The sequence below is a fragment of the Pseudomonas sp. NPDC087804 genome (assembly GCF_044742965.1).
GTDB lineage: Bacteria > Pseudomonadota > Gammaproteobacteria > Pseudomonadales > Pseudomonadaceae > Aquipseudomonas > Aquipseudomonas rustica.
This window is the reverse complement of the sequence record NZ_JBIUVN010000027.1, coordinates 1-56,753: the sequence shown is the minus strand read 5'-3', so window position 1 is coordinate 56,753 and position 56,753 is coordinate 1. Positions and strand designations below refer to the sequence as shown.

Annotated in this window: 53 protein-coding genes and 1 pseudogene; 32 read left to right on the top strand and 22 right to left on the bottom strand. The window is 60.7% G+C overall.

All coding sequences use genetic code 11. The annotated features are described in order from the left end of the window. Window positions 1–229 precede the first annotated feature (229 nt). Both putA and ACIOMO_RS23440 read left to right on the top strand, forming a co-directional pair. Window positions 230–4,183: a trifunctional transcriptional regulator/proline dehydrogenase/L-glutamate gamma-semialdehyde dehydrogenase gene (putA, locus tag ACIOMO_RS23445; protein WP_401243846.1), complete on the top strand. Its 3,954-nt coding sequence runs from the start codon at window positions 230–232 to the stop codon at window positions 4,181–4,183. Window positions 4,184–4,469: 286 nt separating this feature from the next. Then, a complete protein-coding gene (locus ACIOMO_RS23440; RefSeq protein ID WP_401243844.1) occupies window positions 4,470–6,272 on the top strand; it encodes an acyl-CoA dehydrogenase in 1,803 nt (600 codons plus the stop codon). 200 nt (window positions 6,273–6,472) lie between these two features. On the opposite strand, the gene ACIOMO_RS23435 is transcribed toward ACIOMO_RS23440, so the two are convergent. The 3 genes from ACIOMO_RS23435 to ACIOMO_RS23425 all read right to left on the bottom strand — a co-directional run bounded on the left by ACIOMO_RS23435 (window position 6,473) and on the right by ACIOMO_RS23425 (window position 9,039). Then, complete coding sequence (locus ACIOMO_RS23435) at window positions 6,473–8,410, bottom strand: methyl-accepting chemotaxis protein (protein ID WP_401243842.1); 1,938 nt, start codon at window positions 8,408–8,410, stop codon at window positions 6,473–6,475. 99 nt (window positions 8,411–8,509) lie between these two features. Beyond that, window positions 8,510–8,812, bottom strand: a complete 303-nt coding sequence (locus tag ACIOMO_RS23430; RefSeq protein WP_053116699.1) for a cell division protein ZapA — start codon at window positions 8,810–8,812, stop codon at window positions 8,510–8,512. Then, on the bottom strand, window positions 8,809–9,039 hold the full coding sequence (locus ACIOMO_RS23425; protein WP_159811663.1) for a hypothetical protein: 231 nt from the start codon (window positions 9,037–9,039) through the stop codon (window positions 8,809–8,811). Before ACIOMO_RS23425 ends, ACIOMO_RS23430 begins: the two co-directional genes overlap by 4 nt. A gap of 251 nt (window positions 9,040–9,290) precedes the next feature. Between ACIOMO_RS23425 and ACIOMO_RS23420 the strand changes: the two are divergent. The 5 genes and pseudogenes from ACIOMO_RS23420 to selO form a co-directional block, all read left to right on the top strand. After that, window positions 9,291–10,037 (top strand): annotated as a pseudogene (locus tag ACIOMO_RS23420) (MCP four helix bundle domain-containing protein); the annotation flags it as partial. A gap of 30 nt (window positions 10,038–10,067) precedes the next feature. Next, window positions 10,068–10,940 (top strand): methyl-accepting chemotaxis protein, encoded by an 873-nt coding sequence (locus ACIOMO_RS23415; protein ID WP_371262353.1) that lies wholly within the window; start codon window positions 10,068–10,070, stop codon window positions 10,938–10,940. A 194-nt stretch (window positions 10,941–11,134) separates the two neighbouring features. Further along, window positions 11,135–12,877, top strand: a complete 1,743-nt coding sequence (locus ACIOMO_RS23410; RefSeq protein WP_212549893.1) for a potassium/proton antiporter — start codon at window positions 11,135–11,137, stop codon at window positions 12,875–12,877. 34 nt (window positions 12,878–12,911) lie between these two features. Then, window positions 12,912–16,265, top strand: coding sequence for a mechanosensitive channel MscK (gene mscK / locus ACIOMO_RS23405; RefSeq protein WP_159811661.1), 3,354 nt, complete (start codon window positions 12,912–12,914; stop codon window positions 16,263–16,265). Window positions 16,266–16,313: 48 nt separating this feature from the next. Then, a complete protein-coding gene (selO, locus tag ACIOMO_RS23400) occupies window positions 16,314–17,777 on the top strand; it encodes a protein adenylyltransferase SelO (protein WP_401243839.1) in 1,464 nt (487 codons plus the stop codon). A 6-nt stretch (window positions 17,778–17,783) separates the two neighbouring features. On the opposite strand, the gene ACIOMO_RS23395 is transcribed toward selO, so the two are convergent. After that, window positions 17,784–18,185, bottom strand: coding sequence for a type II toxin-antitoxin system HigA family antitoxin (locus ACIOMO_RS23395; protein WP_053116693.1), 402 nt, complete (start codon window positions 18,183–18,185; stop codon window positions 17,784–17,786). Then, window positions 18,182–18,478 carry a type II toxin-antitoxin system HigB family toxin gene (locus tag ACIOMO_RS23390; protein WP_053116692.1) on the bottom strand — a complete coding sequence of 99 codons (297 nt, stop codon included), beginning with the start codon at window positions 18,476–18,478 and terminating at the stop codon, window positions 18,182–18,184. Before ACIOMO_RS23390 ends, ACIOMO_RS23395 begins: the two co-directional genes overlap by 4 nt. A gap of 194 nt (window positions 18,479–18,672) precedes the next feature. On the opposite strand from ACIOMO_RS23390, the gene trxC reads away from it, so the two are divergent. Continuing rightward, window positions 18,673–19,107, top strand: a complete 435-nt coding sequence (gene trxC / locus ACIOMO_RS23385; RefSeq protein WP_053116691.1) for a thioredoxin TrxC — start codon at window positions 18,673–18,675, stop codon at window positions 19,105–19,107. A 129-nt stretch (window positions 19,108–19,236) separates the two neighbouring features. On the opposite strand, the gene ACIOMO_RS23380 is transcribed toward trxC, so the two are convergent. Next, window positions 19,237–20,007 carry a ParA family protein gene (locus tag ACIOMO_RS23380; protein ID WP_053116690.1) on the bottom strand — a complete coding sequence of 257 codons (771 nt, stop codon included), beginning with the start codon at window positions 20,005–20,007 and terminating at the stop codon, window positions 19,237–19,239. 356 nt (window positions 20,008–20,363) lie between these two features. Between ACIOMO_RS23380 and ACIOMO_RS23375 the strand changes: the two genes are divergently transcribed. The 22 genes from ACIOMO_RS23375 (at window position 20,364) to ACIOMO_RS23270 (ending at window position 40,333) form a co-directional block, all read left to right on the top strand. Next, window positions 20,364–21,089 (top strand): beta-ketoacyl synthase chain length factor, encoded by a 726-nt coding sequence (locus ACIOMO_RS23375; protein WP_053116689.1) that lies wholly within the window; start codon window positions 20,364–20,366, stop codon window positions 21,087–21,089. Next, window positions 21,065–21,889, top strand: coding sequence for a lysophospholipid acyltransferase family protein (locus tag ACIOMO_RS23370; RefSeq protein ID WP_401243835.1), 825 nt, complete (start codon window positions 21,065–21,067; stop codon window positions 21,887–21,889). The genes ACIOMO_RS23375 and ACIOMO_RS23370 overlap by 25 nt, the downstream gene beginning before the upstream one ends. Next, a complete protein-coding gene (locus ACIOMO_RS23365) occupies window positions 21,855–22,130 on the top strand; it encodes a phosphopantetheine-binding protein (protein WP_401243833.1) in 276 nt (91 codons plus the stop codon). Before ACIOMO_RS23370 ends, ACIOMO_RS23365 begins: the two co-directional genes overlap by 35 nt. Before the next feature lie 9 nt (window positions 22,131–22,139). After that, window positions 22,140–22,394, top strand: coding sequence for an acyl carrier protein (locus ACIOMO_RS23360; RefSeq protein WP_053116686.1), 255 nt, complete (start codon window positions 22,140–22,142; stop codon window positions 22,392–22,394). After that, window positions 22,391–22,936: a hypothetical protein gene (locus tag ACIOMO_RS23355; RefSeq protein WP_159811654.1), complete on the top strand. Its 546-nt coding sequence runs from the start codon at window positions 22,391–22,393 to the stop codon at window positions 22,934–22,936. The genes ACIOMO_RS23360 and ACIOMO_RS23355 overlap by 4 nt, the downstream gene beginning before the upstream one ends. Continuing rightward, complete coding sequence (locus ACIOMO_RS23350) at window positions 22,933–24,612, top strand: AMP-binding protein (RefSeq protein WP_401243831.1); 1,680 nt, start codon at window positions 22,933–22,935, stop codon at window positions 24,610–24,612. The genes ACIOMO_RS23355 and ACIOMO_RS23350 overlap by 4 nt, the downstream gene beginning before the upstream one ends. Before the next feature lie 77 nt (window positions 24,613–24,689). Further along, the gene (locus ACIOMO_RS23345; RefSeq protein WP_401243829.1) at window positions 24,690–25,424 is read left to right on the top strand and encodes a glycosyltransferase family 2 protein; all 735 of its coding nucleotides are present in this window, start codon (window positions 24,690–24,692) and stop codon (window positions 25,422–25,424) included. After that, the gene (locus ACIOMO_RS23340; RefSeq protein ID WP_401243827.1) at window positions 25,421–26,368 is read left to right on the top strand and encodes a glycosyl transferase; all 948 of its coding nucleotides are present in this window, start codon (window positions 25,421–25,423) and stop codon (window positions 26,366–26,368) included. Before ACIOMO_RS23345 ends, ACIOMO_RS23340 begins: the two co-directional genes overlap by 4 nt. Then, window positions 26,349–27,893: a histidine ammonia-lyase gene (gene hutH, locus ACIOMO_RS23335; RefSeq protein ID WP_401243825.1), complete on the top strand. Its 1,545-nt coding sequence runs from the start codon at window positions 26,349–26,351 to the stop codon at window positions 27,891–27,893. Before ACIOMO_RS23340 ends, hutH begins: the two co-directional genes overlap by 20 nt. Then, window positions 27,886–28,311 carry a thioesterase family protein gene (locus ACIOMO_RS23330; RefSeq protein ID WP_016983876.1) on the top strand — a complete coding sequence of 142 codons (426 nt, stop codon included), beginning with the start codon at window positions 27,886–27,888 and terminating at the stop codon, window positions 28,309–28,311. The genes hutH and ACIOMO_RS23330 overlap by 8 nt, the downstream gene beginning before the upstream one ends. Further along, window positions 28,308–28,910 (top strand): outer membrane lipoprotein carrier protein LolA, encoded by a 603-nt coding sequence (locus ACIOMO_RS23325; RefSeq protein ID WP_401243823.1) that lies wholly within the window; start codon window positions 28,308–28,310, stop codon window positions 28,908–28,910. The genes ACIOMO_RS23330 and ACIOMO_RS23325 overlap by 4 nt, the downstream gene beginning before the upstream one ends. Beyond that, on the top strand, window positions 28,894–31,233 hold the full coding sequence (locus ACIOMO_RS23320; protein WP_401243821.1) for an MMPL family transporter: 2,340 nt from the start codon (window positions 28,894–28,896) through the stop codon (window positions 31,231–31,233). The genes ACIOMO_RS23325 and ACIOMO_RS23320 overlap by 17 nt, the downstream gene beginning before the upstream one ends. Continuing rightward, window positions 31,230–32,393: a sodium:proton antiporter gene (locus tag ACIOMO_RS23315; protein ID WP_401243819.1), complete on the top strand. Its 1,164-nt coding sequence runs from the start codon at window positions 31,230–31,232 to the stop codon at window positions 32,391–32,393. The genes ACIOMO_RS23320 and ACIOMO_RS23315 overlap by 4 nt, the downstream gene beginning before the upstream one ends. Then, window positions 32,380–33,627, top strand: a complete 1,248-nt coding sequence (locus ACIOMO_RS23310; protein WP_400752143.1) for an NAD(P)/FAD-dependent oxidoreductase — start codon at window positions 32,380–32,382, stop codon at window positions 33,625–33,627. The genes ACIOMO_RS23315 and ACIOMO_RS23310 overlap by 14 nt, the downstream gene beginning before the upstream one ends. Beyond that, window positions 33,624–34,349 carry a class I SAM-dependent methyltransferase gene (locus ACIOMO_RS23305; RefSeq protein ID WP_401243817.1) on the top strand — a complete coding sequence of 242 codons (726 nt, stop codon included), beginning with the start codon at window positions 33,624–33,626 and terminating at the stop codon, window positions 34,347–34,349. The genes ACIOMO_RS23310 and ACIOMO_RS23305 overlap by 4 nt, the downstream gene beginning before the upstream one ends. Next, complete coding sequence (locus ACIOMO_RS23300; RefSeq protein WP_401243815.1) at window positions 34,349–34,945, top strand: hypothetical protein; 597 nt, start codon at window positions 34,349–34,351, stop codon at window positions 34,943–34,945. The genes ACIOMO_RS23305 and ACIOMO_RS23300 overlap by 1 nt, the downstream gene beginning before the upstream one ends. Further along, a complete protein-coding gene (locus tag ACIOMO_RS23295; protein WP_401243813.1) occupies window positions 34,942–36,138 on the top strand; it encodes a beta-ketoacyl-[acyl-carrier-protein] synthase family protein in 1,197 nt (398 codons plus the stop codon). The genes ACIOMO_RS23300 and ACIOMO_RS23295 overlap by 4 nt, the downstream gene beginning before the upstream one ends. Next, window positions 36,135–36,599, top strand: a complete 465-nt coding sequence (locus tag ACIOMO_RS23290) for a hotdog family protein (protein ID WP_401243811.1) — start codon at window positions 36,135–36,137, stop codon at window positions 36,597–36,599. The genes ACIOMO_RS23295 and ACIOMO_RS23290 overlap by 4 nt, the downstream gene beginning before the upstream one ends. Next, window positions 36,592–37,320, top strand: a complete 729-nt coding sequence (locus ACIOMO_RS23285) for a 3-ketoacyl-ACP reductase FabG2 (RefSeq protein ID WP_401243809.1) — start codon at window positions 36,592–36,594, stop codon at window positions 37,318–37,320. The genes ACIOMO_RS23290 and ACIOMO_RS23285 overlap by 8 nt, the downstream gene beginning before the upstream one ends. Beyond that, a complete protein-coding gene (locus tag ACIOMO_RS23280) occupies window positions 37,320–38,546 on the top strand; it encodes a beta-ketoacyl-ACP synthase (RefSeq protein ID WP_159811643.1) in 1,227 nt (408 codons plus the stop codon). The genes ACIOMO_RS23285 and ACIOMO_RS23280 overlap by 1 nt, the downstream gene beginning before the upstream one ends. Before the next feature lie 25 nt (window positions 38,547–38,571). Further along, the gene (locus tag ACIOMO_RS23275) at window positions 38,572–39,375 is read left to right on the top strand and encodes a hypothetical protein (RefSeq protein ID WP_159811642.1); all 804 of its coding nucleotides are present in this window, start codon (window positions 38,572–38,574) and stop codon (window positions 39,373–39,375) included. Window positions 39,376–39,895: 520 nt separating this feature from the next. Next, window positions 39,896–40,333 carry an excinuclease gene (locus ACIOMO_RS23270; protein WP_401243806.1) on the top strand — a complete coding sequence of 146 codons (438 nt, stop codon included), beginning with the start codon at window positions 39,896–39,898 and terminating at the stop codon, window positions 40,331–40,333. A 94-nt stretch (window positions 40,334–40,427) separates the two neighbouring features. On the opposite strand, the gene ACIOMO_RS23265 is transcribed toward ACIOMO_RS23270, so the two are convergent. After that, complete coding sequence (locus ACIOMO_RS23265; protein WP_401243804.1) at window positions 40,428–41,330, bottom strand: LysR substrate-binding domain-containing protein; 903 nt, start codon at window positions 41,328–41,330, stop codon at window positions 40,428–40,430. A 118-nt stretch (window positions 41,331–41,448) separates the two neighbouring features. On the opposite strand from ACIOMO_RS23265, the gene ACIOMO_RS23260 reads away from it, so the two are divergent. Beyond that, the gene (locus ACIOMO_RS23260; RefSeq protein WP_401243802.1) at window positions 41,449–42,726 is read left to right on the top strand and encodes an MFS transporter; all 1,278 of its coding nucleotides are present in this window, start codon (window positions 41,449–41,451) and stop codon (window positions 42,724–42,726) included. Here ACIOMO_RS23260 and gspM read toward each other — a convergent pair. The 13 genes from gspM to gbpA all read right to left on the bottom strand — a co-directional run bounded on the left by gspM (window position 42,719) and on the right by gbpA (window position 54,048). Continuing rightward, complete coding sequence (gspM, locus tag ACIOMO_RS23255) at window positions 42,719–43,165, bottom strand: type II secretion system protein GspM (RefSeq protein ID WP_401243801.1); 447 nt, start codon at window positions 43,163–43,165, stop codon at window positions 42,719–42,721. The genes ACIOMO_RS23260 and gspM overlap by 8 nt on opposite strands. Then, window positions 43,162–44,256: a type II secretion system protein GspL gene (gspL, locus tag ACIOMO_RS23250; protein ID WP_401243799.1), complete on the bottom strand. Its 1,095-nt coding sequence runs from the start codon at window positions 44,254–44,256 to the stop codon at window positions 43,162–43,164. Before gspL ends, gspM begins: the two co-directional genes overlap by 4 nt. Then, the gene (locus ACIOMO_RS23245) at window positions 44,253–45,101 is read right to left on the bottom strand and encodes a general secretion pathway protein GspK (RefSeq protein ID WP_401243797.1); all 849 of its coding nucleotides are present in this window, start codon (window positions 45,099–45,101) and stop codon (window positions 44,253–44,255) included. Before ACIOMO_RS23245 ends, gspL begins: the two co-directional genes overlap by 4 nt. Further along, on the bottom strand, window positions 45,098–45,589 hold the full coding sequence (locus ACIOMO_RS23240; RefSeq protein ID WP_401243795.1) for a prepilin-type N-terminal cleavage/methylation domain-containing protein: 492 nt from the start codon (window positions 45,587–45,589) through the stop codon (window positions 45,098–45,100). The genes ACIOMO_RS23245 and ACIOMO_RS23240 overlap by 4 nt, the downstream gene beginning before the upstream one ends. Beyond that, window positions 45,582–45,965 (bottom strand): type II secretion system minor pseudopilin GspI, encoded by a 384-nt coding sequence (gene gspI, locus ACIOMO_RS23235; protein ID WP_401243793.1) that lies wholly within the window; start codon window positions 45,963–45,965, stop codon window positions 45,582–45,584. The genes ACIOMO_RS23240 and gspI overlap by 8 nt, the downstream gene beginning before the upstream one ends. After that, window positions 45,958–46,425 (bottom strand): type II secretion system minor pseudopilin GspH, encoded by a 468-nt coding sequence (gspH, locus tag ACIOMO_RS23230; RefSeq protein WP_401243791.1) that lies wholly within the window; start codon window positions 46,423–46,425, stop codon window positions 45,958–45,960. Before gspH ends, gspI begins: the two co-directional genes overlap by 8 nt. Continuing rightward, window positions 46,425–46,883, bottom strand: a complete 459-nt coding sequence (gene gspG, locus ACIOMO_RS23225) for a type II secretion system major pseudopilin GspG (protein WP_401243789.1) — start codon at window positions 46,881–46,883, stop codon at window positions 46,425–46,427. The genes gspH and gspG overlap by 1 nt, the downstream gene beginning before the upstream one ends. A gap of 3 nt (window positions 46,884–46,886) precedes the next feature. Then, window positions 46,887–48,086 carry a type II secretion system inner membrane protein GspF gene (gene gspF / locus ACIOMO_RS23220; RefSeq protein WP_401243787.1) on the bottom strand — a complete coding sequence of 400 codons (1,200 nt, stop codon included), beginning with the start codon at window positions 48,084–48,086 and terminating at the stop codon, window positions 46,887–46,889. Between the two features lie 3 nt (window positions 48,087–48,089). Further along, entirely contained in the window at window positions 48,090–49,556 is a 1,467-nt protein-coding gene (gene gspE, locus ACIOMO_RS23215; RefSeq protein WP_401243785.1) for a type II secretion system ATPase GspE, read from the bottom strand. Beyond that, entirely contained in the window at window positions 49,553–51,442 is a 1,890-nt protein-coding gene (gspD, locus tag ACIOMO_RS23210) for a type II secretion system secretin GspD (protein ID WP_401243783.1), read from the bottom strand. The genes gspE and gspD overlap by 4 nt, the downstream gene beginning before the upstream one ends. 8 nt (window positions 51,443–51,450) lie before the next feature. Further along, the gene (locus tag ACIOMO_RS23205) at window positions 51,451–51,951 is read right to left on the bottom strand and encodes a type II secretion system protein N (RefSeq protein ID WP_401243781.1); all 501 of its coding nucleotides are present in this window, start codon (window positions 51,949–51,951) and stop codon (window positions 51,451–51,453) included. Window positions 51,952–51,958: 7 nt separating this feature from the next. Continuing rightward, window positions 51,959–52,507 (bottom strand): cytochrome b/b6 domain-containing protein, encoded by a 549-nt coding sequence (locus tag ACIOMO_RS23200; RefSeq protein WP_401243779.1) that lies wholly within the window; start codon window positions 52,505–52,507, stop codon window positions 51,959–51,961. A 74-nt stretch (window positions 52,508–52,581) separates the two neighbouring features. Further along, entirely contained in the window at window positions 52,582–54,048 is a 1,467-nt protein-coding gene (gene gbpA, locus ACIOMO_RS23195; RefSeq protein ID WP_401243777.1) for an N-acetylglucosamine-binding protein GbpA, read from the bottom strand. Here gbpA and ACIOMO_RS23190 point away from each other — a divergent pair. After that, on the top strand, window positions 53,978–54,214 hold the full coding sequence (locus ACIOMO_RS23190; protein WP_172680061.1) for a hypothetical protein: 237 nt from the start codon (window positions 53,978–53,980) through the stop codon (window positions 54,212–54,214). The two genes, gbpA and ACIOMO_RS23190, sit on opposite strands and share 71 nt — an antisense overlap. A 121-nt stretch (window positions 54,215–54,335) precedes the next feature. On the opposite strand, the gene hemE is transcribed toward ACIOMO_RS23190, so the two are convergent. Both hemE and ACIOMO_RS23180 read right to left on the bottom strand, forming a co-directional pair. Beyond that, the gene (gene hemE / locus ACIOMO_RS23185) at window positions 54,336–55,403 is read right to left on the bottom strand and encodes a uroporphyrinogen decarboxylase (protein WP_053116656.1); all 1,068 of its coding nucleotides are present in this window, start codon (window positions 55,401–55,403) and stop codon (window positions 54,336–54,338) included. 342 nt (window positions 55,404–55,745) lie between these two features. Continuing rightward, on the bottom strand, window positions 55,746–56,753 hold a 1,008-nt coding region (locus ACIOMO_RS23180; protein WP_401243775.1), incomplete at its 5' end, for an FAD-dependent oxidoreductase.

The following is a 56,753-nucleotide window of genomic DNA, read 5'->3' as shown; positions in this document are numbered from 1 at the left end:
TTTATCGACAATCACCGCGTTTTTGCTCCCTTTTGTGGCAGTCATGGCCATTTGCTAGAAGCAAAAGCACCAAGCAGGAGCAGTACTTTCGTACCAGAAAATAATTCCTGACGAGCTGCTTATTATTCCGGCAAAAAAAGGGTTGCACCCGGTTGCACCTCTTTCGGCGCACGGCTAATCTTGCGGCCAGCTGATGCCACGCAACTGTGGCAACCATGAGGATAAAAATATGGCTACCACCACCCTTGGGGTCAAACTCGATGACCCGACCCGCGAGCGCCTGAAGGCTGCCGCGACCTCGATTGATCGCACACCGCACTGGCTGATCAAGCAGGCAATTTTCAATTACCTGGAGAAACTCGAGGGTGGTGCAACCTTGACCGAGCTGAACGGTTTGACCGCCAAGGACGCCGATGAGGCGGGCGAAGTCCACAACGATCACGCTCACCAGTGCTTCCTTGAATTCGCTGAAAGCATCCTGCCGCAGTCCGTTCTGCGCGCTTCGATCACTGCCGCTTACCGTCGCCCTGAGCCGGAAGTCGTGCCGATGCTGATCGAGCAGGCTCGCCTGCCAGTCGCCATGGCTGAAGCCACCAACAAACTCGCCGCCTCCATCGCGGAAAAACTGCGTAACCAGAAAAGCGCTGGCGGTCGTGCAGGCATTGTTCAGGGTCTGCTGCAGGAATTTTCCCTGTCGTCCCAGGAAGGCGTGGCACTGATGTGCCTGGCCGAAGCGCTGCTGCGTATCCCGGACAAGGGCACTCGTGATGCGCTGATCCGCGACAAGATCAGCACCGGCAACTGGCATCCACATTTGGGCAACAGCCCGTCGCTGTTCGTCAACGCCGCCACTTGGGGTCTGCTGCTGACCGGCAAACTGGTCTCGACCCACAACGAAGCCGGCCTGACCTCGTCGCTGAGCCGCATCATCGGCAAGAGCGGCGAACCGATGATCCGCAAGGGCGTCGACATGGCCATGCGCCTGATGGGCGAGCAGTTCGTCACCGGCGAAACCATCGCCGAAGCGCTGGCCAATGCGAGCAAGTTCGAAGCCAAGGGCTTCCGTTATTCCTACGACATGCTCGGTGAAGCGGCGCTGACCGAACACGATGCGCAGAAGTACCTGGCGTCGTACGAACAAGCCATTCACTCGATCGGCAAAGCGTCCCACGGTCGTGGGATTTATGAAGGCCCGGGCATCTCCATCAAGCTGTCGGCATTGCACCCGCGTTACAGCCGCGCGCAATACGAGCGTGTGATGGACGAGTTGTACCCGCGCCTGCTGTCGCTGACCCTGCTGGCCAAGCAATACGACATCGGCCTGAACATCGACGCCGAAGAAGCCGACCGTCTCGAACTGTCGCTGGATCTGCTTGAGCGCCTGTGCTTCGAGCCGCAACTGACTGGCTGGAACGGCATTGGTTTCGTCATCCAGGCTTATCAGAAGCGTTGCCCGTATGTGATCGACTACGTGATTGATCTGGCCCGTCGCAGCCGTCATCGCCTGATGATCCGCCTGGTGAAAGGCGCGTACTGGGACAGCGAAATCAAACGTGCTCAGGTCGAAGGCCTGGAAGGCTATCCGGTCTACACCCGCAAGGTGTACACCGACGTTTCCTACATCGCTTGCGCACGCAAATTGCTGTCGGTGCCGGAAGTCATCTACCCGCAGTTCGCCACGCACAACGCCCACACCTTGTCGGCGATTTACCACATTGCCGGTCAGAACTATTACCCCGGCCAGTACGAATTCCAGTGCCTGCACGGCATGGGCGAACCGCTCTACGAGCAGGTTGTAGGTAAAGTTTCCGACGGCAAGCTGAACCGTCCGTGCCGCGTGTACGCACCGGTCGGTACTCACGAAACATTGCTGGCGTACCTCGTACGTCGCTTGCTGGAAAACGGCGCGAACACCTCGTTCGTCAACCGCATCGCCGATCAGTCGATTTCGATTCAGGAGCTTGTGGCCGATCCAGTGGCGCAGATCGAGCAGATGGCGACCGTGGAAGGTGGTTTCGGCCTGCCGCACCCGCGCATTCCACTGCCGCGCGATCTGTACGGTGCCGAGCGCGCCAACTCCAGCGGCATCGACATGGCCAACGAACATCGTCTGGCTTCGCTGTCCTGCGCCCTGCTCGCCACTGCCCACACCGACTGGAAAGCTGCGCCGATGCTCGGTTGCGCTTCCAGCACTGAAACCCCGGCAGCCGTGCTGAACCCGGCGGATCACCGCGATGTGGTCGGTCACGTTCAGGAAGCCACCGTCGAAGACGTCGACAACGCGATTCAATGCGCGCTGAACGCAGCACCGATCTGGCAGGCCACCCCGCCCGCCGAACGTGCGGCGATTCTGGAACGTGCCGCTGATTTGATGGAAGGTGAAATCCAGCCTCTGATGGGCCTGTTGGCTCGCGAAGCCGGCAAGACTTTCGCCAACGCCATCGCCGAAGTCCGCGAAGCCGTCGACTTCCTGCGTTATTACGCGGTGCAAGCGCGCAACGATTTCAGCAACGACGCCCACCGTCCATTGGGCCCGGTTGTGTGCATCAGCCCGTGGAACTTCCCGCTGGCGATCTTCAGCGGTCAAGTCGCTGCGGCATTGGCTGCCGGTAACCCGGTATTGGCCAAACCTGCCGAGCAAACTCCGCTGGTGGCGGCTCAAGCCGTGCGCTTGCTGCTCGAAGCCGGGATCCCGGAAGGCGTGCTGCAACTGCTGCCGGGGCGCGGTGAAACTGTCGGTGCCGGTCTGGTCGGTGATGAGCGCGTCAAAGGCGTGATGTTCACCGGTTCCACCGAAGTCGCGCGCCTGCTGCAACGCAACATTGCTGGCCGTCTCGACAGCCAGGGCCGTCCGATTCCACTGATCGCCGAAACCGGCGGGCAGAACGCGATGATCGTCGACTCCTCGGCACTGACCGAACAAGTCGTGATCGACGTGGTGTCGTCGGCGTTCGACAGCGCTGGCCAGCGTTGCTCGGCGCTGCGGGTACTGTGCTTGCAGGAAGATTCCGCGGATCGTGTCATCGAAATGCTCAAAGGTGCCATGGCGGAAAGCCGTCTCGGCAACCCGGAGCGCCTGTCCGTGGACATCGGCCCGGTGATCGACGCCGAAGCCAAGGCTGGCATCGACAAGCACATCCAGGGCATGCGCGACAAAGGTCGCAATGTTTACCAGGTGGCGATCGCCGACACCGAAGAGGTCAAACGCGGCACCTTCGTCATGCCGACCCTGATCGAACTGGAAAGCTTCGACGAGCTGCAACGCGAGATCTTCGGCCCGGTGCTGCACGTGGTGCGCTACAAGCGTAAAGAGATCGATCAACTGATCGCTCAGATCAACGCTTCCGGTTATGGCCTGACGCTGGGCGTGCACACCCGGATCGACGAGACCATCGCCAAGGTGATCGACAACGTCAACGCCGGTAACGTCTACGTTAACCGCAACATCGTCGGTGCCGTGGTCGGCGTGCAGCCATTCGGCGGCGAAGGCCTGTCGGGTACTGGCCCGAAAGCCGGTGGCCCGCTGTACCTGTACCGTTTGCTGGCAACACGTCCTACGGACGCCATCGAACAATCCTTCGCTCGCGGTGATGCGGTTATCGCCCCGGACGTTCGTTTGCGCGACGCTATGAGCAAACCGCTGAACGCCCTGAAAGCCTGGGCTGAAAGCAACAAGTACGCCGACCTGAGCACCCTGTGCGTGCAGTACGCGGCGCAATCGCAGAGCGGCATCACTCGCGTGCTGGCCGGCCCGACCGGCGAGAAAAACAGCTACGCGATCCTGCCGCGCGAGCACGTGCTGTGCCTGGCCGAGGTTGAAGGTGATTTGCTGACGCAACTGGCGGCGGTGCTGGCGGTAGGCGGTTCGGCGGTATGGCCGGAGTCCGACATCAGCAAGGCATTGTTCGCACGCTTGCCGAAGGAGATTCAGACGCGTATCAAGCTGGTAGCTGACTGGAATAAAGACGAAGTGGTGTTTGATGCGGTTCTGCATCACGGCCATTCCGACCAGTTGCGCGGCGTTTGCCAGCAGATTGCCAAGCGTGCCGGCGCGATTGTTGGGGTTCAGGGCTTGTCTCAGGGCGAGACCAACATTGCCCTGGAGCGTCTGGTGATTGAACGCGCGTTGAGCGTTAACACTGCGGCGGCGGGTGGTAATGCCAGCTTGATGACTATCGGCTAAACCGCTGTAAATCCGGGCGGCCGCAATGGTCGCCTGGAATGAAATCCCCTGTAGGAGTGAGCCTGCTCGCGATAGCTATCTATCAGACACATTTGTTTGACTGACACACCGCTATCGCGAGCAGGCTCACTCCTACAAAAGATCAAAAGATCAAAAGATCGCAGCCTTCGGCAGCTCCTACAGAAGGCTGCGATCTTTTGCTTCTGTATCACGCCCATCAATCATCCTGTTCAGCCTTTATCAGCACGCCTAGACTCGGCCCAACCCCAATTTCAGGTAGGCCGCCATGTCCGAGACGCTGCTCAGTTCCCGCAATCTGGCTTTCGAGCTGTATGAAGTCCTCGATGCCGAGGGCCTGACCCGGCGTGAGCGCTTTGCCGAACACAACCGCGAGACCTTCGACGCTGCTATCGGCACCGCGCGCAATATCGCCGAGAAGTACTTCGCCCCGCACAACCGCAAGGGCGACGAAAACGAGCCGCGCTATGAAGACGGTCAGGCGATTCTGATTCCCGAAGTGAAACCGGCGGTGGATGCCTTCCTTGAAGCCGGATTCCTCAACGCCGCGAGAAGTTTCGACGCCGGCGGCATGCAACTTCCTACATTGCTGTCGCAAGCCTGCTTCGCGCATTTCCAGTCGGCCAACGCTGCTTCGACCTCGTACCCGTTCCTGACCATGGGCGCGGCGAACCTGATCGAAAGCTTCGGCACCGAAGAGCAAAAAAAGCGCTTCCTGCAACCGATGATCGACGGCCGCTTCTTCGGCACCATGGCTTTGACCGAACCCCACGCCGGCTCATCGCTGTCGGATATTCGTACACGCGCCGAGCCAGCGTCTGACGGCACCTATCGCCTCAAGGGCAACAAGATCTTTATATCCGGCGGCGATCACCCGCTCTCGGAAAACATCGTGCACATGGTCTTGGCCAAACTGCCGGACGCGCCGCCGGGGGTGAAAGGCATTTCGCTGTTCATCGTGCCAAAGTTTCTGGTCAACGATGACGGCACTCTCGGCCCACGCAACGACGTGCTGCTGGCCGGGTTGTTCCACAAGATGGGCTGGCGCGGCACCACCTCCACCGCACTGAATTTCGGCGATAACGGCGAGTGTGTCGGCTATCTGGTCGGCGAACCACATCGCGGCTTGAGCTACATGTTCCAGATGATGAACGAGGCGCGGATCGGCGTCGGCATGGGCGCAGTGATGCTTGGTTATGCCGGTTATCTGTACTCGCTGGAGTACGCCCGCGAACGTCCGCAAGGTCGAGTGCCGGACAGCAAGGATCCGACTACCGCGCCCGTGGCGATCATTCAGCATGCTGATGTAAGACGCATGCTGCTGACGCAAAAATCCTACGTCGAAGGGGCATTTGACCTCGGCTTGTATGCCGCTCGCCTGTTCGATGACACCACGACGCTTGAAAGCGAAACCGAGCGTAAACAAGCGCAGGAATTGCTGGATTTGCTAACGCCAATCGTCAAATCCTGGCCATCGGAGTTCTGCCTGAAAGCCAACGAACTGGCGATCCAGATTCTTGGCGGTCACGGTTACACCCGCGAGTATCCAGTCGAGCAGTACTACCGCGACAACCGTCTGAACCCGATCCATGAAGGCACCCACGGCATTCAGTCGCTGGACTTGCTTGGGCGTAAGTTGGCGCAGAACGGCGGCGCGGGGCTGAAGCAGCTGATTCGCCTGATTGCCAATACGGCCGAACGCTCGACTGCGCACGATTCGCTGACAGCACTGCGTGAGCCACTGGAAAAACTGGTGGCACGCCTGCAAACCGTGACCATTGGTTTGCTGACGGATCTGGCGCAGGGCAAGGTCAACAGCAGCCTGGCGAACTCGGCGCTGTACCTGAAGGTATTTGGGCACGCGGTAATTGGCTGGCGCTGGCTGGAACAGGCGATTCGTGCGGAGGAAGGCTTGGCCAAGGGCAATGCGGCCGATGCTGACTTCTATAAAGGCAAGTTGCAGGCGGCGCGGTATTTTCTGACGTGGGAAGTGCCGGGATGCCACCATGAATTGGCGTTGCTGGAGGCGCGGGATGATACGTGCCTGGCGATGCAGGATGCGTGGTTCTGAAAAGCTACCCTCACCCCAGCCCTCTCCCGGAGGGAGAGGGGGCCGACCGGGGGATGGTTGATACTCCATCGACCTGAAAGAGGCTCACCGAATCCATAATCGACTGGCGTTTTCAGGTCGATGTATAGCAAAAGACACCTCGGTCAGTCCCCTCTCCCTCCGGGAGAGGGCTAGGGTGAGGGGCTTTTCTGGCTCAACACTCAACTCAACCTGAACCCACCCATCTGCCGCGCCAGATCATCCGCCAGTTTCTGCAACATCTGACAATCCTCACGACAAGCGCGAACCTCCCCCGCCGTCGCCCGCGCCAGATCGGAAATCCCCTGCACGTTGCGGTTGATCTCCTCCGTCACCGCCGACTGCTCCTCGGTCGCCGTCGCCACCTGATGGTTCATGTCGCTGATGCGCTCGACCTGCCCGGTAATCGCGGTCAAAGAAGCGCCCGTACGCTGACTCGACTCAACCCCGGTACCCGTCGCCGCTTGCCCGGTACGCATTGACGACACAGCGTTTTCCGCACCCTGCTTGAGGCTGCCGATCATTTGCTGAATCTCGTCAGTGGAGGCCTGAGTCCGCCGCGCCAACGTGCGCACTTCATCAGCAACAACGGCAAACCCACGCCCCATATCCCCGGCACGCGCCGCTTCAATCGCCGCATTGAGCGCCAGCAAATTCGTCTGCTCAGACACCCCGCGAATCACCGCCAACACCGAGTCAATCGATGCCACTTGATGCGCCAGTTCACCCACTGCGCCCGCCGCCAGGCCAATTTCGTCCGACATGCTTTCGATATGCCGGATCGACCCGCCAACATCTTCCCGCGCCTGCATCGCTTCATCCCGCGCAGTCTGCGATGCGAGCGCCGCGTTGCCGGCGTTCTGCGCAATTTCCTGAACCGTCAGGCCCATTTCGTGAACCGCGGTGGCAACCATGTCAGTCATTTCCTGCTGACGACCGGAGCGCTCGGCAGTGTTCTCAACCACTTTCGCCACTTGCCCCACCGCCGTGCGCAGACGCTCGCTGGTGGTCAGCACTTCCGCGATCATTCCGCGCTGACTGTCGAGGAAGCGGTTGAAGCCGCGCGCCAGATCACCTAGCTCATCGGCGCGACTGGAATCTAACCGATGGGTCAAATCTCCCCCGCCGCTACCGATTGCTACCAGCGCCGCTGTTACCTGACGAATCGGTCGCACCAGCCCGCGCGCCAGCCACACCACCAAGGCCAGGCACACCAGCGCTACAGCCAGACCGATGCCGCCACTCATCCACATCGCTTTGCGCGCTTCGGCGTAGATTTGCGATTGCGGCACTTCGGCCACCAGCGTCCAGCCCAGATCACGCAACGGCAGGCTGAAGGCCAGATAGTCTTCGCCATCACGCTGGAAGCTACTGTTCGTGGCAATTTTTTGACCCATGACCGCTTGCGCTGCCGCAGCACCAATCTGCTCCGTAAGCGTGCGTTTGCCACTGAACTGCGCTTCAGGATGCACCTGAATCAAACCGTCGGAACGCACGAGATAGACCTTGCCGCGCTCGCCGAAGCTGAAGTTGTGAATCAGCTCCGACAGCTCTTTCATGCTCAGCCCGAGACCGGCCACACCGACCACTTTGCCGGCCTGCTCCACCTTCAAATCGATAAACAGTGCCAATTCTCCGGTGGCGCCATCGTTGTCGATATTGAGGGTGCGCGACTGGTTGCTGTCGAGGAAGGAATAGAACCAGGCATCGGCCGGCTTGCTTCGACTGAGGGTGCGATCCAGGCCTTTTTCGGTGATGTAATGATTGGATTCGGTGCCGATGATCAAAGCCGTAAAAGCCTTGTGTTCGGCGCGGATGCCTTCCAGATACTGCGCGAAGCCCGCCGTTTTGCTGCTGTCTTCGCCAGACGCCAACCAGTCACGCACCATGGTGTTGCTGGCGATGTCTTTGGCAGCGGTGAGGGGCTGGACGAGGATGCGTTCGATGTCGTTGCGCGTCGCTTCGATGCTCGACGGCAAGGCTTGTTCGACCAGATAGCTCTGGGCGAGACGGTTGACCACCAGGGTATAAATGCCAACCACGATCAGGATACTGACCAGCAGAGCAGTGCCCATGCTGAGGATCAGTTGCCATTGGATACTGCGTCGCCACAACTGCATGGAGCACCCCCAAAGAATAAGTGGCGGAAGCAATGCAACAGCCGTGCCGATTGTATACAACCCGATCGACAATCTATTCTTTGGTTGTGCGCAACGCCGTCAACCCTGATTGATGGTCTTGGCGATGGTGTCGACCGTGGCGCTGACTTGCTCTTGGTAACGGTCGAGTTCTTCCTGATGCTGCTTCTTCATGTCGATCTGCTGCGAGCACAGATTCATCGCGGCCAGCACCAGCAAGCGGTCACCGATCAGCGTCGGGTATTTGCGTTTGGTGTCGGCCAAAGCGGCTTTAAGCATCAATGCTGCGTCCAGCAGGGTCTGTTCTTCCCCGGCCGGTGCCTTGATCGAATAGTCCTCCCCGAGAATGGAGATGACTTTTACCCCTGCTGTGCCGTGGTTCATGCGCTGACGGGACCGGCGTTGACGCGATCAACCAGCGCCTGAATGCGGGCGGCGGTGGTGCCGTGCTTTTCTTCCTGTTCCATCAGGCTCAGTTGCAGGCTTTCGTTTTCATCCTTGGCCTGAGCCAGTTCGGTGGACAGGTTCTGATTGGTTTGCGCGAGGGTCTGGTTCTGCTGCACCAGGTCGCTGACGAGCTGTTCCAATTGGCTGAGGGATGCTTCCAACATTTTGATCTTCCAGGCATTTTCAAAGGGCGCGTACGATAAAGAAAAGTCACCACGGATGCCAGGGTTAAACCGGCGCAAGGCCTTGATTTTCCTGGCGGGCGAGCGTTCCCGCGAGCTTTAAAGACTGTGATTTGCCGATCTTGTTCCTGCACTTCGTCGCCGAGCGCCCTCTGCGACAAATACGCGCAGCCCCTCAAGACTTTAGTCGCATGACCGATAAGTCATCCATTCAGCAGTTTTAGCCCGCATGGATGCGGCCCTTCTCGGTACCCTCCATGTCCCTTCGCAATATGAACATCGCCCCACGGGCGTTCACCGGTTTCGCCCTGATTGGCGCATTGATGTTGATCCTCGGCGTATTCGCGCTCAATCAGATGAGCAAAATTCGCGGCGCCACCGAAGACATCACCAACAGCAGCGTGCCGAGCATCAAGAGCCTCGACGAATTCACCCAACTGACCCTGCGCCTGCGTGTGCTGTCGTACCGTTTGCTGGTCAACCGCGAACCGGACGTGCAGCAGAAAACCATGGACTTGCTGGACATGCGCAACCAGCAGATCCGCAAGGCCCAGAGCGATTACGAGCCGTTTATCAGCAGCCCCGACGAACGTGCGGCGTACGATCAATATGTGCAGTTGCTGAGCCAGTACCGCCAGATCGAAGACCGGATGAGAACCCTGTCGCGCAACAATCAGGTGGATGAACTGCGCAACCTGCTCAACACCGACTTGCTGACCAACTCCGAAGCGGTCAACACCGTGCTCAACCGTTTGCTGGAGATCAATACCCGGCAAACCGTCGACACCAATCAGCAAGCGGCGGATCAATATTCTTCGGCGTTCGACCTGGTTGTCACCCTGCTGGTGATTGCGACTGGGCTGACGTTGTTGTTCGCCTGGTTGCTGACCGCCAGCATTACCAAGCCAATCGCCAAGGCACTGGAAGCCGCAGAAACCATCGCTGAAGGCAACCTGACGCAGCCGATTCAGGTCGATGGCAGCGACGAAGCCGGGCGCTTGCTGGCAGCGATGGCGAAGATGCAATCGAAGCTGCGCGACACTTTGCAGCGGATTTCCGGGTCGGCCACGCAACTGGCGTCGGCAGCGGAAGAACTCAACAGCGTCACCGACGAAAGTGCGCGCGGCCTGGTGCAGCAGAACAACGAAATCGAACAAGCGGCCACCGCGGTCAACGAAATGACCAGCGCCGTGGAAGAAGTTGCGCGCAACGCGGTGAGCACCTCGGAAGCCTCGAAGAACGCCACGACCTCGGCCGGCGATGGTCGTGATCTGGTGCAGGAAACCGTCAGCGCCATCGAACGCATGAGCGCCGATGTGCAGAGCACAGCATCGTTGATCGGTGATCTGGCCAATGAATCCCGAGACATCGGCAAGGTGCTGGATGTGATTCGTGGTCTGGCGGATCAGACCAACCTGCTGGCGCTGAACGCGGCGATTGAAGCGGCGCGCGCCGGTGAAGCCGGTCGTGGTTTTGCGGTGGTGGCCGATGAAGTGCGCGCCTTGGCGCATCGCACGCAGCAGTCGACCAGCGAAATCGAGCGGATGATCGGCAGCATTCAGAGCGGCACCGAACACGCGGTGGATTCGATGCGCAACAGCACCGAACGCGCGGAGTCGACGTTGAACATTGCTCGCGGCGCGGGGATGTCGCTGGATACGATCAACACTGCCATTGTTGAAATTAACGAGCGCAACCTGGTGATCGCCAGCGCGGCGGAAGAGCAGGCGCAGGTGGCGCGCGAGGTAGATCGTAACCTGGTGAATATTCGGGATTTGTCGGTGCAATCAGCGACCGGGGCCAATCAGACGAGCGCGGCGAGTAATGAGCTGTCGCGGTTGGCGCTGGATCTGAACAACATGGTTGGGCGGTTTAGCCTCTGAAAAAGCAAAAGATCGCAGCCTGCGGCAGCTCCTACACGGTATTGATGTGCACCCTGTAGGAGCTGCCGCAGGCTGCGATCCTTTGATCTTGAAAAAAGCTTTTTGACAGCATCACATTTCAACAGGTTAGAATCGCTGGCACGCAGACTGCATGGTCAGTTTGTGCCCGTCTTTACGCTTCTGGAGTACTGCCTTTGAATGCGACGACCATCAACAGCCTGTTCTTGATCGGCGCGTTGCTGGTAGGTGCAAGCATTCTCGTCAGCTCACTCTCCTCCCGTCTCGGCATCCCGATTCTGGTCATTATCCTCGCAGTCGGCATGGCCGCCGGGGTTGATGGCGGCGGGATTATTTTCGATAACTACCCAACGGCCTATCTGGTCGGCAACCTCGCACTGGCGGTGATCCTCCTCGACGGCGGCTTGCGCACACGGGTCTCGAGTTTCCGCGTGGCGTTGTGGCCGGCGTTATCGCTGGCGACGGTCGGGGTGTTGATCACCACCGGGCTGACCGGCATGGCCGCCGCATGGCTGTTCGACCTGAACCTGATCCAAGGCCTGCTCATCGGCGCCATCGTCGGCTCGACGGACGCCGCAGCGGTGTTCTCCTTGCTCGGCGGCAAAGGCCTGAACGAACGGGTTACGGCCAGCCTGGAAATCGAATCCGGCAGCAACGATCCGATGGCGGTGTTTCTCACCGTGACCCTGATCGACATGCTCGCCAGCGGCCAGACCGGTTTGCACTGGAGCCTGCTGACACATCTGATCCGTGAGTTCGGCATCGGCGGCGTGATCGGTCTCGGCGGCGGTTGGGTCATGCTGCAATTGGTCAACCGCATCAATCTGGCCAACGGTCTCTATCCGATTCTGGTCATTGCCGGCGGTCTGGTGGTGTTCGCCCTGACCAACGCCTTGCACGGTAGCGGTTTCCTCGCGGTATATCTGTGCGGTCTGGTCATCGGCAACCGCCCGGTGCGCAGCCGTCACGGCATTCTGCACATGCTCGACGGCATGGCGTGGCTGGCGCAGATCGGCATGTTCCTTGTGCTGGGGCTGCTGGTGACGCCGCATGATTTGCTGCCGATCGCCCTGCCCGCTCTGGGTCTGGCGCTGTGGATGATTCTGTTCGCGCGACCGCTGTCGGTGATGGTCGGTCTGCTGCCGTTCAAGGCCTTCCATGGCCGCGAAAAAGCCTTTATTTCCTGGGTCGGCCTGCGCGGCGCGGTACCGATCATTCTGGCGGTGTTCCCGCTGATGGCCGGGCTGCCGAATGCGCAGCTGTACTTCAACCTCGCCTTCTTTATCGTGCTGGTGTCGCTGTTGGTGCAGGGCACAAGCCTGCCGTGGGTCGCTAAATTGTTGAAGGTGACGGTGCCGCCGGAGCCTGCGCCGATTTCCCGGGCGGCGCTGGAAGTCCATGTCACCAGCGAATGGGAGCTGTTCGTTTATAAGCTCGGCGCGGAGAAATGGTGCATCGGTTCACCCCTGCGTGAGCTGAAAATGCCCGAAGGCACCCGCATCGCTGCCCTGTTTCGGGGTCAGCAACTGCTCCATCCGTCGGGTAGTACGGTGCTGGAAGTCGATGATTTGCTGTGTGTTATCGGCCATGAACACAACTTGCCGGCCCTCGGAAAACTGTTCAGCCAGGCGCCACAACGCGGCCTCGATTTGCGTTTCTTCGGCGACTTTGTGCTCGAAGGAGACGCCCAGCTTAAAGCGGTTGCAGCGCTGTATGGCCTGCCGGCCGAGGGCATCGATCCGGACATGACCCTGGGCGCCTTCATCGCGCAGAAAGTCGGCGGCGCACCGATCGTTGGCGACCAGGTCGAGTGGAACAACACCCACTGGACGGTTGCGGTCATGGACGGGAACAAGATCGGCAAAGTGGGCGTCAGATTCCCCGAAGGAAGTCGCCCGGGCCCCGGACTCTTCCTCTAAACTGCGTCCACTATCACTTGCTTGACCGGTCTCTATGCCTACCCTGCGCTCCTTTTTCGCCGCGGCCCTGCTGGGCCTGAGTCTTACTGTCGGCCCGCTGTATGCCGCCGAACCACCGTCCAGCGATGCCGTCCAGGCCAGCCTGGACAAACTTGCCGACAGCAAACTGCCGGATGCCGACAAAAAGACCCTGCAAACCGTCCTGCAGAACACGCTCAATCAGCTGAACAATCAGCGTGATTACGAGCAGAAGCTGATCGACCTCAAGCAGCAACTGGCGACCGCGCCCAAGCAGACCATCGAAAACGCCCGCGAACTGACGCGCCTCAAAGCCACGACCGTGGTGCCGGTGGCGCAGCGCTTCCCCCGCGAATCGATCACGCAACTGGAGCAGATCCTTACCGACCGCTCCACTCAGCAAAGTGACCTGCAAAAAGCCCTGGCCGACGCCAACAGCCTGATCATCACCGCGCAGACGCGCCCGGAGCGCGCTCAGGCGGAAATCTCCGCCAGCCAGACGCGCATTCAGCAGATCAACAACATCCTCAAGTCCGGCAAGGACGCGGGCAAATCCGTCAGCGCCGAGCAGCGCGACCAGTTGAACGCCGAACTCGCCGCGCTGAACGCGCTGATCCCGTTGCGCCGTCAGGAGCTGGCCGGCAACAGCCAGTTGCAGGATCTCGGCAACGCCCAGCATGACTTGCTCTCGGAAAAATCTGACCGCCTCGACCGCGAGATTCAGGAGCTGCAGACCCTGATCAACCAGAAGCGTCTGGCGCAGTCGCAGGAAACCGTGACCCAGCAATCGATCGAAGCGCAGAAGGCCGGCGGCAGCAGCCTGCTCGCCAGCGAAAGCACGGCCAACCTCAAGCTCTCCGACTACCTGCTGAAAAGCACCGACCGCCTCAACGAAGTCACCCAGCAGAATCTGCAGACCAAACAACAACTCGACAGCCTGACCCAAAGCGATTCCGCCCTCGACGAGCAGATCAACGTGCTCAAGGGCAGCCTGCTGCTGTCGAAGATTCTCTATAAACAGAAACAAGCGCTGCCGCGCCTGAAGGTCGACCGCGACCTGGCCGATCAGATCGCTGACATTCGTCTGTATCAGTTTGAAGTCAGCCAGCAGCGCGAACTGCTCAGCAGTCCGACCACCTACGTCGACAATCTGCTCGCCACCCAGCCGCCGGAACAAGTCACCCCGCAACTGCGCAAAAGCCTGCTGGATCTGGCCAACACCCGCGCCGACCTGCTGGAGCGGCTGAACCGCGAACTGAGCGCGGTGCTTAACGAATCGATCACCCTGCAACTCAATCAGAAACAACTGCTGAGCACCGCGCAAAGTCTGCGCGCGACCCTCGACGAGCAGATGTTCTGGATTCCGAGCAACAAACCGCTGGATCTGGAGTGGATGCGCAGCGTGCCGGAGCGCCTCAAGCGTCAGGTCGACACGCTGCCGTGGGCTTCAAGCCTCAGCGAATTGACTGATGGTCTGACCCAGCGACCACTGCTGTTCCTGCCGTTGGCGCTGCTGATCGGTGCCTTGTTGTGGCGCCGCAAAAGTCTCTACGGGCGCCTGAACAAGGTTCACCAGGACATCGGTCACTTCAAACGCGACAGCCAGTGGCACACGCCGCAGGCGATTCTGATCAACATTCTGTTGGCGATGCCGGTTGCACTGGCGCTGGCCCTGTGTGGTCTGGCCTTGCAGATCGACGCACGCGGACAGAACGCCAACATGGGCGCGGCGCTGCTGCAAATGGCGCAGGCGTGGCTGGTGTTTTACACCGCGTACCGGATTCTCGCGCCGGCCGGCGTGGCTGAACTGCATTTCCGTTGGGAGAAACCGCAGGTTGAATTCCTGCGCGGCTGGATCCGCCGGCTCGGTCTGGTGGTCATGGCATTGGTAACGATTGTCGCTGTTGCCGAATTGCAACCCGCGGCACTCGCCGACGACGTGCTCGGCATGCCGGTGGTACTGACCTGCTACGCCTTGATGGCGTGGTTGCTCAGCCGCCTGCTGATCAGCAGCCCGGCCCACGAAAACACTTCGCTGTTCCGCAAAGCCGTCGGCGTGATGTTCACGGTGCTGCCGATCGCCCTGTTCGTCGCGGTGTGCTTCGGCTACTACTACACCGCGCTGAAACTCAGCGACCGCTTGATCAACACCCTGTATTTGCTGATGTTCTGGCTGGTGATCGAAGCCACTTTCGTTCGCGGCCTGAGCGTTGCTGCACGGCGTCTGGCCTACCAGCGCGCACTGGCCAAACGGCAGGCGGCGAAAGAGGCTGGCGACGGCGAAGCGGTGATCGAAGAGCCGACGCTGGACATCGAAAAGGTCAACGAACAGTCGCTGCGCCTGATCCGTCTGGCCCTGCTCGGCGGCTTTATTGCGGCGCTGTACTGGGTCTGGTCGGATCTGATTTCGGTGTTCTCGTACCTCGACAACATCACCCTCTACGAATACACCAGCGGCACCGGTGCCAACATGAGCATGGTGCCGATCAGCATCGGCGACATGCTCGGCGCGTTGATCATCATCGGCATTACCTTCGCCCTCGCGCGCAACTTGCCGGGCTTGCTCGAAGTGTTCGTGCTGTCCAAGCTCAATCTGGCGCAGGGCAGCGCGTACGCGACCACGACGCTGCTGTCCTACGTGATCGCCGGTGTCGGTTTCGTCTCGACGCTGTCGACCCTCGGCGTCAGTTGGGACAAGTTGCAATGGCTGGTGGCGGCGCTGTCGGTCGGTCTCGGTTTCGGTATGCAGGAGATCTTTGCGAACTTCATCTCCGGCATCATGATCCTCTTCGAACGCCCGGTGCGGATCGGTGACACCATCACCATCGGCAACCTGTCGGGCACGGTGAGCAAGATCCGCATCCGCGCCACGACCATCACCGACTTCGACCGCAAGGACATCATTGTCCCGAACAAGACGTTCATTACCGGGCAGTTGATCAACTGGTCGCTGACCGACACCATCACCCGCGTGACGCTGAAACTCGGCGTCGATTACGGCTCCGATCTCGATCTGGTCAAGGAATTGCTGCTCAAGGCTGCCCGCGAGAACCCGCGCGTGCTCAAGGAACCCGAGCCGCACGTGTACTTCCTCAACTTCGGCGAAAGCACCCTCGACCACGAGTTGCGCATGCATGTGCGCGACCTCGGCGACCGCAACCCGGTGCTCGATGAGGTCAACCGCTTCATCAACCGCGAGTTCAAGAAGCAGCACATCAACATCTCGTTCCGGCAGATGGAGGTGTACCTGAAGAATCTGCACGGTCAGGAATACAAGATGGTGCCGATCGAGCCGGAGACGAAAACCATCGTGCCGGTCGCCGACGATCAGAAACCGCTGCAAGAGCCGCCGCCGGCCAAACTCGACTAACCGGTCTATTCCCAGCAGAATGCTCGGACATTCTGCTGGAGCAGGCCCTTGAAAGCCCTCGACGAACTGACCTTCGACAATCGCTTCGCCCGCCTCGGTGACGCGTTTTCCGCCCACGTGCTGCCCGAGCCGATCGACAATCCGCGTCTGGTCGTTGCCAGCCCGGCGGCGCTGGCGTTGCTGGATCTCGATCCAGCCACCGCCGAAACCGAGGAATTTGCCGAACTGTTTGGCGGCCACAAGCTGTGGGCCGATGCCGAGCCGCGCGCGATGGTCTATTCCGGGCATCAATTCGGCGGCTACACGCCGCAACTGGGCGATGGTCGCGGACTGCTGCTGGGCGAGGTCTACAATGCAGCGGGCGAGCATTGGGACTTGCACCTCAAGGGCGCTGGTCAGACGCCGTTTTCGCGTATGGGCGATGGTCGCGCGGTGCTGCGCTCGTCGATCCGCGAGTTCCTCGCCTCTGAAGCGCTGTTCGGGCTGAATATTCCATCCTCGCGCGCAGCCTGCGTGATCGGCTCCGACACCCCGGTCTGGCGCGAAAAACAGGAACGCGCGGCGATGGTGCTGCGTCTGGCGCCGAGCCATATCCGCTTCGGCCACTTCGAATATTTCTATTACACCAAACGCCCCGAACAGCAGAAAGCACTCGGCGAGCACGTGCTGGCCATGCATTTCCCTGAATGCCTTGAGCAGCCGGAACCGTATCTGGCGATGTTCCGCGAGATCGTCGAGCGCAACGCCGAACTGATCGCCAAATGGCAAGCCTACGGCTTCTGCCACGGCGTAATGAACACCGACAACATGTCGATCCTCGGCATCACCTTCGACTTCGGCCCGTTCGCCTTCCTCGACGACTTCGACGCCAACTTCATCTGCAACCACTCGGATGATCAGGGCCGCTACTCGTTCAGCAATCAAGTGCCGGTCGGCCAGTGGAACCTCAGCGCGCTGGCCCAGGCACTGACGCCATTCATCAGCGTCGAAGCCCTGCGCGAAACCCTCGGCTTGTACCTGCCACTGTTCCAGGCCCACTACCTCGACCTGATGCGCCGCCGCTTCGGCTTCACCAGCGCCGAAGACGACGACCAGAAACTGCTCGAAGATCTGCTGCAATTGATGCAAAACAGCGGCGTCGACTACACGCTGTTCTTCCGCCGACTCGGCGAAGACTCACCTCAGCAGGCTGTCGCTCAGTTGCGCGACGACTTCGTCGACATCAAAGGCTTCGACGCCTGGGGCGAACGCTACATCGCCCGGGTTGCTCGCGATGGCGTTCCTGATCAAGAACAGCGCCGCGCGCGGATGCACGCGGTTAACCCGCTGTACATCCTGCGTAATTATTTGGCGCAAAAAGCTATCGACGCGGCGGAGCAAGGGGATTACTCAGAGGTACGCCGGCTGCACGCGGTGCTGAGCAAACCGTTTGAAGAGCAGCCGGGGATGGAAGGTTATGCCGAGCGGCCTCCGGAGTGGGGGAAGCATTTGGAGATTAGTTGTTCTTCGTGAGGCAAGCTAGATAAAGACGTCTACAGGCACCTTGAAGTGGTCCGCCAACCAGCGGACCTGCCGCAGGTTCAACTTGCGCTTACCGTTCAGAATTTCGGAAACGACAGATTGGGTACCGACACCCGGCAGGTCGCTCTGGGTCAGTCCATGTTCGCGCATCATGTAGCCGAGGACCTCTTCGCCACTTGCCTCGGCCATGGGGTGATGCGTGCGATCCCATTCCGCAATCCAGTCAGTGATGATATCCACCAGACTCGTGAGTGGATGCGACTCGTCATCGCCGGTTATTTCGAGGATCTCGTCGACTGCCAGCACCAACGCATCGTAATCCTCTTCGTTCTTCGGTTTGCGAAGCAATGGAGAGACAAACTCCCAGTGCTCAGCAACCGTCTTGATCAAACTACTCATGGTTTTCCCTCTTTCCATTTGCCCCGATCGTATTCTCGATGGTCCAACACATGCTTGATGTAGAGCCTCTGAGATCGATAACTGACAAAGGCGATAAGCCTCAGTTTGTTGCCTCCAATGTCGAACACATGGAGATCACCGACCTTGTCGGTCGCAGGAAATATCGACTTCATTGCCGCGAAGTCCTTTGGATAACTTCTGCTTGCCAAACGAAACCACTGCGCTAGCGCGCTTGCCGCCTGAGGCCATTTTTCCCTGGCCACTCGAATGGGTTTTTCACTAAACACATGCATGCAACATCCTTATCGCATTCTGCTATGGGGAGTTAATCACAAACCAAAAATATCGCAAGTTGCGATACAGCTGAGCAGACCAGCGGGCTCGCCTGGTCGCTTTCAGCCTAGGCACAACGCGAGAGTCTGCACGATTGAAAATATGAGCAAACGTCTCCAACTAGGTGTTATCAGCTCACTTGCGGAATTCACTCATGACCAGCCCACTCCTCATCCCCTGCCCCGCCTGCAACGGCCTCAACCGCATCCCTGCCGAGCGCCTCAACGACCACCCGAAGTGCGGGCGCTGCAAATCCGAGGTGCTGCTGAACAAGCCGTTCGAACTCAAGCAAGGCGATTACGCCAGTCAGATCAAGGGTGATCTGCCGCTACTGGTAGATGTCTGGGCGGAGTGGTGCGGGCCGTGCAAGTCGTTTGCGCCGGTGTTCGAGCAGGCGGCGGTGCAGTTGGCGGGCAAGTGTCGGTTGGCCAAGCTGGATAGCGAGGCGAATCAGCAGTTGTCGGCGCAGTTGGGGATTCGCTCGATTCCGAGTTTGATTCTGTTCAAGAACGGCAAAGAGCTGGCACGGCAGAGTGGCGCGTTGCCGCTGCCGCAGTTGCTGGCGTGGCTGCGTAGCCAGGGTATCTGACCCACCACAAATCCAACTGTAGGAGTGAGCCTGCTCGCGATAGCGTTCGTCCAGCCAACATCTATGTGACTGACACACCGCTATCGCGAGCAGGCTCACTCCCACAGGGGATTTGTGTGGTTCTGGGGATCAGTGGCCTTCGATCAGGTTGTGCAGTTCGACAAATTGCTGGGTCAGTTTGTGTCGCGGATCGAGGTGGATCAGCGGCGTGCTGGCCTGATGGGATTCGCGCATGCGCACCGAGCTGGTCAAGTACACCGGCAGCACCGGCAATCCCTCTGCAATCAACTCATCGAGAATCTGCTGCGGCAGGCTGGCCCGGGCCTGGAACTGGTTGACCACGATGCCTTCAACTTCCAGACCTTCGTTGTGATCCTCTTTCAACTCTTCGATTTCCGCGATCAGTCCATACAAGGCCTGACGCGAGAAGCTGTCGCAATCGAAGGGAATCAGCACACGATCAGCGGCAATCAGCGCTGATACCGCGTAAAAGTTCAACGCCGGCGGCGTATCAAGGTAGATCCGGTCGTAATCCTCGGACAGCTCATCAAGCAACTTACGCAGCTTGTTGATCTTGTGCTTGGCCTCAAGTTTGGGCTGCAAATCGGCCAGTTCGGCGGTGGCGGTGATGATGTGCAGGTTGTCGAACGGGGTTTCGTAGATATCCGCCTGGTTTTTCTTCGAGAACGGCCCGGAAGACAGCGTCTGCTTGAAGAAATCGGCAATGCCCATCGGGATGTCGTCGCCGGTAAGCCCGGTCAGATACTGAGTGGAGTTGGCCTGGGCATCGAGATCCACCAACAACGTGCGATAACCCTCGCTGGCACTGACCGCCGCCAGATTGCAGGCAATGCTGGATTTGCCTACACCACCTTTCTGATTGAACACCACGCGCCGCATGACAAAACCTCCGTGTATCAAAGAATGACCGAGTGTAGATGCGCGCGGCCTCGCTTCGCTACCTCATCGGACATGGACTACACAGTCAGGTGCAAACTTCCGTCTGCAGTCTCAGTAAAAACTGCCGACGATTGACGAGATCCCCGACAGACAGGCCCTCGCCAATCTGGATAATGGCCAAATGACAGTTTTACCGCGAACCAGCCAGTACATTTCATTGCGCAAAATGTAACCAGCATTTGCTACACGCCCGTCGCACCGGGATAATGCGCGCCACCCGGCGCCAAGCGCCACGCCAAGTCCGCTGCGGCTTTGGTGGCTAAATGCGTCAACAAAAGCCCGCAGGGGCGGGATGAATGTCCGTGATCAACTTCAACATCGCCCAATGGCGCGCGTGGGCTCCCGGGCTCGACAGCGTGGACGCCTGGCAGGCCTGGAGCCGACAACCGGTCGTGCTTCAGAGCAGTGATGCCGCGCCCGATGTGTCGTTTTTACCGGCCATGCAGCGGCGCCGTCTCAGTCGACTGGCGCGGATGGCGTTCAGCGTTGGCTGGCCACTGGCCGACGGGCGGGAAAACCTGCCGCTGGTGTTTGTCTCGCGCCACGGCGAAACCCCACGTACGTACGAAATTCTCAGCGATCTGGCCACCGACCAGCCGCTATCCCCCACCCAGTTCAGCCTGTCAGTGCATAACGCGATCATCGGTCTGTGGTCGATCATGCGCGGCGAAACCAGCGAAATGACCGCCCTCGCCGCAGCGGGCGACGGCCTCGAACACGGCATGCTCGAAGCGGCGGCACTGCTGAATGAAGGCGCCCCGGCCGTGTTGCTGGTGATCACCGAGGAGCAACCGCCGCAAGCCTATTCGCAGTGGATTGATGACGTGCCGTTCCCTTACGCGCTGGGTCTGTTGCTAACCCCCGGTACCGACTGGCGGCTGACCCTGAACAGCACCCCGCAAGCACTGTCCAAATCGGACTGGCCCCACGCGCTCAATCTGTTGCGTACCCTGCTCGGCCAGCAAACCCTTTGCCAACATGCCTGGAAAAATCGTGTATGGACCTGGCAACGCAACCCGTGACCGAGAAAAACCGCGACGTCTATTACTGGCGGTTGCTGGCCACCGCCGCAAGCTTCGCCCTGTTCGGGCTCGGCGGGCTGTGCCTGCGCCTGGTGGTATTCCCGATTCTCGGCTGCCTGCCCGGCGACGCGCTGGTTCATCGCCAACGCGCGCGGCAGATGGTCAGTCGGCTGTTCTGGTTTTTTGTGCAGTTCATGGCCCGCACCGGCGTGCTGACCTACGACATTCAAGGCGCCGAACGCCTCGGCCGACCGGGGCAAATGATCATCGCCAACCATCCGTCGCTGATCGACGTGGTGTTTCTGATCGGTCTGGTACGCCAGGCCAATTGCGTGGTGAAGAAAAGCCTGTGGGAAAACCCCTTCACCCGAGGCCCGCTGCGCCGCACCGAATACATCAGTAATGACGGCAGCATGGACATGCTCGACGCCGCCGCAGAATCTTTGCAAAGCGGCCAGAGCCTGATCATTTTCCCCGAAGGCACCCGCACTCAGCCGGGACAGCCGCCAGCCTTTCATCGGGGCGCCGCAGCCATTGCCCTGCGCGGTGCGAAAATCCTCACACCCGTGATCATCAAGGTCAACCCGACCACCCTGACCAAAGCCGAGCCGTGGTATCGCATCCCGCGCCGCCGTGTGCACTTCAGTTTTCGGGTCGGGGCCGATATAGATCCACAGACCTTCGCCGCGCAGGGGCCCGCCCCGCAAGCCTCGCGCAAGCTCAACGATTATTTGCATTCTTACTTTATCAAGGAGCTCGCCGAAGATGAGCGAACTGAACACCCCTATCCTGGTGCGTGACATCAAACTGCTGATCATCGACGCCCTCGGCCTCGAAGACATCAGCGCCGACGACATCGGTGACGAACAAACGCTGTTCGGTGAAGGCCTGGGCCTGGATTCCGTCGACGCGCTGGAATTGGGTCTGGCGATCCAGAAAAAGTACGGCATCAAAATCGACGCCGACGCCAAAGACACCCGCAACCATTTCACCAACGTGGCGAGCCTTGCGGCCTTCGTCACGGCAAAACAGGCAGCTTGAGACCGGACCATGCAAACTCGTGACGACATTTTCAACACCCTGCGCGATGCCTTGGTCGAGCTGTTCGAACTGGATCCGGCCCGCGTAAGCCTGGATTCCAACCTGTATCAGGATCTGGAAATCGACAGCATCGACGCGGTCGATCTGATCGATCACATCAAACGCCAGACCGGCAAGAAAATCGCCGCCGAAGAGTTCAAGACCGTGCGCACCGTCGGTGACGTGGTCGAGGCGGTTTACCGTCTGGTTCAACCGGCCGCATGAGCCGATTGATCGGCCTGGGCCTGCTGCTGGCCGGTCTGCTGTACCCCTTTGCGGTGTATTTCGGCATGGAGCACTTCGCCCCGTGGCAGTTCGGTCTGCTGCTGGGCGGCTTGTGGCTCGCGCGCGCCCTGACCGGCGAGCGCAAACCCGGCAGCCTGTGGATGGCTTGCGTGGCGATCGTGTTCTGCCTGTTGCTGGCGCTGTTCGACAGCCCGCTGTTGCTGCGCTGGTACCCGGTGCTGATCAGCGGTTTCATGCTGGTGCTATTCAGCCTGAGCCTGAAATACGGGCCGCCGATGGTCGAGCGACTGGCGCGGTTGCGTGAGCCAGAGCTGCCGGACATCGCGATTCGCTACACACGCAAGGTCACCGTGGCCTGGAGCGTGTTTTTCTTTTGCAACGGTTTGTGCGCCGCCCTCCTGACCCTGTGGGCGCCGCTGAATTGGTGGATGTTGTACACCGGCCTGATCTCCTACGGATTGATCGGCCTGATGTTTGCCATTGAATGGCTGATACGACAACGGGTAAGAGGCCGTACATGAACTGGATAAAACTTGAGCAGTTATTGCTCAAGGCCCTGCCGGCGCGGGCAATTTGCGCTGCGCCGGCACTCGATCACGCGCAACTGTGCGAACAGGCGCTGAGCGTTGCCGCCGGCCTGCAAGCGCAGGGCGTTAAGCACCTCGCCGTGCATCTGGAGGATGCCGCTGATCTCGCCATCGCCCTGCTCGGAGCGTGGCGCGCCGGCGTCAGCGTGTTGTTGCCGTCGGACTTGCAGCCGCAAACTCGCCAGCGCTGGTCGAGCGAAGTCGATCTGTGGCTGACCGATCACGCCGAAGACGCGCACCTGACTGACTTTCAGCAGCCGGCATTGCCCGCTGCGGTGTTGAATCTCGATCAATGTCAGCTGAGCCTGTGTACCTCCGGCTCCAGCGGCGAACCCAAGCGCATCGACAAAACCCTGCGCCAACTGGCGAATGAAGTTGAAGCGCTGGAGCAACTGTGGGGCGCGGATCTTGGTAAAGCCGGCATCATCGGCAGCGTCGCCACTCAACACATCTATGGTTTGCTGTTTCGCGTGCTGTGGCCGCTGTGCGCCGGGCGCCCGTTTGTGCGCAAGCAACTGGCCTTCCCGGAAGACATGCAGCGCGCCAGCCGCGAACATCCGACCTTCGCCTGGGTCGCGAGCCCGGCGCTGCTCAAACGCATGGGCGACAACCTTGATTGGCCTGCATTGAGCGCGGTGCGGCGGGTATTTTCCTCGGGTGGCGCGTTGCCGCTTGAGGCTGCGCAAAGTCTGCAACAACGCTTGCAGCAATGGCCCACGGAAATTCTTGGCAGCTCGGAAACCGGCGGCATTGCCTGGCGTCAGGGTGAACAACTGTGGCAACCGTTCGCCGGTGTCCAATTGAGCCAGGACAGCGAGGGCGCGCTGTTGATCGCTTCGCCTTATCTGCCTGCCGGCCATGTCGAACACACCGCCGACGCGGCGCGCATTGCTGCCGATGGTCGTTTCGAGTTGTTGGGACGGCTGGATCGCATCGTCAAACTCGAAGAAAAACGTATTTCTTTGCCGATGCTGGAACAGGCCTTGGTCGCTCACGACTGGGTTGCCGAAGCGCGGCTTGGCGTGGTGCAGGAAAACCGCGCGTCCCTTGGCGCCCTGCTGGTGCTCAGCGATTCGGGGTTGTTTGCGTTGCGTGAACATGGCCGCCGCAGCCTCACCGAAACTTTGCGCCAGCATTTGCGCCAACACTGTGAAGCTCTGGCCCTGCCGCGACGCTGGCGGTTGGTGCGGCAATTGCCGCTGAACAGCCAGGGCAAACTGCCCCAGGCCGAGGTTGAAGCACTGTTGATGGCGCCGCGTCCGAAAGCGCCGGAAGTGCTGTCGCAGGTCGAGATTGAGGGTGAATGGAGTTTGCAACTGAGCGTGCCGCCGGATCTGGCTTATTTCAGTGGTCACTTCCCCAAGGCACCGGTGTTGCCGGGCGTGGTGCAGGTGGAATGGGCACTGAACCTTGGGCGGCAGTTGCTGAATCTGAGCGGGCCGTTTGCCGGGATGGAAGTGCTGAAGTTCCAGCAACTGGTGCGGCCGGGGGATGAAATTCAGCTGCACCTGCGTTTTGATCCGGAGCGCAGCAAGGTGTATTTCGCTTATCGCAATGACACGGCGACGTGCTCCAGTGGGCGGATTCTTTTGGGTGTAGAGCATGATTGACCTTGGTGAGTGCTGCGCACTCAATCGCGAGCAGGCTCGCTCCTACAGGGATCGCGGTTTTCCAATGGAGAACTGTTATGCATAACCCTTGCGCCGTGATCCCGGTTTATAACCACGAATCTGCGATAGGCACCGTGGTCGATGCTCTGCTTGCGCAAGATCTGCCATGCATTCTGGTCGACGACGCCAGCAAGCCCTCCTGCGCAAAAGTCCTCGATGCTCTGGCCGAACGCGACAACGTGCATCTGGTGCGCCTGACCGCTAACCAAGGCAAGGGCGGTGCGGTGATGACCGGTCTGCGTGAAGCCGCGCTGCTGAGTTTCACCCATGCCTTGCAGGTCGACGCCGACGGCCAGCACGACTTGCACGACGTCGCCCGCTTCGTTGAAGAATCCCGCGCACATCCCAACGCCATGATCTGCGGCTATCCACTGTTCGACGAAAGCGTGCCCAAGGGCCGGTTGTACGCGCGCTACCTGACCCACGTCATGGTGTGGATCAATACGCTGTCGCTGCAAATCCGCGACTCGATGTGCGGCTTTCGCGTCTATCCGCTGACCCCGACGCTGGCGGTGATCGACTCAAGAAAAGTCGGCAAACGCATGGATTTCGACTCGGATATTCTCGTCCGCCTGGCCTGGCGGAATCAGCCGATGCGTTGGCTGCAAACCAGCGTGCATTACCCGCTGGACGGCGTGTCGCACTTCCGCCTGTTCCACGACAACGCGCTGATTTCGAGCATGCACACACGGCTGTTCTTCGGCATGTTGCTGCGCTTTCCCGTGATCCTCTGGCGACGGTGGCGCGCATGACCGGCGAAACCGACAAGAAGCACTGGGCCGACCGCGAAGAACGCGGCAGCTTCCTGCTGATGAAACTCACCGCGTTCGCCGCCAAAGTCCTCGGTCGACGCCTGCTCAGCCCGTTGCTCTACGGCATCGTTTTGTACTTTTTCCTGTTCGGTCGCACCGCGCGGCGCAGTGCCTGGCAATTCCAGCAACGTCTGGCCGAGTGGAGCCAGCGCGATGACTTGCGCCCGAGCCACTGGCGCGTGTTCAGTCAGTTCATGGCGTTCGCCGACTCCATGCTCGACAAACTCGACGTGTGGAACGGCAAGCTCAGCATTGAACAGATCGAAATCATCGACCCGGCCCTGCTGCGCACGCAGTTGCGTGGCACTCGCGGGCAACTGCTGGTTGGCGCGCATCTGGGCAATCTCGAAGTCTGCCGCGCACTGGCGGAGATCGGCGAAAAGGTCACCATGAACGTGCTGGTGCACACCAAGCACGCCGAGCAATTCAACCGTTTGCTCGGTGAGGCTGGAGCGACCAATCTGCGCCTGATTCAGGTCAGCGAACTCGACCCGGTGATCATGCTGCAACTGCACGAACGTCTTGAGCGCGGCGAGTGGCTGGCGATTGCCGGCGACCGCGTGCCGCTGCACGGCGGGCGCAGCGTGACCGTGGATTTTCTCGGTCACCCGGCGCCGTTTCCGCAAGGCCCGTGGCTGCTGGCCGGCCTGCTGAAATGCCCGGTCAATCTGCTGATGTGCCTGAAACAAGCGGACGGTCACTATCGCCTGACCCTCGAACCGTTCGCCGACGCGGTAACGTGGAAGCGCAGCGAGCGCGAGCAGGTCATTCATCAGTGGGCCACCCGCTATGCCCAGCGCCTGAGTCACTATTGCCTCGAAGCACCGCGCCAATGGTTCAACTTTTACCCTTTCTGGAAGACCGATGACGACGCCAACCCATGAGCCGGTAACCTTCGGCGAACGCCCTTTGCGCATCGAAGACGTGCTGGCCCTGGCCAATCGTCAGGCGCCCGTGCAGTTGCAGAGCGACGCCGAGTATCGCGAGCGCATCGCCAAAGGCGCGCGATTCCTCGATTCGCTGCTGGACAAGGAAGGCGTGATTTACGGCGTGACCACCGGTTACGGTGATTCCTGCGTGGTCGCGGTGCCGCTGCATCACGTCGAAGCGTTGCCGCGTCACCTCTACACCTTTCACGGTTGCGGCCTCGGCAAACTGCTCGACGCGCAAGCCACCCGCGCGGTGTTGGCGGCGCGTTTGCAGTCGTTGTGTCACGGCGTTTCCGGGGTGCGCGTGGAACTGCTCGAGCGTCTGCACGCGTTCCTCGAATACGACATCCTGCCGCTGATTCCTGAAGAAGGTTCGGTCGGCGCCAGCGGCGATCTGACCCCTCTGTCCTACGTTGCCGCGACACTTTCCGGCGAGCGTGAAGTGATGTTCCGTGGCGAACGCCGCCAGGCTGCCGATGTGCATCGCGAACTCGGCTGGACACCTTTGGTGCTGCGCCCGAAAGAAGCCTTGGCGCTGATGAACGGCACCGCCGTGATGACCGGCCTCGCCTGCCTCGCCTTCGCCCGCGCCGATTATCTGCTGAAACTGGCTACACGCATCACCGCGCTCAATGTCGTCGCGTTGCAGGGCAATCCCGAGCATTTTGACGAACGTCTGTTCGCCGCCAAACCGCATCCGGGACAAATGCAGGTTGCCGCGTGGTTGCGCAAGGATCTGGCGATCGACGCACCGACCGCGCCACTGCATCGCTTGCAGGATCGCTACTCGCTGCGCTGCGCCCCGCACGTGCTCGGCGTGTTGGCCGACAGCCTGAACTGGCTGCGGTCGTTCATTGAAATCGAACTGAACAGCGCCAACGACAACCCGATCATCGACGCCGAAGCCGAGCGCGTTTTGCACGGCGGGCACTTCTACGGCGGCCACATCGCGTTCGCCATGGACAGCCTGAAAAACCTCGTGGCCAACGTCGCCGACCTGCTCGACCGGCAACTCGCGCTGTTGGTCGACGAGCGCTACAACCACGGTTTGCCGAGCAACCTGTCCGGCGCGCCGGCAGATCGCGCGATGATCAACCACGGCTTCAAAGCCGTGCAGATCGGCACCAGCGCCTGGACTGCCGAAGCGCTGAAAAACACCATGCCGGCCAGCGTGTTCTCGCGTTCCACTGAGTGCCATAACCAAGACAAAGTGAGCATGGGCACCATCGCCGCCCGCGATGCGATTCGCGTGCTGGAGCTGACCGAACAAGTCGCCGCCGCCACCCTGCTCGCCGCCAATCAAGGCGTGTGGCTACGCGGTCAGGCCGAAGACGCACGACCGCTGCCACCGTCGCTGGCGGCAATGCACGAAGAGTTGGCCAAAGACTTCCCGCCGGTCATCGAGGATCGTGCGCTGGAAGGCGAACTGCGCCTGTGCCTGCAACGCATCGCCGCTCAACACTGGAGGCTGCATGCGTAGCGCCGGAGTGCTTCACGCCGACACCGAAATCCTCGTGCCGTTTTTTGACGTCGACACCATGCACGTGGTTTGGCACGGGCATTACGTCAAGTATCTGGAAGTCGCGCGCTGTGCGCTGCTGGACAAAATCGGCCACAACTACACGCACATGGTCGAGTCCGGTTTCGCCTGGCCGATTATCGACCTGCAACTGCGCTACGTGCGCGGCGCGGTGTTTGGTCAGCGCCTGAATGTGCGCGCCAGTCTGGTCGAATGGGAAAACCGTCTGAAGATCAATTACCTGATCACCGACCTGCACAGCGGCGAACGCCTGACCCGCGCCAGCTCGGTGCAGGTCGCCGTCGAAGTCAGCAGCCGCGAAATGCAGCTGGCTTCACCGAAAGTCTTCACCGACGCCGTGGAAAGGATGCTGCGATGAATGTTTTTGTGAAAAGCCTGAGCGTAATGGCGCTGCTGACCATGTCAGCGCTGGCCAACGCCTTCGACCTGCAACAACTCAGCGCACAACTGGCGAAACCGGACGTGATCCACGGCCAGTTCATTCAGGAAAAACACCTGCGCGCCCTGCCGCAACCGCTGATCAGCAAAGGCAGTTTTGTGCTGGCGAAGAATCACGGCCTGCTCTGGCTACTGAAAACCCCGCTGCAGCAGGACTACCGCATCACCGCCAACGGCATCGCTCGCCGCGACGATAATGGCTGGCAAATGCTGCCGAACAAGAGCGCCGGGGCCGATCAGAACCGGCTGTTTCTCGCGGTGCTGCAAGGTGACAGCAGCGGCCTGCAACGGGATTTCGAACTGGCCCTGAGCGGCGACGCGCAGCAGTGGAAACTGTCACTGACCCCGCGTTCGCTGCTGCTCAAGCAAGTGTTCAAACAGATCAACATCGACGGCGGCGCCTTGGTGCAATCCATCGAACTGCTGGAAACCCAGGGCGACAGCACCGTGCTGCGCATGCAGGACAGCAGCGCCGCCCAACCGCTGAGCGACACGGAGCAACATGACTTTGCCGAGTGAACGCAGGCTGCCCTGGCTGTTTCTGATGCTGCTGCTGGTAGTCGTTGCGCTGGCCGGTTGGCAGTGGCGCGACGGTGCGCCGCTGTCGGCAAACCTGATGGAGCTGGTGCCCGGCACTAACCCGGACGCCCTCGAACTGCGCGCCGAACAGCGCATGCAGGAGCCCTTGAATCGCGAAATGCTGGTGCTGGTCGGCCACGCCGATCGCCAGCAAGCGGTCAACATGGCGCAGAAGCTCGGCGAGCAATGGCAGGCCAGCGGTCTGTTCGAGAAAGTGCAGTGGAACCTGCAAGCGGATCTGCCGGCGCTGCGCACGCAGTTGCTGCAAGGACGCCTGGCGATGCTCTCGGCGGACGATCAGCAACTGCTCACCGAACATCCCGATGTGTTTATTCATCAGCGGGTGCAGGCGCTGTTCGATCCGTTCAGCGGTTTCAGCCTGGTGCCGAGTCCGGACGATTGGCTGGGCCTGACCGGACGTATCCAGAACAGCCAGCCGCAACACGGTTCGGTGCAACTCGACATCGGCAGCGGCGCGTTGATTGCCGATGCCGACGGCAAGAGCTGGGTGCTGCTGCGCGCGCGCACCACTGGCGATGCTTTTGACATGAACCTGCCGCTGAAAGTCGCGGATCTGCTGCAGCACAGCCGTGAACAAGCGGCGACAAATGACGTGCAATTACTGGCCGCCAGCGGTCTGCTTTACGCGGCCAACGGTCAGCAACAAGCGACGCGCGAAATGACCTGGGTTGGCGGCGGTGCAACGGTCGGCATTCTGCTGTTGCTGCTGCTGGCGTTTCGTCGCTGGCGAGTGCTGCTGGCATTTGTGCCGGTGTTGGTCGGCATGCTTTTCGGGGCTGTCGCGTGCGTGGCGCTGTTCGGTCATATGCATGTGATGACGCTGGTGCTCGGCTCCAGTCTGATCGGCGTGGCGGTGGATTATCCGCTGCACTACCTGTCGAAGAGCTGGAGCCTGAAGCCGTGGCGCAGTTGGCCGGCCTTGCGCCTGACCCTGTCCGGGCTGACCTTGAGCCTGATCACCAGCGCCATCGGTTATCTCGCGCTGGCGTGGACGCCATTCCCGGCGCTGACGCAAATCGCTGTGTTCTCCGCGGCCGGGTTGCTCGGTGCTTATCTGTCAGCGGTGTGCCTGCTGCCGGCGCTGCTCAACAACCTCGAGTTACGCCCGGCGCAGTGGCCGCTGACGCTCGCTGAGCGCTTGATCACGCTGCGGGAAAAACTCCTCGAATGCGTGCGCACGCCAGTGCTGTTGGCGCTGTTGATCGCCTTCTGTGTTGGCGGTCTGGTGCAGCTGCAAAGCAAGAACGACATTCGCCAATGGGTCGGCGCGCCGCAGCGTCTGACCGATGAGGCGCAGACCATCGCGCGCATCACCGGTTATCAGCCGACCAGCCAGTTTTTCCTCGTACGCGCCGCCAATCAGCAGCAATTGCTCGAGCGACAGGCAGCGCTGAGCGAGCGTCTGGAGCAACTGGTCAACCTCGACAAGCTGCAAGGCTATCTGGCCCTCGATCAACTGGTCAGCCCGCCGAGCGAGCAGGAAAAAGTCCGCCAGGCGCTGAACCAACTGCCGCAATACTGGCAGCCGCTGCTCGACCTCGGCGTGCCGCTCGCTGCGCTGCAAAGCGAACTGCAACAACTGCAAACCGTGCCGGCCGAAGACATCGACACCGCCCTAGCCGGCCCGCTCGGCGAACCTTATCGCACGCTCTGGCTCGGCCCGACCGAAGACGGCGTGGCGGCGATGACCAGCCTGCAAGGCCTGAACAATCCGGCACTGTTGCGCGTGCAGGCGCTGGATCTGCCGGGGGTGCAACTGGTCGATCGCCTCGGTGAATTGAACGACGTTTTCGCCGCCACGCAGATCAGCGCCGCGGAGCTGAAACTCGCCTCCTGCGCATTGATCGTGCTGGTGCTGATGCTGCCGTTCGGCCTCGGCGGTGCGCTGCGCATCGTCGCCCTGCCCTTGCTCGCGGCGCTGTGCAGTCTGGCCAGTCTTGGCTGGCTCGGTCAGCCGCTGACCCTGTTCAGCCTGTTCGGCCTGTTGCTGGTGACGGCGATCAGCGTCGATTACGCGATCCTTATGCGTGAACAGGTTGGCGGCGCCGCAGTGAGCCTGCTCGGCACCTTGCTGGCAGCGCTGACGACGTGGCTGTCGTTCGGTTTGCTCGCGGTCTCCAGCACCCCGGCGGTGAGCAATTTCGGTTTGTCGGTCAGCCTTGGGCTGGCCTTCAGTTTCATGCTCGCACCGTGGGCCGGGCGTCACGCCCACACGGCAACCGTCGCGGAGTCGGCAGCGTGATGGTCGTCGGCTTTTGGCTGCTGGCCTTGGCGCTGTTCGCCGTGGCCACCCGTGTCGGTCGATATTTCGGCCTGATCCCGATTGTCAGCCAGTTGCTGCTGGCGAGCTTCGGCCTGCCGCTGCTGATGTACTTCTGGATCGAACCGGGCTGGCAACTGAGCGGTGCGGAACTGATCGCGCCGGAGTGGCTGAAAAACCTCTACAGCCTGAGTTTTGCCTTGCTGCTCGGGCATATCCTCAGCGATGTGATCGATCTGAAACTGGATCGCCAGAGCGTGAAAATCGCCCTGCCGAGTTTTCTCGTGCCATTCGTCTGCGGGCTGGCGGCGGCTTATTGGTTGCTGCCGACGCAACCGTGGCTCAACTCGCTGGCGATCGGCCTGGTGTTCGCAATTACTGCGATTCCGGTGCTGTACCTGTACTTGCGCCATATCGATTACCCGCCCGCCGCCACTCGGCGTCTGGTGCAAACCGCGATCCTCATCGATCTGACTTGCTGGACACTGTTCGGCCTCGCCCAAGGCAGTCTGCATTTGAGCAGTCTTTTGCTGCCGCTGGGGCTCGCTGGTGTGCCGTTGGTGCTGCGCCTGTTCGGCGTGCGCCGACCGTTGACCTACAGCCTTGGTTTCTTCGCGCTGCTGGTGATGGCCGAGCATTACAAACTCAACGCGCTGATTTTCGGCATCGGTTATTTGCTGTGCATGGCGGCGCTGAAAATCCCGTTGGTGCTGCCGTTGCCGGCGCGCTGGATGAACCGTTTGCAGACGTGGATCGCGATCCCGCTGATCCTCACCTTTGGCATTGTGCAGATCGACGTGCACAGCGCCCTCGCCAGCCTCGGCCCGCTGCAATGGGCGGCGCTGCTGCTGTTGCCGATTGCCAGTAAACTGCTCGGCAACTGGCTCGGCCTCGGCTGGGCCGGCGCCTCGTTTGAAGGCGCCAGCCGCTGGCGTGAAAGCGTACTGCTGAACATTCGCGGCCTGAGCGAGATCGTCTTTCTCAATTTGCTCTTGCAACAACAGCTCATCACCCCGGCGCTGTACTTCGCGCTGATGCTGATGGGCCTGATGGCGACGCTGCTGCCGGCGCTGATCGGCCTGCACCGTGCACCGCTGGACATCAAAAACCACCTGCCCCGGAGTCCACGTGCCAATCGTTGAAATGGAATCCCGTCAGGTCGTGATCATCGGCGCCGGCCCGTCCGGCGCCATCGCTGCTGCCCTGCTCAAACGCCAGGGCCACGATGTGCTGGTGATCGAACGCCAGCACTTTCCGCGTTTCTCCATCGGCGAAAGCCTGCTGTGCCACTGCCTCGATTTTGTCGAAGAAGCGGGCATGCTTGATGCGGTAAATGCCGCCGGATTTCAGCGTAAAAACGGCGCTGCTTTCGCGTGGGGCGAGCGCTACAGCGCTTTCGACTTTGGCGACACCTTTACCAACGGCAAGCCCACCACGTTCCAGGTGCAGCGCGCCGACTTTGACAAGTTGCTGGCCGACCAAGCCGCGCTGCAAGGTGTGGAAATCCGTTACGGCGATGCCATCGTCAGTGTCGATTTCGACCGGCCGAAACCGCAACTCGACGTGCGTCGCGAGGACGGCCGTGAATACCGCGTCGAAGCGGATTTCGTCCTTGATGCCAGCGGCTATGGCCGTGTCCTGTCGCGACTGCTGGATCTGGAAGCTCCGTCGAATTTTCCGGTGCGCCAAGCGGTGTTCACCCACGTCGAAGATCACATCGACAACCCGGCCTTCGACCGCGAAAAAATCCTCGTCACCACCCATCCCGAACATCGCGATGTCTGGTTCTGGACGATCCCGTTCAGCAACGGCCGCTGCTCGGTGGGCGTGGTCGCGGCCGAAGCACACTTCAAGGGCCGTGACAGCGATCTCGACGCCTGCCTGCGCAGCTTCATCGCTGAAACCCCAAGCCTTGCCGGCGTGCTGAACAACGCCGTATGGGACACCCCGGCGCGCACCCTCGGCGGCTACGCGGCGAATGTGAAAACCCTGCACGGGCCGGGTTTTGCCTTGCTCGGCAATGCCGCCGAATTTCTCGACCCGGTGTTCTCTTCCGGCGTGACCATCGCCATGCGTTCGGCGAGCATGGCCGCCGCCGTGCTGCACCGTCAGTTGCAAGGTGAAGCGGTCGATTGGCAACGCGAGTTCGCCGAACCGCTGAAACGCGGCGTCGATACGTTCCGCTGCTACGTTGAGGGCTGGTACGCCGGCACCTTTCAGGACGTGATTTTTTATGAAGACAGCCAGGCCGACATCCGCCGCATGATCAGCTCGATCCTCGCCGGTTACGCCTGGGACGAACGCAACCCGTTCGTCAGTGAAGCCCGCCGCCGCTTGAAGATGATTTCCGAACTCTGTGCAAAGGACGCCACATGAATTACTTGAGCGACAGCTACGTCGAGGAAACCCGCTTCGGTTTCTGGTTCCTGCGCAGCCACACCTGGCAGCACCATGTGTTGCGCGTGGCGATCAATGATTTGCGCGGACTGTTCAGCGAAGCGCTGCCGGAGCATCCGGTGCTGCTCGACGCCGGTTGCGGTCAGGGCAAGTCGTTCGGCCACCTGCGCCAGACCTTCGCGCCGCAGCGTTTGATCGGTGTTGACGCCGATCCGCACAGCCTGGAGTTGAGCGGCGAAGAAGCTGCGCGTCTGGGCCTCGATGTTGAGCTGATCGGCAGCGATTGCGCGACGCTGAATGTGCCGGACGCGAGTGTTGATCTGCTGTTCTGTCATCAGACCTTTCATCATCTGGTTGAACAGGAAAAAGCGCTGGCCGAGTTTTATCGCGTGTTGAAACCGGGCGGTTATCTGCTATTTGCCGAATCGACCGAGGCTTACATTGATACCTGGGTGATTCGCTGGCTGTTCCGCCATCCGATGCATGTGCAGAAGAGTGCGGCGCAGTATTTAGAGATGATTCGCGGGCAAGGGTTTGAGTTTGCCGAGCGCAATGTGTCGTACCCGTATTTGTGGTGGAGCCGGTCGAAGGATTTTGGCTTGCTGGAGCGGTTTGGGGTGCTCAAACCGAAACCGTTCGGGCAGCGTGAAGAGACGTTGGTGAACGTTGTTGCGCGTAAGCCATTGGCAGAGGCTTCCTGATGTACCCCATTACCTGTAGGAGTGAGCCTGCTCGCGATAGCGGTGGGTCAGCTAACCTTTATTTTGAATGTATGACCGCTATCGCGAGCAGGCTCACTCCTACAGTTTCCGCAGTGCTGCGGATGGTGATGGTCGGCGCAATATTTTTGTTAAGCGGTTGCGCCAGCCAGGCGCCGCTGCCGGCGGGCAACCCGACGTTGCCGCTGCCGTTGCAACTGCACATCGAGCGCCAGCAAGCCGAGCAACGCCAGGACTGGCTGCTGGTGATCCAGCGCGAAGGCCCGGGTATTCGCTGGTCGATGATGGATCCGCTGGGTATTCCCCAGGCGCGTCAGCAATTGATCGACGGTCGCTGGCAGGCCGATGGTCTGCTGCCGCCGAACCCGGAGGCCCGCGAGCTGTTCGCCGCGCTATTGTTCGCCCTGACCCCGTCCGCCGAGCTGCTGCGCAATTACCCTTCTGCCCAACAGCAGACCGGGCAACGTTCCCTGCCAGCGCGCTGGGACATCCGTTATTCACAACCGTTGAGCTTCGAATTGAACCTGCCCCAAGGCCCGCACTATCGCGTTTCTCCGCTCGGTGAATCGACGCCATGACCGCTTACCTGAATGCCCTCGGCGTGATTTGCGCGCTGGGTCGCGACAAGGCCGAAGTCGCGCGCAACCTGTTCGCCGGCGACTGCTCGGGCATGCGCCGCGAATCCGGCTGGGTGGCGGAGCGTGAATTGCCGGTGGCCGCTGTACACGGTGAATTGGCGCCGATCCCGCCAGCACTTGCCGATCAAAGCAGCCGCAACAATCAGTTGTTGCTGGAAGCGGCGCTACAGATTCGCGATGACATCGATCAAGCGATCCAGACCTACGGCCGCGACCGCATCGGTGTGGTGCTCGGCACCAGCACCTCGGGCATCGACGAGGCCAGCCGTGGCCTGGCGCACTACATTCGCGAGCAGCAGTTCCCGGCCGAATACGATTACCGTCAGCAGGAACTCGGCGCGCCAGCGAATTTCCTCGCCGACTGGCTGCAACTGAGCGGCCCGGCGTACGTGATTTCCACCGCTTGCACCTCCAGTGCCCGCGCCTTGATGAGCGCCCAGCGTCTGCTTGATCTGGGCTTGTGCGACGCGGTGTTGTGCGGCGGCGTCGACAGTTTGTGCAAGCTGACGTTGAACGGTTTTTCGTCGCTGGAAGCAGTGTCGGACGAACGCTGCAATCCGTTCTCGGCCAACCGCAACGGCATCAATATCGGCGAAGCAGCGGTGTTGTTCGTCATGAGCAAACAGGCTCACGACGGCCCGTCGATCGCCCTGCTCGGCGCCGGTGCCAGCTCGGACGCGCACCATATTTCCGCGCCGGAGCCGAGCGGTCGCGGCGCTCTGCAAGCGATGCAGAAAGCCCTGAGCCGCGCGCATTTGCAAACCTCGCAAATCAGCTATCTGAACCTGCACGGCACCGCCACCCAACACAACGACGCCATGGAAAGTCTGGCCGTCGCCACGCTTTTTCCCGAAGGCGTCGCCTGTTCGTCGACCAAACCGATGACCGGCCACACCCTCGGCGCGGCCGGTGCGCTGGAAGCGGCGTTTTGCTGGCTGAGCCTGAGCGCCAACAACCCTGATCACGCGTTGCCGCCGCACGTCTGGGACGGTCATGCCGATCCCGCGCTGCCAGCGCTGAAGTGGGTGACCGCCAGCGAACGCCTGACGTCCATTGCTCCCCGCTACCTGATGAGCAATTCGTTTGCCTTCGGCGGCAACAACGTCAGCCTGATTCTCGGAGACGCCCCATGACCGACTGGCCGCTCGCCGAACTGCTGCCCCATGCCGGCGACATGATTCTGATCGACGCCATTGAGTGCTTCGACGATGAACAGATTTTTACCCGCCTGACGGTGAAGTCCGAAGGCCTGTTCAACCTGCCCAACGGCAGCCTGCCGGCGTGGGTCGGCGTCGAACTGATGGCGCAAAGCGTCGCCGCGTTTGCCGGTTGCCACGCGCGACAAAAAGGTAATCCGGTGGAGCTGGGTTTTCTGCTCGGCACACGCAAATTCGAGTGCAATGTCGAAGCGTTTCCTGCCGGTACCGAGCTGTCCATTCATGGCCTGCGCTCGCTGGAAGACGACAACGGCATGGGCGTTTTCGAATGCCATATCCACGGCGACGGCATCCATGCCAGCGCCCGGCTCAACGTGTTCCGCCCGCCCGAAGCCACTCAATATCTGCAACAGACAAAGGAGTCGAACGATGACTGAATTCGTACTGGTCACCGGCTCCAGCCGTGGCATCGGCCGCGCCATTGCCTTGCGCCTCGCGCAGGCCGGGCACGACATCGTCTTGCATTGCCGCAGCGGCGTGACCGAGGCGCAAGGCGTTCAAGCTGAAATCGAAGCGCTGGGCCGTAAGGCGCGCATCCTGCAATTCGACGTCGCCGACCGCGAAACCTGCAAAGCCATTCTCGAAGCCGACGTCGAAACCCACGGTGCCTATTACGGCGTGGTGCTGAATGCCGGCCTGACCCGCGACGGCGCGTTCCCGGCGCTGAGCGATGATGATTGGGACGTGGTGCTGCGCACCAACCTCGACGGTTTCTACAACGTTCTGCACCCGGTGATGATGCCGATGATCCGCCGCCGCGCCGCCGGTCGCATTGTCTGCATCACCTCGGTGTCGGGGCTGATCGGCAACCGTGGCCAGGTCAATTACAGCGCTTCCAAGGCTGGCGTGATCGGCGCTGCAAAGGCGTTGGCGATCGAGCTGGGCAAGCGCAAAATCACCGTTAACTGTGTCGCGCCGGGCCTGATCGATACGGCGATGCTCGACGAAAACGTGCCGCTGGAAGAACTGATGAAAATGATCCCCGCGCAACGCATGGGCACCCCTGAAGAGGTGGCCAGTGCGGTGAATTTCCTGATGTCGGCGGAAGCCTCGTACATCACCCGCCAGGTGCTGGCGGTCAACGGAGGCTTGTGCTGATGAAGCGCGTCGTCGTCACCGGCATGGCCGGCATCACTTCGCTGGGCAGCGACTGGCAGACCATCGCCGGTAATTTCGCGGCCAACCGCAGCGGCATTCGCCGGATGGACGAGTGGGATCGCTTCAGCGAACTCAACACGCGTCTGGCCGGGCCAATCGATGATTTCGTTGTGCCGGCGCACTGGACGCGCAAGCAGCTGCGCAGCATGGGCCGGGTTTCGCGACTGGCGGTCGGCGCGGCGGAAAAAGCCTTGGCCGATGCCGGCCTGCTCGGCGACGCAATGATCAAGGACGGCCGGATGGGCGTCGCTTGCGGCTCGTCGACCGGCAGCACCGACGAGATCAAAGCATTCGGCAACATGCTGCTCAACTCGGTGGCCGAGGGCCTTAACGCCAACTCCTACGTGCGGATGATGCCGCACACCACCGCCGCGAATATCAGCATCTTCTTCGGCCTCACCGGGCGCCTGATCCCGACGTCCAGCGCCTGCACCAGCGGCAGCCAGGGCATCGGTTATGCCTACGAGGCGATCAAGTTTGGCCGTTTGCCGCTGATGCTTGCCGGCGGTGCCGAAGAACTTTGCCCGACCGAAGCGATGGTCTTCGACGCGCTCTACGCCACCAGCCTGAAAAACGACGCACCGCAGACCAGTCCGCGCCCGTATGACAAGGGCCGCGACGGTCTGGTGATCGGCGAGGGCGGCGGCATGCTGGTGCTTGAGGAACTGGAACACGCCCTCGCACGCGGTGCGCACATCCACGCCGAGATCGTCGGTTTCGGCAGCAACGCCGACGGCCAGCACACCACCCGCCCCGAGCAAGTGACCATGCGCCGCGCCATGGAGCTGGCGCTGGAAGACGCCGGGCTGACACCGGACGCCATCGGTTATGTAAATGGTCACGGTACCGCTACAGAACAGGGCGACATTGCCGAAACAATAGCGACCAGCAGTTTGTTCGGCGAACGCATGCCGATCAGCTCGCAGAAAAGCTTCCTCGGTCACACGCTGGGGGCCTGCGGGGCGCTGGAGTCGTGGTTCAGCATCGAAATGCTCAACCGCGACCAGTACGTGCACACGCTCAACCTCGACGAGGTCGATCCGCACTGCGGCAAGCTCGATTACCTGCGCGGCGAATTCCGCCAGATGCACCACGAGTTCGTGATGAACAACAATTTCGCTTTTGGTGGCGTCAACACCTCGTTGATTTTCCGCCGCTGGCACTGACCGCAATACGTTTGGAGTAAAGGGAATGACTCAGTTTCACCGCATCGCCGCACTGCTGGCCCTGGCCTTTGTGCTCGGCGGTTGCACCAGCAAACCGGTGTACAACGCTAAAGAAGAGTTTTCGCCGAACCTCGGTTTCACCCAGCAACAGATGAGCCGCGCCATTGTCACCGCGCTGAACGATCGTCAGTGGGTCGTGCAATCGGTGCGCCCGGGCATGATCAAAGCGGCGATCACCGTACGCGGTCGCCATCACGCCGAAGTCGATATCCCGTTCACCCCGACCTCGTTCGAAATCGACTACCGCAGCAGCTACGGCCTCGACGCCAAGGACGGCAAGATCCACGGCAACTACAACCGCTGGGTCAACCGTCTGCGCGACAACGTGCTCAAAGAGCTGTCGATCAACCCGGACATCGAAGCGGTCAACAATCTCGGCATCATCAAACAAGGCGCTGACGAACCGACTTACCTGAGCTTTCGCGAAGGCGTCAAACGCGCCACCGACGCCGGCCTGCTCGACGGCAGCGTCAAGTTCTACCTCGCTGGCGAAACCCTGCCCAAGCAAGTGCGAAAACTCGACACCGTGAGCAGCAGCCGCAAAACCAACGGCTCAAACAAATCCGACGAAGATGCCTGCTTCTGGGCCCTGCAATCGGCACTGGCCACCCTGCAGAACGCCGCGAAAAAAGCCGACGCCAACGCGGTGATCAACATCGCCAGCGTGGATCAGCGGGATCTGTACAAAGACACCGAGAAGTTTCAGTGCCGTGCGGGGATGGTGGTGTCGAGCGTGGCGTTGAGGGGTGACCTTGCTCACGTCGACTGACTGAGTGAGTGGCTCAGTGGCTCAGTGGCTGAACGGCTGGGTGGCTGAATGAATGCAGTCCTGTGGTGAGGGGATTTATCCCCGATGGGTCGCTAGCGGCCCAAAAACCTGAGAACTCGGAGCATCAGACATACCGAATTCACTGGTTTGGGGACTGCTTTGCAGTCCATCGGGGATAAATCCCCTCGCCACAGGGGTGCACTTTCACAAACAGGTGGACTCCCTCAATGGCTGGTTGCCCAGAGAAAGTCCTTGAGTATTACTCGACTGTGGCGAGGGAGCTCCCGCTCGGCTCCGCAGCAGTCGCAAAACCTGCTGACGCGGACTAACTGAAAAACCGCGAGCGCAGGATTCAGGGCCACTTCGTGCCCCAGCGGGAGCAAGCTCCCTCGCCACAAGGGGCACAGCGCTCCTTCAGCATCTACACTCGTTCTCGCAGGCCTTCGCATCGCGCCTGCCAGAACGGCGGGCCCGGTCGGTCGAGCACTCGCGGTTCTCTTTCATCGTCAAGGAGATGACCATGCAAGTGAAAGCCATGATCGCCGCCGCGCTTTTCGGCCTGCTGCCCAGCGCCAGCCATGCCACCAACCTCATGTACATGCCGTTCGAAACCGTGCTTTCGGATGCGATTCGCGCCGGGCGGCTGGATGGCAGTGTGAAGTTTTATCTGGTCGGTAATGGGCCGCAGGGCACTCAGCAGTTGCTGCGCCGGGGTGTGGTCAGTGATTTGAGCACCAACGGTTTCAACAAGAGTGATCACGATTCCTGCGAGTGGGTGTTGCAGTCGAATCTGATCAAGCTGCAGGCCGATGCCAAGCGGGTCGGGGCGAATGCGGTGACCAATATCGTCAGTAATTACGACCAGCATGTGCGCAAGGATTTGAATACTTATGAGTGTCGGGCGGGGATTTTTGTGACGCGGGTGGCGTTGAAGGGGGATTTGGTGCGGTTGCCCTGACAAATCTGGTGTTTGAGCGGACGCCATCGCGGGCAAGCCTTGCTCCTACAAAATCTGTAGGAGCAGAGCTTGCTCGCGAAGAGGCCGGCAGCCATCACCCATTCAATGGCTCAACCTTACGCGTCAGCAGTTCAACAAACGCCTTGGCCATCGGCGACTTCTGATCCTTGCGCTGCACCAGCCACACCGCCGTCACCGCTTCCGGATCGAGCAACGGCCGATAGACCACGCCGTCAATGCGCATGCGCTGGTACGACGCCGGCATCACCGACACGCCCAACCCCGCCGCCACCAGGCCGATGATGGTCATCGCCTCACCCGCCTCCTGCGCAAAATGCGGGCTGAACCCCGCGTCACGCGCCAGGCTCAATAACTGCGCATACAAACCACTGCCGTAACTGCGCGGAAAGAACACAAACGGCTCCTGCGCCAATGCGGCCAAAAACAAACCCTCCTCCGAGCCCTGCGCCAGTGGATGCTTTGAACTGAGCACCGCGACCAATGGTTCGCGCATCAACTCGACCACGCTCAGCGAATCCGGCAATCCGAGCGGGCGCATGATGCCGACTTCAATCGACTCATCGACCAACGCATCGGCAACCATCGTGCTGCTCATCTCGCGCAGGTTCAGGTGCACTGCCGGAAAACGCTGCCGAAAGGAAAAGATCGCCTGCGGAATCGTCGAGTTGAACGGTGCCGACGAGGTGAAGCCAATCTTCAATTCGCCCAGTTCACCGAGTTGTGCACGTCGGGCAACATCCGCTGCCTTATCGACCTGCGCCAGCACCAACCGCGCCTCTTCGAGAAACAATCTCCCAGCCTCACTCAGCTCGACCCGACGATTGGTACGTTCGAACAACCGCGCGCCGACTTCCTGTTCCAGCGCCTGAATCTGCTGACTCAGCGGCGGCTGCGAGATGCCCAACACCTGTGCGGCGCGGCCAAAGTGCAGTTCTTCGGCGACGGCGATGAAGTAGCGCAGATGACGCAATTCCATGAAAACCCCATTAGGTCGTAAAAGCTATCAAACAGGTCGAACAATATATTGGATAGAAACATTAGCCAGCTATATGATTTTTTCATTGCCTGCCTGGCCGTGCCCTCCGAGGTCTGAAGTGAAAACTGCTGTCGCGCCCCTTGCCCATGAAGTCCCGCCTGCTGCTGCAGCCGACGATGTCGTCGCCGAGCTGCAAGAGATCTACATCGAAAAAGGCACGCCGATGTTCATGCGCACGGTGCTGGCGCTGTTCAGCGGCGGCTTCGCGACCTTTGCGCTGTTGTATTGCGTGCAGCCGATGATGCCGCTGCTGTCCCACGAATATTCGATCAACGCCGCGCAGAGCAGCCTGATCCTTTCGGTCGCCACCGGCATGCTCGCCATCGGTCTGCTGATCACCGGGCCGATTTCTGATCGGGTCGGGCGCAAACCGGTGATGGTGACTGCGCTTTTCGCCGCAGCGATTTGCACCATGGCCAGTGCAATGATGCCGAGTTGGGAAGGCGTGCTGATCATGCGCGCGCTGATCGGCCTGTCGCTGAGTGGCCTGGCGGCGGTGGCAATGACTTATCTGAGTGAAGAGATTCACCCGCAGCACATCGGCCTGGCGATGGGTTTGTACATCGGCGGCAACGCGATTGGCGGGATGAGCGGGCGCTTGATCACCGGCGTGTTGATCGACTTCGTCAGCTGGCACACGGCGATGCTGGTGATCGGCGGTCTGGCGATGATTGCCGCAGCGGTGTTCTGGAAGATTCTTCCGGAGTCGCGCAATTTTCGCTCGCGCTCGCTGCACCCGCGCAGCCTGCTCGACGGTTTCACCATGCACTTTCGCGACGCTGGTCTGCCGCTGCTGTTTCTCGAAGCGTTCGTGTTGATGGGCGCGTTTGTCACGCTGTTCAACTACATCGGTTATCGCTTGCTGGCGGCGCCGTACAGCCTTGATCAAGTCTTTGTGGGTTTGCTCTCGGTGGTGTACCTGTCGGGCATCTACAGCTCGGCGAAAATCGGTTCGCTGGCCGACAAACTTGGCCGTCGCAAAGTGCTCTGGGCGACCATTGCGCTGATGTTCGTCGGCCTCGCGTTGACCCTGTTCACGCCGTTGCCGCTGGTGATTGTCGGCATGCTGATTTTCACTTTCGGTTTCTTCGGTGCGCACTCGGTGGCCAGCAGCTGGATCGGCCGCCGCGCGCTCAAAGCCAAAGGCCAGGCGTCGTCGCTGTACCTGTTCAGCTACTACGCCGGCTCGAGCATCGCAGGTACTGCGGGCGGCGTGTTCTGGCACCTTGGTGGCTGGAACGGCATCGGGTTGTTCATCGGCGCGCTATTGCTGATCGCGCTGTTGGTGGCATTGAAACTGGCGAAACTGCCGCCCCTGACTGGCGCGACTATCTGAGCTGTAGCCGCGCTTCCAGCAGATTGTCGCGCGGCTCCAGGCTCAGCGATTGCACCACCACGCCGTCACGTTCAAGCCTGTCCAGCCAGAGCAACAATGGCTCGGGCGGGCCGCTAAGGGTCAGACGGATCTGCTCGTTATCGCTGTCCATTTGCTGCACCTCAAGCCCGGTCGAGTTGAGGCTTTCGCTGATCCTTAACGACAACGGCTGAGTCGCGTCGAACGCCGAACTGCTTGGTGGTTGGGCGCGATCCAATTGAATTGCAAAAGCCTGTTGCTGACGATGTTGGCGCTCGAGCGCTTCCAGCCGTTCCACGTTCGGCTGCCAGATCCAGATGAACACCGCACCACCCAGCAACCCCGCCATCAGCAGCAGGATCAACCCACGCTCACGGCGCGACAAACGCCGCCAACGCTGAACATAATCATCAGACTTCATACGCCCGCCTCCCACGTCAGCGTCGCCGTCACCCGATCGCCTATCTTGCTCGCGCCATCAATCTTGATCGCCAGACCTTGCTGACGCCCGCGTTCACGCAACTGCTCAAGCTCGGCAAAACTGTTGGCCGTCAGTTGCACTTTCCAGCCATCGACCTCGGCAAAATCGATGCGCTTGACCTCGACCTGACTCGCGCCAATCACCTGCTCGATCAACCTGACCAGCGCCGCAACCTGAGTGTCGCGAGACTGCGCTGGCAAACCCTGAATCGCCCGCATCTGCACGGTCAGATCGACGATTTGCCCGTGCTGTGGATACAGCGTTTTGAAGCGCAGTTCATTGTGCTCGGCGAGGCGCCGGGTTTCGCCGTCAAGGAAACGGAACCGCGTTTCGCTGGCGCCTACGCCCAGCAACAAAAAGGTCAGCAGCACCGCCGCCAGCGAACGCCAAGGCAACGGCGAATGCCGTGGCGCAAACTCACCATGACGCAGATTGATCGCTTGTCGAAAACCTTCCGCCAGCAATGCCTGTTCATCCGGCTCATCGACCCAGACCATGTCCTCGGGCAACACACCTTTCAGCGCGGCCAAACCCTCGTCCGTGACTGCGAGCCGCGCCGGCAACGCCCCGCCCAGCAACCAGCGTCCGAACCAGCGGGTGCCGATCGGCTGATCCGTGGGCAACAAGTCGGCATCGACAAACACCGAGCGCACTTGCAGACCACTTTCACCGAGCAGCGACAACACCGCGGCCAGGCGCTCACGAGCGATGACCATCAGCGGATAACGTCGCTCTGCGTCCACTTTACCAACGCTCAAATGCACAGTGTCGAGCGCTTCGCCAAGCTGTTCCTCCACAGCAAATGCCAGCGCCTGCGCGGCGGGCGCACGGCGCCCGGGCCAAGGTTCGCTGCGCAGCCAACTGCAGGATTCGATGGGCAGCAGCAGGTCGATTTTTTGTCCGCGCAGTACTTGTGCGGCTTGATGCAGCGGCATCGATTGACGTTCGCCGGTGTGCGACCACAGGCAACATGGCCAGTCAGACGACAGGTCTGCAAGCCCTTCGGCGGTCAGGTAAAGCCAGTTTTTCATTGCGTTATCTCGAGGCCGCGGGAGGAAAGTAAACGACGTCGCAGGACTTTCAGCTGGGCGGTTTTTACGACGAACTCGACGTCAGTGCTCAGCGTCAGCACGTGCTGGTCTTGCACCACGCGCACGGTGATGCGATGCCAGCGACTGTCGACGCCGAGACCATGGGTATTGATTCCGGTATCGGCGATTAACGGGTCGGCGCTGAAGGCTTGAACGCTGTGCCATGAGGTTGTCGAACGCTGGTGAACGAGGGCGTCAGTTATGTCCGGTTCGATCTCAAGCACGTGCAGCAACAGCGCCGGTACCGTGTTGATATTCAGCGCTGCATCCGTGGGCAGCAGCGAAACCCATGGTTCTAGGCGTCGTAGCGTTGCCGCATCGAAACCCGGCAGCAGTCGCAATTGGCTCACCTCGGATAACAATCCGACCTGACTGGGTCGCAGCGCGGGCAGCTCCAGCAATTCGAGCAACCGCGTCCAGCGCTTAAGCGTCACCACATCAATCTGCCCCTGATGCAGCAATGCATTGAGATTGAAACGCGCCGACAGGTCTTCGATCTGCACCTCGACTTGCGCCTCTTCGCTACCCAGTTCAGGAATGATTTGCGGCCAGTCGCGGAGCATCTCGGCGTGGTTCTGCTGTTCAACAAAAGCCTTGTGCAAACGCCGTAGCGCCCAGATTTCTCCGCCCACCGCCAACTGACGCAAATGCAAGGTTTGCAGCTGTTGCGCGCTGCTCTGCAAGGCCAGTCGATGACTGCGCAATAGGCCGCTGGTGATCAGCAAAGCGAGGCTCAACACCAGCATCACACTGATCAGCGCCAACCCCTGTTGCCGGTGTTTCATGGCAAGGCTCCCGGCAACAGCAGCACCCGGCGAATGCCCTCATAGCGTCGGGTCGAGAGCTGAAACTCCATCGCAGAATCATCAAGCAGCCGCCAGCGCAGATCGACGACTTCCTCCAGCAACTTCTGCCGCTGCATCGTCAGCGAGCCCTCGGCACGGCTCTCACGCCACAACACGTCGCCGAGCAAGCGATACGTCAGCTCCTGACGTTCGCTGCGCGGTTGATCCAGTGGATTGCGCCAGTTGCTGCGCTGCACGCTCAGTTGCCCGGCGTTCAAGACCAGTGGCTGCTCGGTGATGTGCAGCAGATCGCGTTCGATCACCGCCACCGCGCGTTGCAGACTTCTGAAAGCGCGCTCATGACTCGCCGTCGTCTGCTGCACGCGCACCACGCTGTCGAACAGGCGCCAACTGGCGAGACCGAGTACGGCGAAAATCGCCATCGCGATCACCAGTTCCAGCAAGGTGAATCCGCGCTGGTTATTCATGGCGGCCTTGCAACCGCGCAATCGTGCGATACAACGGTTGATCGCTGTCGGCGAGACTGACTTCCAGTTCCACCGTGAACAGCCCCGATACATCGCCCTCGCGCAGATGCTGACGTAACCGCCATTCGCGGCGATCCATGTGCACGATCTGTTGCTGTTGTCCGGCGACCCACGTGTGTTGCAGGCGCAATTCGTTCAAATGGTTATCCGCCAGCCACGCGGCAAACAACCGTTGCTCAGCCGCACCACTCTGCTGCACCACGTAACGGCTTGCCGAAAGAATCGCTGCTGCGAGTACGGCGAAAACCGTCAGCGCGACCATGACTTCCAGCAGCGTGAAACCTCGCATGCGCTTGATCAGCGGTCGGTCACTCATCAAGCGAGACCTCGCTCAAACCGTCCGAAGACAGACCCGCCCAAACCCGCTCACGGCTTACCAACTTCAAAGTAAACGCGCTGATTTCATCGCTGCTCAGAATCAACAATTGCGGCATTTCTGCGCTGCTCGCCAAGCGTACCGGCAGGCCTTCCAAGGCAAGTCGCGGCTGCAGCTCCGGCGGCCATGTTTGCAAAGCCATTAAAGGCGACCAACCCCGCTCGCCAAGCTGCAGAACGCGATAACCCTCCTGGCTAAACCCCACACCAAACTCGCGCCCTTCCAGCACCGCCCGTTCGCGAAACTGCTCGATCACCCGCGCAATCCGGCTCGCCTCCTGCCGCGCCACTTGCGCCGGATTGCTGCCGCCCACCAGGCTGACCAAACCCAGCAGCACGCCGATCAGCACCATGACCACCATCAACTCCAGCAAGGTGAAACCCCGGCAGCGCTGGCGCATCAATCGATGGTCCAGTTGCCGATATCGGCAGCGTGGCCGTCACCGCCGCTGACGCCATCGGAGCCCAGCGAATACAAGTCATAACCGCCACCCACCGCACGGGTGCCGGGGTTGAGGTATTGATACGGCGTGCCCCACGGATCGCGCGCCAGACTTTTCAGATATCCCGCAGGATTCCAGTTGCGCGCCGCCGGGGTGCCGCTCGGGCGTTTCACCAACGCTTCCAGCCCCTGCTGCGTGGTCGGATACCGCGCGTTGTCGAGGCGATACATCTCCAGCGCCGTGGCGATCGCCTGAATGTCGATCTTCGCCGCGGTGGTTTTCGCCTGATCCGGCCGGCTCATGAATTGCGGCACAACAATCGCGCCGAGGATGCCGATGATCACCACCACGACCATGATTTCGATCAGGGTAAAACCGCGCTGCGCGGTCGCTGTTTTTCTGTGCAGAAGAGCCATGGATCAATTCACCAATTGGTTGAGACTGAGGATCGGAAGGAGGATGGCGAGGACAATCAGCAACACCACCGCGCCCATCACCAGCAGCATCGCCGGCTCGAACAAACTCACCATCAACGCGATGCGCGCAGCGAGGCTGGCTTCCTGTTGTTCGGCGGCGCGGGCGAGCATGGCGTCGAGCTCGCCGGCGCGTTCACCGCTGGCGATCATGTGCAGCATCATCGGCGGGATATCGCCACTGCGTTCCAGGCTGCGGGTCAGCGTCGAGCCTTCGCGCACCGAGCGGGCGACCTCGCTCATGCGTGCGCGGATGGTTTGGTTGCCGATGACGGCGGCGGCGATTTCCAGTGCATCGACCAAGGGCACGGCGCTCTTGCCGAGGATCGCCAGAGTGCTGGCGAATCGCGCCGCTTCCATGGCGCGTAGAAGCGTGCCGATCAGCGGAATATTCAACGCCAGCGCATGCCAGCGCAGTCGCCAGAGCGGTTGACGCAAACTCCAGCGCCAGCCACTAAACAGCGCCAGCGCGCCACCAAAAAACACCAGACCGAACTGACGTACACCGTCGCTGAGGCTGATCAATGCGCGGGTCAGCCAAGGCAACGGCTGGCCGCTGTCGACGAAAATGTTCACCACGTCCGGCACCACGTAGCCGAGTAGAAAACCAACGATGGCTACGCTGGCGAACATCAGAATCGACGGATAGATCAGCGCCATCTGAATCTTTTGTCGCGACGCCTGCCGCGCCTGGGTGTAAGCGGCCAGTTGCTCCAGCACATGACCGAGATGGCCCGAACGCTCACTCGCCGCTACCGTGGCGCGGAACAATTCGGGAAATGCCGCAGGAAACTGGCTTAACGCGACGGCCAGCGCATGGCCTTCCATGACTCGACCACGCACCGCCCACAACAATCCGGCAACGCGTCGTTTGCCGGTTTGTCGGGCGACCACTTCCAGCGCTTCTTCCAGCGGCAAACTGGCCTGCACCAGCGTCGACAGCTGCAACGTCAGCAGCGCCAGATCACTAGCGCTCAAACGGCCGGCACGCCTTGCACCCTGTTCACCGCGCAGTTCTTTGAGTTGAAACGGCCACAGTCCCCGCTCCCGCAACAGCTGTCGCGCATGCCGAGGGTTTTCGGCTTCGAGCCGGCCTCGGCAGCGATGGCCCTGAGCGTTTTCGGCGCGGTAATCGAAGGTCGGCATCGCTTAGTCCTCCTGCGTCACGCGCAGCCACTCATCGACGCTGGTGACGCCATCGAGCACACGTTGCCGACCGGCCTCAAACAGACTGCGCGAATCCTTGCGCGTGGCGTCGATCAGTTCGCGCTCGCTGGCGCCTCGATGAATCAACGCTGCCACCGGTTCGGTGATGCTGATCAATTCGTAGATGCCGATGCGTCCGCGATAACCGTGCTGGCAATGCTCACAGCCCTGCGGCCGAAACAGCGCCACGGTCTGCGTGGGTTGCAAATCCAGACGCAGGCGAGTCTCGGCGTCAGCGAAGTACGGCGCCTTGCAATGCACACACAACGTGCGCAACAAGCGTTGCGCAAGCACGCCGACCAGCGACGAGGCCAGCAAGTACGCATCCACGCCCATGTCGACCAGCCGCGTCACCGCACCGACCGCGCTGTTGGTGTGCAACGTCGACAGCACCAGATGCCCGGTCAACGAAGCCTGCACGGCGATTTGCGCGGTCTCGCGATCACGGATTTCACCGACCATCACCACGTCCGGATCCTGCCGCAGAATGGCGCGCAAGCCCCGCGCGAAAGTCATCTCGACTTTCGCATTGACCGGCATCTGGCCGATCCCCGGCAGGTGATATTCGATCGGATCCTCGACCGTAAGAATGTTGCGCGACGGATCGTTCAGGCTGCTCAACGCCGCATACAGACTGGTGGTTTTGCCGGAACCGGTCGGCCCGGTCACCAGCAAAATCCCGTGAGGTCTGGCGAGCAGGTTTTGCAGGCTGGCGAGGGTGTCGTCCGGCATGCCCAGACGTTGCAGTTCGAGGCGTCCGGCCTGCTTGTCGAGCAAGCGCAGCACCACCCGCTCGCCGTGCGCCGACGGCAGTGTCGAGACGCGCACATCGACTTCGTGCCCGGCCAGACGCAGGGCAATCCGGCCGTCCTGCGGCACACGTTTTTCGGCGATGTCGAGCCGCGCCATGACTTTGATCCGCGACACCAGCAACGTCGCCAGTTCGCGTTTGGGCCTGAGCATCTCGCGCAACTGACCGTCGACGCGCATGCGCACCGACAGGTAGTGCTCGAAGGTTTCCAGATGAACATCCGAAGCCTGCGCACGCACCGCTTCGCTGAGCAGCGCGTTGATCAGGCGGATCACCGGCGCGTCACCTTGTTGTTCGAGCAGGTCGGCGGTTTGCGGCACCTGCTCGGCGAGGCTGAGCAGATCCAGCTCATCGTCCAGCCCTTGCGCGACCTGTTGCGCAGCACTCTGACCTTCGCGATAGGTGGCCGCCAGACGCGCGGCAAAAGGCTCTGGCTCAAGCACCTCGATTGACAGTTCGCGAGCACATAAGCGACGCACTTCGGCCAATGCGGTCAGCGACGTGTCGGCGCGGATGAGCAGGCGGGAGCCCGCAGCGTCCAGCAGCACGCCAAACCGCCGGGCGAAACCGAACGGCAGGATTTCCAGTGGAGCACTCATGGCGCCACCGTCGCGGGCTCAAACAAATGCCGCGCCTCGGCCGGCAGCAACAGCGAGTTGCTCTCCCCGGCCTTGGGCTGACTGAGGTCACGCAAGGTGTCGTAACGCTGCTGACTGATCCCCGAGAGATCTTCGCGGCTGCGCACGATGGTCGGGCGCAGAAACACCATCAGATTGCTTTTGGTCTGGGTGTCGCGACTCCAGCGAAACAGCGCGCCGAGATAGGGAATGTCGCGCAGCAGCGGCACACCGCTTTTCTGCGTGCGCACGCTGTCGCGGATCAGCCCGCCGATCACAATGATTTCACCATCGTCGGCGAGAATCGTGCTTTTCAGCGCGCGCTTGTTGGTGATCAGATCCGAGGAATCAATGCCCGACACCGAAGGCGCGATGTCCGAGACTTCCTGCTCGACTTCCAGACGCAGGGTCGAGCCTTCGTTGATGTAGGGTTTGATCTTCAGGCTGATGCCGACGTCTTTGCGCTCGACCGTGGTGAACGGGTTATCCGCGCCGCTGCTGTTGGTCGAGTAGGAGCCGGTCTTGAACGGCACGTTCTGCCCGACGATGATTTCCGCTTGCTGATTGTCGAGGGTCAGCAGGCTCGGCGTGGACAGCAGATTGCTCCGCGTATTGCTCGCCAGCGCCGAAATCAACGCGCCGAAACGGTCGCCGCCCAACTGCAGAATCGCGCCGTCGGGTGCCGATTTTTTCTCGTCGAACTTCAAGCCGCCGACGATGGGAATGTCGGTGCCGGGAAAGTTGATAAAGCCCTTCGCGTCGCCCGTACTCAAGCCCCACTGCACGCCCACGGCATCAGCGATGTCGCCGGAGATTTCGACGATGGCGGCGTGGATCAGCACTTGCGCGCGGGGCTGATCGAGCTCACGGACGATGTTCTCGATGGTTCTGACCTGAGCCGGATCGGCGATCAGCACCAGCGCATTCTGACTTTCGTCGGCCTTGAGCATGAACGGCGTCGCGGCGGACGCTTCTTTGCCGCTGCCAGCTGTGGGTTGTTTGCGATTCTGGCCCATGCTTTCCAGCACCTGCGCGAGTTGCTTGGCATCGCTGTGGCGCAAACGGATGACCCGCGCGGTGTCGAGGCTGGCGGTGGCCGGCACGTCGAGTTGGCGAATCAGCTCGGTCAAACGCTGGCGCACGGCGAGCGGGCCGATGACGATCAAGCGATTGGTTCTGACGTCGGCCAGCACTTGAATCAGCGAGTCGACATTGCGCTTGCCCAGCGAGGATTCGATCACCGTGGCGACGTCGCTGGCCTGGGCAAAACGCAGCGCTACCACAGCGTGCTGATCTTGCTGACCGCCGTCGAGTTGGCGCACCACCTGGGCGATGCGTTTGACGTTGGCGCCGGTATCGGTGATCACCAAGGCATTGGCCGAAACGGACGGGCCGAGGTAGCCGTTGGCCGACACCAACGGGCGAATCAGCGCAGACAGATCGGCGGCGCTGCTGGTGTTCAGTTCGATGACTTGGGTGATGAATTGCGCGGGGGTGGCGCGCTCGCTGGCCAATTGACCGGCGCGGGTTTTCACGTCTGCCACGGGAGTGATGAGGATGCGGTCGCCCTCATCGATCACCGTGAAGTTGTGCGCGTCCAGCACCGAGTAGAACAAGCGCCGCACGCCCTCACGATCCAGCGCCTGACGGGACATGACGGTGACGCGTCCCGACACACGCGGGTCGAGCACCACGGTGGTGCCGAGGATCGCCGAGATCTCTTCGACGATGTCGCGCAGTTCGGCCTGATTCATCGCCAACTGCCAGCGCTGTTCTTCGGCGTGCACCGGGCGATTGAGGAGCGGCGTCGCCAGCACGGCGCAAACCAACAAGGTGCGCAGGGCCTGCGCGCCAATCAAGCTGTTCATCGATGAGATCACTCTGACTGCCCGTTCAGCGGGCGAAGAAAACGTGCGGAAATGTCTGCGGCGGGTGCATCGACGGACGCAGGCGAGCGCTTGAGGAATGCGCTGGCAGAGGGCGCGAGAGGCAATGCTTCCTCCCGCCCCTTGTTCCACAGCACAACGTGTTGTGCCTCGACTCGACGCAATACGCTGCCGCCCGGCAAGTCGTCGCCAACCCGATATAACCGCGCACCCTGGGCAGCGCTTATCAGGGCTTTCGACAGGCCACTGTCGACGGCGAACGTTGCTTGCAGAGTCAGCGATTCGGCGCTTGGTCGAAGTGCGCTGGGCGCGGCGAGCCCGAACACCGTTGCCACTGCGGCGGTGTTCAAAGGTGCAGGTGCCGTGGGCATCGGCACAGCGACCGGCGCTGGAAGATGTTGCGAGTTGCGAAATGCCCACTCCTGCCAAGCGAGAAACGCTGCACAGGCGAACGGCAGCGCCCACTGTCCCAACAGCAAAAAAAATCTCACCGGCGGTTCATCCGATACGCCCACAGGCCTGGCGAACGCGCGAGCGCCACGACATGCGTCGCAGCACGCGGTAACCGCGCAGCTCGTGCAGAATCACGGCGCTAATGTGCATTGCCACCAGCACTGCCAGCGCGGTGCAGGCCCAGATGTGCAGCACGAAAAAGCCGTCCGTCAGCGCTACATCGTTCAGCGGGTGCGGGAATTCGAACAGGCCGAACACAGGGATCGGTCGATCCATCATCAGCACCCCGCTCACCAGCACCACTGCCACCAGCAAATAGATCAGCCGATGGACAAACATCGCGAGCATTTTTGCCGAGGAAAACTGCGCCATGCGCTCGTGTCGCAGGTGGCTGACAAACACCACCAGCCGCCAGCAGAACACCGGGATGAACAGCGTGGTCAGCGACACGTTGACCCCGGCCACCCACTGTTTGGTGTCATTGCTCACATTGACGTTGGCCACATAAAACCCGGTGACCAACGTCCACAGAATCACCGCCGCCGATACCCAGTGCAGCAGCATTTGTTGCTTGGAATAAATTGAAAGCGTCATTCGAATCGCCCCTGAAAATCATCAGCGGTCAGACGACCTCGGTGGTCGTCTGACGCAATTACACGGGACGAGCCTTAGAGCTTGTTCCACGCCGCATGCGAGTGCTCGCCGACGCCCGGTTCGAAACCGTTCGCCTCAGGCTTGTACTGCTTGCAATAGCCGGACGCCGGGAACGGCTTGCACTCGAAGACCTCGTTGGTTTTCGGCTGCAGCACCTTGGTGCCGGCGGTGTAGTCGCTGAGACCTTCCGGGAACAGGAAGTCGTAATCGGCGCCGGCGCCTTCACCGGTGACGTTGACAGGCTGGGTGTCTTGACGGGTGGTGCGGCCATCCAGCGTGGTGCCAACCAGGGTCAGCGTGTGCGGGCCGGGGTTGCTGCGGATGTCCATGGCCAGCCAGGTTGCACCGCTGTCCGCTTGCGCGGTGGTGGTGCCGACCAGCTTGTTCTGCTCGTTGAACAGGTTGGCTTCGACGTTCATTTTGCGGTTGGACATCAGGCTGAAGTCGACTTTGGTTTTGCCTTTGTCGAGCACGTATTCGGCTTGTTGCGAGGCCACCGACAAACGCGCGCCGGCGTCTTCTTTCATCAGCAGTTGCACTTCGTAGCGGACAACGCCGCTGTCTTTTTGTGCGTACAGCGTGTTGCTGCCGCGAATTGCTTCGATGTTGCCGTTTTCATCACGAACGCCGGCGCGGATCAGGGTCTGCGACTGGTTGATCTGCTCGGCGAGTTTGAACGACCAGTTTTGCGGCTCGGCGTCTTCAGCGTTGTCGATCGAGATTTCGACGCTGTAGGAAGCACTTTCGCCCGTCGCGGTGAAGGCGCGTGCCTTGACCTTGTCGCCGGTCAGCAGTGGAGTCGATGGTGCGATGGCGCCGACCGACGACCAGCCACCGGGCAGGGACGGCTCGGCAATGATGTTTACGTCGAGGACATTGTGGAAGGCCATTTTGGTATCACTGACGCCCCAGATCGCGAGGATCACGTGCTGACCGTTTTTGTCTTCCGGGATACTGCAGCGATGCTTGGTGCCTGGCACAGGCATCTGAAAATCACCCGCGACCTCGCAAAAAGGCATGCTCTCGAACGAAGTGCGTTTCAACGCTTCATTCGGGTTCCAGCCGTTACGGGTAATGAAATATTGATGGTATTCCACCGGGTGTGGCGCTTTGTAATGCCACTGGAAATCCAGCGTGCGCTCTTTGATGTCGGTTAGCTGCCAGCGTGTGGCGGACTGCACGTCCAGAGCAGTGAACAGTTCATTGCCACCGCTAGCGATCCTGCCATCAACCGGCCCTTGGCCCGTGCCACCACCCACACCGGCCGGAAAACCCTGAAAGGTTTCGCCAACACTTTGTGGCTCGTATTGCGCACCACCACAACCGGTGTTTACACCCTTCTGGCACAGCAACGCGCGCGATGGCGGCACCTCTACATAACCATGGGCTACTGCGCCCGAAGAACCCAGCATGGCCGACAGTAAAATCAACGAAGAAGTGCACGTTGCCAACGCACTCCTTTTAAAAATTGGTGTTTTCATTGTTATTCCAGGCTCATATCAAATAAGCGAGCCTGGCATCGCGCCAGGCTCTAATACGGTGCTCGACGCCATGCCGAACACACGCCTGAAACCTTACGTGGATAGGGAAAACTTCTATGTAGGAGTAATCACCGGGTGTAGCAGGAATAGTCGCCACGGAAACTAATCCGACAACTAAGGAAAGAATTCTTACAACAAGAAACTATTCATCTAAACGTTTTTAAACGGCATAAAAAAACCTGCCCCGCATGACACGGGACAGGTTTTTTTGTACAGACGTTGCAGCGTTATTCGTGGTACTGCGCCGACAACTCATGCACCGCACGCAGGAAAGCGCCGGCGTGCTCCGGATCGACTTCCGGGGTGATGCCATGGCCAAGGTTGAACACGTGACCGCTGCCCTTGCCGTAGCTGGCCAGAATACGTCCGACTTCGGTGCGGATCGCTTCCGGTTTTGCGTAAAGCACGGTCGGATCCATGTTGCCTTGCAGCGCAACCTTGTCGCCAACGCGCGCGCGGGCGTTGCCGATGTCGCACGTCCAGTCCAGGCCCAGTGCATCGGCGCCAGCGTCAGCAATGCTTTCCAGCCACAGGCCGCCGTTTTTGGTGAAGAGGATCACCGGCACTTTGCGACCGTCGTTTTCGCGGATCAGACCGCTGACGATTTTCTTCATGTAGGCCAGCGAGAATTCCTGATACGCCGCCGCCGACAGGTTGCCGCCCCAGGTATCGAAGATCTGCACCGCTTGTGCGCCGGCCATGATCTGGCCGTTGAGGTACGAGGTCACCGACTGCGCCAGTTTATCCAGCAGCAGGTGCATGGCTTGCGGGTTGTCGTAGAGCATCGCTTTGGTCTTGCGGAAGTCTTTCGACGAGCCGCCTTCAACCATGTAGGTCGCCAAAGTCCACGGACTGCCGGAGAAGCCGATCAGCGGCACACGGCCGTTCAATTCGCGACGGATGGTGCTGACAGCGTCCATGACGTAGCCGAGGTCTTTGTGCGGATCAGGGATCGGCAGGGCTTCGATATCGGCGAGGGTGCTGACGACTTTTTTGAAGCGCGGACCTTCACCGGTCTCGAAGTACAGGCCTTGGCCCATGGCATCGGGGATGGTGAGGATGTCGGAAAACAGGATCGCCGCGTCCAGTTGTGGATAGCGGTCGAGCGGTTGCATGGTGACTTCGCAGGCGAATTCCGGATTCATGCACAGGCTCATGAAATCACCGGCCTGGGCGCGGCTGGCGCGGTATTCCGGCAAGTAGCGACCGGCCTGACGCATCATCCACACAGGGGTGACGTCTACGGGTTGCTTGAGCAGGGCGCGGAGGAAACGGTCGTTCTTCAGGGCAGTCATGTCGGCATCCGGAAAAAAAGTGCGGGCATTTTCTCAGAGCGCGACGCAAAAGGCACGGATGCAGGTCAGCCTTTTGTCTATCGGGTCAATTTATTGCGCAATGATCGTTCCCACGCTCTGCGTGGTAATGCCTCCTGTGACGCTCTGCGCCACGCTTTTGGGGACGCAGAGCGCCCCCGGCTGCATTCCCACGCAGAGCGTGGGAACGATCAAATTTGCAGCACCCAAAAACAACTGTAGGAGTGAGCCTGCTCGCGATGGCGGAGTATCAGCCAATGCATCAGGTGACTGATCTACCGCCATCGCGAGCAGGCTCACTCCTACAAGAGATTGCGTTGTTTTTTAGACGCCCAGGTAATCAAGGATCCCTTCGGCGGCGTTGCGGCCTTCGAAGATCGCCGTTACCACCAGGTCGGAACCGCGCACCATGTCGCCACCGGCAAAGATTTTCGGGTTGCTGGTCTGGTGCTTGTACTGACCTTGCTCAGGCGCAACGACGCGGCCCTGGCTGTCGGTCTGGATCTCGAACTGTTCGAACCACGGCGCCGGGCTCGGGCGGAAGCCGAACGCGATGACCACAGCATCAGCCGGGATGATCTCTTCGGAACCCGGGATCGGCTCTGGGCTGCGACGGCCACGGGCGTCCGGTTCGCCGAGACGGGTCTCGACCACTTTAACGCCTTCGACCTTGTCTTCACCGACGATAGCGATCGGCTGGCGGTTGTAGAGGAATTTCACGCCTTCTTCCTTGGCGTTTTTCACCTCTTTGCGCGAGCCGGGCATGTTCGCTTCGTCACGACGATAAGCACAGGTCACCGATTTGGCGCCCTGACGGATCGACGTGCGGTTGCAGTCCATCGCCGTGTCGCCGCCGCCGAGTACCACGACCTTTTTGCCTTTCATGTCGACGAAATCTTCCGGCGACTTTTCAAAGCCCAGGTTGCGGTTGACGTTGGCGATCAGGAAGTCCAGTGCGTCATAAACGCCCGGCAGATCCTCACCGGCAAAGCCGCCCTTCATGTAGGTGTAAGTGCCCATGCCCATGAACACCGCATCGTATTCGGCGAGCAGTTGTTCCATGGTCACGTCTTTGCCGACTTCGGTATTGAGACGGAACTCGATGCCCATGCCGGTGAAGACTTCGCGACGATTGCTCAGCACGGTCTTTTCCAGCTTGAACTCGGGGATGCCGAAGGTCAGCAAACCACCGATTTCCGGGTTCTTGTCGAACACCACCGGGGTCACGCCACCGCGTACCAGCACGTCGGCACAACCCAGGCAGCGGTGGGCCTGATCGGCCGACTGCTGGGGTTTGAACGGTTCGTAGATTTCGACGAACTCTTTCTGGCG

Bases quoted from the DNA above. Each gene is read 5' to 3' on its own strand.
- gspD (WP_401243783.1), bottom strand. From the start codon at position 51,442: ATGAACAGCTTGATTGGCGCGCAGGCCCTGCGCACCTTGTTGGTTTGC.
- ACIOMO_RS23430 (WP_053116699.1), bottom strand. From the start codon at position 8,812: ATGAACCACGGCACAGCAGGGGTAAAAGTCATCTCCATTCTCGGGGAG.
- ACIOMO_RS23325 (WP_401243823.1), top strand. From the start codon at position 28,308: ATGAATGTTTTTGTGAAAAGCCTGAGCGTAATGGCGCTGCTGACCATG.
- ACIOMO_RS23190 (WP_172680061.1), top strand. From the start codon at position 53,978: ATGGCCGACAGTAAAATCAACGAAGAAGTGCACGTTGCCAACGCACTC.
- ACIOMO_RS23350 (WP_401243831.1), top strand. From the start codon at position 22,933: ATGAACTGGATAAAACTTGAGCAGTTATTGCTCAAGGCCCTGCCGGCG.
- ACIOMO_RS23275 (WP_159811642.1), top strand. From the start codon at position 38,572: ATGACTCAGTTTCACCGCATCGCCGCACTGCTGGCCCTGGCCTTTGTG.
- ACIOMO_RS23340 (WP_401243827.1), top strand. From the start codon at position 25,421: ATGACCGGCGAAACCGACAAGAAGCACTGGGCCGACCGCGAAGAACGC.
- ACIOMO_RS23345 (WP_401243829.1), top strand. From the start codon at position 24,690: ATGCATAACCCTTGCGCCGTGATCCCGGTTTATAACCACGAATCTGCG.
- mscK (WP_159811661.1), top strand. From the start codon at position 12,912: ATGCCTACCCTGCGCTCCTTTTTCGCCGCGGCCCTGCTGGGCCTGAGT.
- ACIOMO_RS23365 (WP_401243833.1), top strand. From the start codon at position 21,855: ATGAGCGAACTGAACACCCCTATCCTGGTGCGTGACATCAAACTGCTG.
- gspF (WP_401243787.1), bottom strand. From the start codon at position 48,086: ATGCCGACCTTCGATTACCGCGCCGAAAACGCTCAGGGCCATCGCTGC.
- ACIOMO_RS23285 (WP_401243809.1), top strand. From the start codon at position 36,592: ATGACTGAATTCGTACTGGTCACCGGCTCCAGCCGTGGCATCGGCCGC.
- gspG (WP_401243789.1), bottom strand. From the start codon at position 46,883: ATGGCTCTTCTGCACAGAAAAACAGCGACCGCGCAGCGCGGTTTTACC.
- ACIOMO_RS23415 (WP_371262353.1), top strand. From the start codon at position 10,068: ATGGCGAAGATGCAATCGAAGCTGCGCGACACTTTGCAGCGGATTTCC.
- ACIOMO_RS23270 (WP_401243806.1), top strand. From the start codon at position 39,896: ATGCAAGTGAAAGCCATGATCGCCGCCGCGCTTTTCGGCCTGCTGCCC.
- ACIOMO_RS23280 (WP_159811643.1), top strand. From the start codon at position 37,320: ATGAAGCGCGTCGTCGTCACCGGCATGGCCGGCATCACTTCGCTGGGC.
- ACIOMO_RS23355 (WP_159811654.1), top strand. From the start codon at position 22,391: ATGAGCCGATTGATCGGCCTGGGCCTGCTGCTGGCCGGTCTGCTGTAC.
- ACIOMO_RS23200 (WP_401243779.1), bottom strand. From the start codon at position 52,507: ATGACGCTTTCAATTTATTCCAAGCAACAAATGCTGCTGCACTGGGTA.
- gspL (WP_401243799.1), bottom strand. From the start codon at position 44,256: ATGAAAAACTGGCTTTACCTGACCGCCGAAGGGCTTGCAGACCTGTCG.
- ACIOMO_RS23380 (WP_053116690.1), bottom strand. From the start codon at position 20,007: ATGCGGCGCGTGGTGTTCAATCAGAAAGGTGGTGTAGGCAAATCCAGC.
- ACIOMO_RS23330 (WP_016983876.1), top strand. From the start codon at position 27,886: ATGCGTAGCGCCGGAGTGCTTCACGCCGACACCGAAATCCTCGTGCCG.
- ACIOMO_RS23425 (WP_159811663.1), bottom strand. From the start codon at position 9,039: ATGTTGGAAGCATCCCTCAGCCAATTGGAACAGCTCGTCAGCGACCTG.
- gspM (WP_401243801.1), bottom strand. From the start codon at position 43,165: ATGAAGTCTGATGATTATGTTCAGCGTTGGCGGCGTTTGTCGCGCCGT.
- gbpA (WP_401243777.1), bottom strand. From the start codon at position 54,048: ATGAAAACACCAATTTTTAAAAGGAGTGCGTTGGCAACGTGCACTTCT.
- ACIOMO_RS23435 (WP_401243842.1), bottom strand. From the start codon at position 8,410: ATGCAGTTGTGGCGACGCAGTATCCAATGGCAACTGATCCTCAGCATG.
- trxC (WP_053116691.1), top strand. From the start codon at position 18,673: ATGACCAGCCCACTCCTCATCCCCTGCCCCGCCTGCAACGGCCTCAAC.
- ACIOMO_RS23295 (WP_401243813.1), top strand. From the start codon at position 34,942: ATGACCGCTTACCTGAATGCCCTCGGCGTGATTTGCGCGCTGGGTCGC.
- putA (WP_401243846.1), top strand. From the start codon at position 230: ATGGCTACCACCACCCTTGGGGTCAAACTCGATGACCCGACCCGCGAG.
- ACIOMO_RS23360 (WP_053116686.1), top strand. From the start codon at position 22,140: ATGCAAACTCGTGACGACATTTTCAACACCCTGCGCGATGCCTTGGTC.
- ACIOMO_RS23290 (WP_401243811.1), top strand. From the start codon at position 36,135: ATGACCGACTGGCCGCTCGCCGAACTGCTGCCCCATGCCGGCGACATG.
- gspH (WP_401243791.1), bottom strand. From the start codon at position 46,425: ATGCGCCAGCGCTGCCGGGGTTTCACCTTGCTGGAGTTGATGGTGGTC.
- ACIOMO_RS23240 (WP_401243795.1), bottom strand. From the start codon at position 45,589: ATGAATAACCAGCGCGGATTCACCTTGCTGGAACTGGTGATCGCGATG.
- ACIOMO_RS23370 (WP_401243835.1), top strand. From the start codon at position 21,065: ATGGACCTGGCAACGCAACCCGTGACCGAGAAAAACCGCGACGTCTAT.
- ACIOMO_RS23375 (WP_053116689.1), top strand. From the start codon at position 20,364: ATGTCCGTGATCAACTTCAACATCGCCCAATGGCGCGCGTGGGCTCCC.
- ACIOMO_RS23265 (WP_401243804.1), bottom strand. From the start codon at position 41,330: ATGGAATTGCGTCATCTGCGCTACTTCATCGCCGTCGCCGAAGAACTG.
- ACIOMO_RS23390 (WP_053116692.1), bottom strand. From the start codon at position 18,478: ATGCATGTGTTTAGTGAAAAACCCATTCGAGTGGCCAGGGAAAAATGG.
- ACIOMO_RS23395 (WP_053116693.1), bottom strand. From the start codon at position 18,185: ATGAGTAGTTTGATCAAGACGGTTGCTGAGCACTGGGAGTTTGTCTCT.
- hemE (WP_053116656.1), bottom strand. From the start codon at position 55,403: ATGACTGCCCTGAAGAACGACCGTTTCCTCCGCGCCCTGCTCAAGCAA.
- gspI (WP_401243793.1), bottom strand. From the start codon at position 45,965: ATGAGTGACCGACCGCTGATCAAGCGCATGCGAGGTTTCACGCTGCTG.
- ACIOMO_RS23320 (WP_401243821.1), top strand. From the start codon at position 28,894: ATGACTTTGCCGAGTGAACGCAGGCTGCCCTGGCTGTTTCTGATGCTG.
- ACIOMO_RS23245 (WP_401243797.1), bottom strand. From the start codon at position 45,101: ATGAAACACCGGCAACAGGGGTTGGCGCTGATCAGTGTGATGCTGGTG.
- ACIOMO_RS23440 (WP_401243844.1), top strand. From the start codon at position 4,470: ATGTCCGAGACGCTGCTCAGTTCCCGCAATCTGGCTTTCGAGCTGTAT.
- ACIOMO_RS23300 (WP_401243815.1), top strand. From the start codon at position 34,349: ATGTACCCCATTACCTGTAGGAGTGAGCCTGCTCGCGATAGCGGTGGG.
- ACIOMO_RS23305 (WP_401243817.1), top strand. From the start codon at position 33,624: ATGAATTACTTGAGCGACAGCTACGTCGAGGAAACCCGCTTCGGTTTC.
- gspE (WP_401243785.1), bottom strand. From the start codon at position 49,556: ATGAGTGCTCCACTGGAAATCCTGCCGTTCGGTTTCGCCCGGCGGTTT.
- hutH (WP_401243825.1), top strand. From the start codon at position 26,349: ATGACGACGCCAACCCATGAGCCGGTAACCTTCGGCGAACGCCCTTTG.